The 54,827-nt window shown below is 69.8% G+C and carries 58 protein-coding genes and 1 pseudogene (2 of these 59 only partly in view); 27 read left to right on the top strand and 32 right to left on the bottom strand.

The features are described from left to right. A protein-coding gene (locus IEY26_RS09455) for a Glu/Leu/Phe/Val family dehydrogenase (protein ID WP_188978268.1) crosses the window boundary here: on the top strand, positions 1–215 show its end. It extends 1,036 nt beyond the left edge of the window; 215 of the gene's 1,251 nt are visible here — the last part of the coding sequence; the start codon falls outside the window, past its left edge; it ends in the stop codon at positions 213–215. A gap of 377 nt (positions 216–592) precedes the next feature. Here IEY26_RS09455 and IEY26_RS09450 read toward each other — a convergent pair whose 3' ends face one another. Next, positions 593–832 (bottom strand): hypothetical protein, encoded by a 240-nt coding sequence (locus IEY26_RS09450; protein WP_188978266.1) that lies wholly within the window; start codon positions 830–832, stop codon positions 593–595. 202 nt (positions 833–1,034) lie between these two features. Between IEY26_RS09450 and IEY26_RS09445 the strand changes: the two genes are divergently transcribed. The 5 genes from IEY26_RS09445 to IEY26_RS09425 all read left to right on the top strand — a co-directional run bounded on the left by IEY26_RS09445 (position 1,035) and on the right by IEY26_RS09425 (position 5,845). After that, the gene (locus IEY26_RS09445) at positions 1,035–2,402 is read left to right on the top strand and encodes an NAD(P)/FAD-dependent oxidoreductase (RefSeq protein ID WP_188978264.1); all 1,368 of its coding nucleotides are present in this window, start codon (positions 1,035–1,037) and stop codon (positions 2,400–2,402) included. A 63-nt stretch (positions 2,403–2,465) separates the two neighbouring features. Then, positions 2,466–2,927 (top strand): thioredoxin-dependent thiol peroxidase, encoded by a 462-nt coding sequence (gene bcp, locus IEY26_RS09440; RefSeq protein WP_188978262.1) that lies wholly within the window; start codon positions 2,466–2,468, stop codon positions 2,925–2,927. Positions 2,928–2,978: 51 nt separating this feature from the next. Then, positions 2,979–3,941 (top strand): ornithine cyclodeaminase family protein, encoded by a 963-nt coding sequence (locus tag IEY26_RS09435; protein WP_188978260.1) that lies wholly within the window; start codon positions 2,979–2,981, stop codon positions 3,939–3,941. A 77-nt stretch (positions 3,942–4,018) separates the two neighbouring features. Beyond that, positions 4,019–4,723: a hypothetical protein gene (locus IEY26_RS09430; RefSeq protein ID WP_188978258.1), complete on the top strand. Its 705-nt coding sequence runs from the start codon at positions 4,019–4,021 to the stop codon at positions 4,721–4,723. 252 nt (positions 4,724–4,975) lie between these two features. Then, complete coding sequence (locus IEY26_RS09425) at positions 4,976–5,845, top strand: PGF-CTERM sorting domain-containing protein (RefSeq protein WP_188978256.1); 870 nt, start codon at positions 4,976–4,978, stop codon at positions 5,843–5,845. Between the two features lie 146 nt (positions 5,846–5,991). On the opposite strand, the gene IEY26_RS09420 is transcribed toward IEY26_RS09425, so the two are convergent. Together IEY26_RS09420 and IEY26_RS09415 are read right to left on the bottom strand one after the other, a co-directional pair. Further along, on the bottom strand, positions 5,992–6,651 hold the full coding sequence (locus IEY26_RS09420; protein ID WP_188978254.1) for an O-methyltransferase: 660 nt from the start codon (positions 6,649–6,651) through the stop codon (positions 5,992–5,994). A gap of 57 nt (positions 6,652–6,708) precedes the next feature. After that, a complete protein-coding gene (locus IEY26_RS09415) occupies positions 6,709–7,659 on the bottom strand; it encodes a mechanosensitive ion channel family protein (RefSeq protein WP_188978252.1) in 951 nt (316 codons plus the stop codon). An 80-nt stretch (positions 7,660–7,739) separates the two neighbouring features. Here IEY26_RS09415 and IEY26_RS09410 point away from each other — a divergent pair, with 80 nt between their 5' ends. Next, positions 7,740–8,795, top strand: a complete 1,056-nt coding sequence (locus IEY26_RS09410) for a hypothetical protein (protein ID WP_188978250.1) — start codon at positions 7,740–7,742, stop codon at positions 8,793–8,795. A 126-nt stretch (positions 8,796–8,921) separates the two neighbouring features. On the opposite strand, the gene IEY26_RS09405 is transcribed toward IEY26_RS09410, so the two are convergent. From IEY26_RS09405 to IEY26_RS09395, 3 genes are all read right to left on the bottom strand, one after another. Continuing rightward, on the bottom strand, positions 8,922–10,166 hold the full coding sequence (locus IEY26_RS09405; RefSeq protein WP_188978248.1) for a Zn-dependent hydrolase: 1,245 nt from the start codon (positions 10,164–10,166) through the stop codon (positions 8,922–8,924). Positions 10,167–10,320: 154 nt separating this feature from the next. Next, positions 10,321–10,890: a thioredoxin family protein gene (locus IEY26_RS09400; protein ID WP_188978246.1), complete on the bottom strand. Its 570-nt coding sequence runs from the start codon at positions 10,888–10,890 to the stop codon at positions 10,321–10,323. A gap of 207 nt (positions 10,891–11,097) precedes the next feature. Then, on the bottom strand, positions 11,098–12,039 hold the full coding sequence (locus IEY26_RS09395) for an MBL fold metallo-hydrolase (RefSeq protein WP_188978936.1): 942 nt from the start codon (positions 12,037–12,039) through the stop codon (positions 11,098–11,100). Positions 12,040–12,121: 82 nt separating this feature from the next. Between IEY26_RS09395 and IEY26_RS09390 the strand changes: the two genes are divergently transcribed. Beyond that, positions 12,122–13,792 (top strand): acyl-CoA synthetase, encoded by a 1,671-nt coding sequence (locus IEY26_RS09390; protein WP_188978244.1) that lies wholly within the window; start codon positions 12,122–12,124, stop codon positions 13,790–13,792. Positions 13,793–13,853: 61 nt separating this feature from the next. Here IEY26_RS09390 and IEY26_RS09385 read toward each other — a convergent pair whose 3' ends face one another. Together IEY26_RS09385 and IEY26_RS09380 are read right to left on the bottom strand one after the other, a co-directional pair. Further along, the gene (locus IEY26_RS09385; RefSeq protein ID WP_188978242.1) at positions 13,854–14,486 is read right to left on the bottom strand and encodes a uracil-DNA glycosylase family protein; all 633 of its coding nucleotides are present in this window, start codon (positions 14,484–14,486) and stop codon (positions 13,854–13,856) included. 64 nt (positions 14,487–14,550) lie between these two features. After that, positions 14,551–15,009 carry a halocyanin domain-containing protein gene (locus tag IEY26_RS09380; RefSeq protein ID WP_188978240.1) on the bottom strand — a complete coding sequence of 153 codons (459 nt, stop codon included), beginning with the start codon at positions 15,007–15,009 and terminating at the stop codon, positions 14,551–14,553. Positions 15,010–15,083: 74 nt separating this feature from the next. Between IEY26_RS09380 and IEY26_RS09375 the strand changes: the two genes are divergently transcribed. The 3 genes from IEY26_RS09375 to IEY26_RS09365 all read left to right on the top strand — a co-directional run bounded on the left by IEY26_RS09375 (position 15,084) and on the right by IEY26_RS09365 (position 18,084). Beyond that, on the top strand, positions 15,084–15,773 hold the full coding sequence (locus IEY26_RS09375) for a hypothetical protein (protein WP_188978238.1): 690 nt from the start codon (positions 15,084–15,086) through the stop codon (positions 15,771–15,773). A gap of 378 nt (positions 15,774–16,151) precedes the next feature. After that, a complete protein-coding gene (locus IEY26_RS09370) occupies positions 16,152–17,648 on the top strand; it encodes a cryptochrome/photolyase family protein (RefSeq protein ID WP_188978236.1) in 1,497 nt (498 codons plus the stop codon). 64 nt (positions 17,649–17,712) lie between these two features. After that, positions 17,713–18,084, top strand: coding sequence for a winged helix-turn-helix transcriptional regulator (locus IEY26_RS09365; RefSeq protein WP_188978234.1), 372 nt, complete (start codon positions 17,713–17,715; stop codon positions 18,082–18,084). Positions 18,085–18,094: 10 nt separating this feature from the next. Here the strand turns inward: IEY26_RS09365 and IEY26_RS09360 are convergent, their stop codons facing one another. The 4 genes from IEY26_RS09360 to IEY26_RS09345 all read right to left on the bottom strand — a co-directional run bounded on the left by IEY26_RS09360 (position 18,095) and on the right by IEY26_RS09345 (position 19,806). After that, entirely contained in the window at positions 18,095–18,349 is a 255-nt protein-coding gene (locus IEY26_RS09360; RefSeq protein ID WP_188978232.1) for a MarR family transcriptional regulator, read from the bottom strand. Between the two features lie 58 nt (positions 18,350–18,407). Further along, positions 18,408–18,716 carry a helix-turn-helix transcriptional regulator gene (locus tag IEY26_RS09355; protein WP_188978230.1) on the bottom strand — a complete coding sequence of 103 codons (309 nt, stop codon included), beginning with the start codon at positions 18,714–18,716 and terminating at the stop codon, positions 18,408–18,410. A gap of 174 nt (positions 18,717–18,890) precedes the next feature. Next, entirely contained in the window at positions 18,891–19,175 is a 285-nt protein-coding gene (locus IEY26_RS09350) for a heavy-metal-associated domain-containing protein (RefSeq protein WP_188978228.1), read from the bottom strand. Positions 19,176–19,215: 40 nt separating this feature from the next. After that, complete coding sequence (locus tag IEY26_RS09345) at positions 19,216–19,806, bottom strand: AsnC family transcriptional regulator (RefSeq protein ID WP_188978227.1); 591 nt, start codon at positions 19,804–19,806, stop codon at positions 19,216–19,218. A 95-nt stretch (positions 19,807–19,901) separates the two neighbouring features. Here IEY26_RS09345 and IEY26_RS09340 point away from each other — a divergent pair, with 95 nt between their 5' ends. Further along, complete coding sequence (locus IEY26_RS09340) at positions 19,902–20,105, top strand: heavy-metal-associated domain-containing protein (RefSeq protein ID WP_188978225.1); 204 nt, start codon at positions 19,902–19,904, stop codon at positions 20,103–20,105. On the opposite strand, the gene IEY26_RS09335 is transcribed toward IEY26_RS09340, so the two are convergent. Then, positions 20,106–22,736, bottom strand: coding sequence for a heavy metal translocating P-type ATPase (locus tag IEY26_RS09335; RefSeq protein ID WP_188978223.1), 2,631 nt, complete (start codon positions 22,734–22,736; stop codon positions 20,106–20,108). Positions 22,737–23,103: 367 nt separating this feature from the next. Then, positions 23,104–23,523: a DUF4149 domain-containing protein gene (locus tag IEY26_RS09330; protein ID WP_229774003.1), complete on the bottom strand. Its 420-nt coding sequence runs from the start codon at positions 23,521–23,523 to the stop codon at positions 23,104–23,106. 69 nt (positions 23,524–23,592) lie between these two features. On the opposite strand from IEY26_RS09330, the gene IEY26_RS09325 reads away from it, so the two are divergent. From IEY26_RS09325 to IEY26_RS09300, 6 genes are all read left to right on the top strand, one after another. Continuing rightward, on the top strand, positions 23,593–25,245 hold the full coding sequence (locus IEY26_RS09325) for a potassium channel family protein (RefSeq protein WP_188978221.1): 1,653 nt from the start codon (positions 23,593–23,595) through the stop codon (positions 25,243–25,245). Between the two features lie 107 nt (positions 25,246–25,352). Continuing rightward, positions 25,353–26,033 carry an RAD55 family ATPase gene (locus IEY26_RS09320; protein WP_188978219.1) on the top strand — a complete coding sequence of 227 codons (681 nt, stop codon included), beginning with the start codon at positions 25,353–25,355 and terminating at the stop codon, positions 26,031–26,033. A 152-nt stretch (positions 26,034–26,185) separates the two neighbouring features. After that, positions 26,186–26,614: an EamA family transporter gene (locus IEY26_RS09315; protein WP_188978217.1), complete on the top strand. Its 429-nt coding sequence runs from the start codon at positions 26,186–26,188 to the stop codon at positions 26,612–26,614. A 38-nt stretch (positions 26,615–26,652) separates the two neighbouring features. Then, positions 26,653–27,042: a hypothetical protein gene (locus IEY26_RS09310; protein ID WP_188978215.1), complete on the top strand. Its 390-nt coding sequence runs from the start codon at positions 26,653–26,655 to the stop codon at positions 27,040–27,042. Positions 27,043–27,208: 166 nt separating this feature from the next. Continuing rightward, positions 27,209–27,748, top strand: coding sequence for a DUF7342 family protein (locus IEY26_RS09305; RefSeq protein ID WP_229774002.1), 540 nt, complete (start codon positions 27,209–27,211; stop codon positions 27,746–27,748). Next, on the top strand, positions 27,748–28,248 hold the full coding sequence (locus IEY26_RS09300) for a hypothetical protein (protein WP_188978213.1): 501 nt from the start codon (positions 27,748–27,750) through the stop codon (positions 28,246–28,248). Before IEY26_RS09305 ends, IEY26_RS09300 begins: the two co-directional genes overlap by 1 nt. A gap of 37 nt (positions 28,249–28,285) precedes the next feature. On the opposite strand, the gene IEY26_RS09295 is transcribed toward IEY26_RS09300, so the two are convergent. From IEY26_RS09295 to rbcL, 7 genes are all read right to left on the bottom strand, one after another. After that, entirely contained in the window at positions 28,286–29,260 is a 975-nt protein-coding gene (locus IEY26_RS09295) for an aldo/keto reductase (RefSeq protein WP_188978211.1), read from the bottom strand. A gap of 56 nt (positions 29,261–29,316) precedes the next feature. Further along, a complete protein-coding gene (locus IEY26_RS09290) occupies positions 29,317–30,357 on the bottom strand; it encodes an ABC transporter permease (protein WP_188978209.1) in 1,041 nt (346 codons plus the stop codon). Continuing rightward, on the bottom strand, positions 30,354–32,153 hold the full coding sequence (locus tag IEY26_RS09285) for an ABC transporter permease subunit (protein WP_188978207.1): 1,800 nt from the start codon (positions 32,151–32,153) through the stop codon (positions 30,354–30,356). Before IEY26_RS09285 ends, IEY26_RS09290 begins: the two co-directional genes overlap by 4 nt. Continuing rightward, a complete protein-coding gene (locus IEY26_RS09280) occupies positions 32,150–33,013 on the bottom strand; it encodes an ABC transporter ATP-binding protein (protein WP_188978205.1) in 864 nt (287 codons plus the stop codon). Before IEY26_RS09280 ends, IEY26_RS09285 begins: the two co-directional genes overlap by 4 nt. A 57-nt stretch (positions 33,014–33,070) precedes the next feature. Beyond that, on the bottom strand, positions 33,071–33,541 hold the full coding sequence (locus tag IEY26_RS09275; RefSeq protein ID WP_188978203.1) for a VOC family protein: 471 nt from the start codon (positions 33,539–33,541) through the stop codon (positions 33,071–33,073). Between the two features lie 49 nt (positions 33,542–33,590). Beyond that, positions 33,591–34,373, bottom strand: a complete 783-nt coding sequence (locus IEY26_RS09270; protein WP_188978201.1) for a helix-turn-helix transcriptional regulator — start codon at positions 34,371–34,373, stop codon at positions 33,591–33,593. Positions 34,374–34,600: 227 nt separating this feature from the next. Further along, positions 34,601–35,857 (bottom strand): type III ribulose-bisphosphate carboxylase, encoded by a 1,257-nt coding sequence (gene rbcL, locus IEY26_RS09265; protein ID WP_188978199.1) that lies wholly within the window; start codon positions 35,855–35,857, stop codon positions 34,601–34,603. 90 nt (positions 35,858–35,947) lie between these two features. Between rbcL and IEY26_RS09260 the strand changes: the two genes are divergently transcribed. Further along, entirely contained in the window at positions 35,948–36,958 is a 1,011-nt protein-coding gene (locus IEY26_RS09260) for a succinylglutamate desuccinylase/aspartoacylase family protein (protein WP_188978197.1), read from the top strand. Here the strand turns inward: IEY26_RS09260 and IEY26_RS09255 are convergent. Together IEY26_RS09255 and IEY26_RS09250 are read right to left on the bottom strand one after the other, a co-directional pair. Further along, positions 36,955–37,626, bottom strand: a complete 672-nt coding sequence (locus IEY26_RS09255; protein ID WP_188978195.1) for an SOS response-associated peptidase — start codon at positions 37,624–37,626, stop codon at positions 36,955–36,957. The two genes, IEY26_RS09260 and IEY26_RS09255, sit on opposite strands and share 4 nt — an antisense overlap. A gap of 46 nt (positions 37,627–37,672) precedes the next feature. Continuing rightward, positions 37,673–39,685 (bottom strand): alpha/beta hydrolase family protein, encoded by a 2,013-nt coding sequence (locus IEY26_RS09250; protein WP_188978193.1) that lies wholly within the window; start codon positions 39,683–39,685, stop codon positions 37,673–37,675. A 93-nt stretch (positions 39,686–39,778) separates the two neighbouring features. On the opposite strand from IEY26_RS09250, the gene IEY26_RS09245 reads away from it, so the two are divergent. Together IEY26_RS09245 and IEY26_RS09240 are read left to right on the top strand one after the other, a co-directional pair. Continuing rightward, positions 39,779–40,360, top strand: a complete 582-nt coding sequence (locus tag IEY26_RS09245) for a peroxidase-related enzyme (protein ID WP_188978191.1) — start codon at positions 39,779–39,781, stop codon at positions 40,358–40,360. Positions 40,361–40,503: 143 nt separating this feature from the next. Further along, on the top strand, positions 40,504–40,920 hold the full coding sequence (locus IEY26_RS09240) for a hypothetical protein (protein WP_188978188.1): 417 nt from the start codon (positions 40,504–40,506) through the stop codon (positions 40,918–40,920). A 4-nt stretch (positions 40,921–40,924) separates the two neighbouring features. Here the strand turns inward: IEY26_RS09240 and IEY26_RS09235 are convergent, their stop codons facing one another. Genes IEY26_RS09235 through IEY26_RS09220 form a run of 4 tightly spaced genes read right to left on the bottom strand, consistent with a single transcriptional unit; the run spans position 40,925 to position 44,815 of the window. Then, positions 40,925–42,055, bottom strand: coding sequence for an ABC transporter permease (locus IEY26_RS09235; protein ID WP_188978187.1), 1,131 nt, complete (start codon positions 42,053–42,055; stop codon positions 40,925–40,927). Then, positions 42,056–42,730, bottom strand: a complete 675-nt coding sequence (locus IEY26_RS09230) for an ABC transporter ATP-binding protein (RefSeq protein ID WP_188978185.1) — start codon at positions 42,728–42,730, stop codon at positions 42,056–42,058. Next, positions 42,717–44,183, bottom strand: coding sequence for a CARDB domain-containing protein (locus IEY26_RS09225; RefSeq protein WP_188978183.1), 1,467 nt, complete (start codon positions 44,181–44,183; stop codon positions 42,717–42,719). Before IEY26_RS09225 ends, IEY26_RS09230 begins: the two co-directional genes overlap by 14 nt. Beyond that, on the bottom strand, positions 44,180–44,815 hold the full coding sequence (locus IEY26_RS09220) for a Yip1 family protein (protein WP_188978181.1): 636 nt from the start codon (positions 44,813–44,815) through the stop codon (positions 44,180–44,182). Before IEY26_RS09220 ends, IEY26_RS09225 begins: the two co-directional genes overlap by 4 nt. Before the next feature lie 168 nt (positions 44,816–44,983). On the opposite strand from IEY26_RS09220, the gene IEY26_RS09215 reads away from it, so the two are divergent. Genes IEY26_RS09215 through IEY26_RS09205 form a run of 3 tightly spaced genes read left to right on the top strand, consistent with a single transcriptional unit; the run spans position 44,984 to position 47,130 of the window. Next, a complete protein-coding gene (locus tag IEY26_RS09215) occupies positions 44,984–45,739 on the top strand; it encodes a DUF2797 domain-containing protein (protein ID WP_188978179.1) in 756 nt (251 codons plus the stop codon). 45 nt (positions 45,740–45,784) lie between these two features. Next, positions 45,785–46,795, top strand: coding sequence for a DUF7490 domain-containing protein (locus tag IEY26_RS09210; RefSeq protein ID WP_188978178.1), 1,011 nt, complete (start codon positions 45,785–45,787; stop codon positions 46,793–46,795). After that, positions 46,792–47,130, top strand: coding sequence for a hypothetical protein (locus IEY26_RS09205; protein ID WP_188978170.1), 339 nt, complete (start codon positions 46,792–46,794; stop codon positions 47,128–47,130). The genes IEY26_RS09210 and IEY26_RS09205 overlap by 4 nt, the downstream gene beginning before the upstream one ends. Here IEY26_RS09205 and IEY26_RS09200 read toward each other — a convergent pair. Together IEY26_RS09200 and IEY26_RS09195 are read right to left on the bottom strand one after the other, a co-directional pair. After that, positions 47,123–48,604, bottom strand: coding sequence for a pyridoxal phosphate-dependent decarboxylase family protein (locus tag IEY26_RS09200; RefSeq protein ID WP_188978168.1), 1,482 nt, complete (start codon positions 48,602–48,604; stop codon positions 47,123–47,125). The genes IEY26_RS09205 and IEY26_RS09200 overlap by 8 nt on opposite strands. After that, positions 48,601–49,962 (bottom strand): diaminobutyrate--2-oxoglutarate transaminase, encoded by a 1,362-nt coding sequence (locus IEY26_RS09195; RefSeq protein ID WP_188978166.1) that lies wholly within the window; start codon positions 49,960–49,962, stop codon positions 48,601–48,603. The genes IEY26_RS09200 and IEY26_RS09195 overlap by 4 nt, the downstream gene beginning before the upstream one ends. 232 nt (positions 49,963–50,194) lie before the next feature. Between IEY26_RS09195 and IEY26_RS09190 the strand changes: the two genes are divergently transcribed. Both IEY26_RS09190 and IEY26_RS09185 read left to right on the top strand, forming a co-directional pair. Continuing rightward, the gene (locus tag IEY26_RS09190; RefSeq protein ID WP_188978930.1) at positions 50,195–50,917 is read left to right on the top strand and encodes a hypothetical protein; all 723 of its coding nucleotides are present in this window, start codon (positions 50,195–50,197) and stop codon (positions 50,915–50,917) included. 290 nt (positions 50,918–51,207) lie between these two features. Further along, the gene (locus IEY26_RS09185) at positions 51,208–52,116 is read left to right on the top strand and encodes a TIGR03571 family LLM class oxidoreductase (RefSeq protein WP_188978164.1); all 909 of its coding nucleotides are present in this window, start codon (positions 51,208–51,210) and stop codon (positions 52,114–52,116) included. 18 nt (positions 52,117–52,134) lie between these two features. Here IEY26_RS09185 and IEY26_RS09180 read toward each other — a convergent pair whose 3' ends face one another. The 3 genes from IEY26_RS09180 to IEY26_RS09170 form a co-directional block, all read right to left on the bottom strand. Then, entirely contained in the window at positions 52,135–52,758 is a 624-nt protein-coding gene (locus IEY26_RS09180; protein ID WP_188978162.1) for a class I SAM-dependent methyltransferase, read from the bottom strand. 173 nt (positions 52,759–52,931) lie between these two features. Continuing rightward, positions 52,932–53,951, bottom strand: coding sequence for a carbohydrate kinase family protein (locus IEY26_RS09175; RefSeq protein WP_188978928.1), 1,020 nt, complete (start codon positions 53,949–53,951; stop codon positions 52,932–52,934). A gap of 287 nt (positions 53,952–54,238) precedes the next feature. After that, positions 54,239–54,505: a DUF7571 family protein gene (locus IEY26_RS09170; protein ID WP_188978160.1), complete on the bottom strand. Its 267-nt coding sequence runs from the start codon at positions 54,503–54,505 to the stop codon at positions 54,239–54,241. 187 nt (positions 54,506–54,692) lie between these two features. Here IEY26_RS09170 and IEY26_RS09165 point away from each other — a divergent pair. Further along, positions 54,693–54,827: pseudogene (locus IEY26_RS09165) on the top strand (hypothetical protein); its annotated part runs 657 nt beyond the window's last position; the annotation flags it as partial.

The raw sequence follows: 54,827 nt of genomic DNA, 5'->3' as shown, positions 1-54,827 counted from the left end.
TCGTCTCCTACCTCGAATGGGTCCAGAACTCCCAACAGTACTCCTGGACCCTCGACGAAGTCAACCGCGACCTCGAAGACCGCATCACCACCGCCTTCGACAACGTCGTCCGCGTCTACGACCAACAGAACACCCCCGACCTCCGCACCGCCGCCTACGTCATCGCCCTCCAACGCGTCGCCGACGCCCACGACCTCAGAGGGCTCTTTCCCTGAAAGTCATCAAAAACGCGCAGCGTTTTTGAGAGACCGAAAGTCTCCGATTTTCGAGGACCCTCGCGGCGACGGCCCGCAAGCCGTCGCCGCTCGCCCCTTTCTATGTCCCGCCAGGCGCTCGCTGTCGCTCGCTTCGTGGTCTGTGTAGATTCTACGTGGGAGCGCTCGCGCCACGGGAGGCGCTCGCGCTCCGCGACTATTTGGTTTGGTTGGCTATCGCCGGTGGTTTGCTTGGTTGGCTGTTGCTAATTGGTCGTTTCGTCGACTGTTGTCGGTGGTTTGTTCGGTTGGCTGTCGCTGGTGGGTTGTTCAGTCGGTTCTCGGACGCGTGGGAGTTTGTGGCGTCTCGGGAGTCGCGGTAGCGAGCGGTTCGCGGGCTACCGTTGGCGGTCGCGGCCGCGGCGGTTCTCCTGTGGGGAGTTGCGGCCGCGCTGGGCGAGGATGACGGTGACGGCGACGAGCGCGCCGAATCCGCCGATGGCGAACCAGAGGCCGGCGAGCGTCGGGCTGGCCGCGATTCGCGGGACGTACAGCCAGACGACTGTCACGACGGCACCGATAGCGAGGAGCACGACGTACGCCTCCGTGAGCCGGTAGATGAGTCGCCCGCTATCCATACACCCCGGAATTGCATCCTGGCGACATAAACCCGGCGGAGCGCCGGACTCCCATCATCGACCGCGTCAACGCGCCTGTGTGTCCGCCCGCTCAGCGGTTCGGGGGCGTCGTGGCGTCGACGTCGCAGGCGGTGATTCCGTCGTCTGGGCGGGGTCGGGTCGAATCTGGAAGTATTTTAGTGGGCGGTCGGAATTGATGGGTATGAATCGAGTGGACGTCGCCATCGTCGGCGGGGGCCCCGCGGGGTCGTCGGCGGCGCGGGCGGCCGCGGAGCAGGGTGCGGACGTCGTCGCGTTCGAGAAGGGCGTGCCGCGGGCGGACCGAGAGCGCCTCGGGCCGGATTCGACTGACGCCGCGGGCTTCCTCGACTACTGGGTCGACATCGCGCAGCTCGACGTCGACGACCTCCCCGAGGACGTCGTCCAGTGCGAACTCGACCTCGCCGAGTTCGTCGGTCCCACGGAGTCCGTGAAGGTCGACACGACCGGGATGGACTCCTCCTACGACGGCTTCGGGTTCACGTTCCAGCGCGCGAAGCTCGACGACTACCTCCGCGAGCAGGCCGAGGAAGCCGGCGCGGAGTACAAGGTCGGGAAGTCCGTCACCGACGTCGAACACGACTTCGACGGCGAGCCGACGCACGAAGTCCACCTCGCCGGCGGCGACGTCTACGAGGCCGACTACCTCGTGCTCGCCGACGGCCCGCAGCGCCAGGTGACGATGCGCGTCCTCGACCGCTTCCTCCCCGACGCCTCGGAGCGCCTCAGCCCGCCCGAAGCGAACCACATCGCCTATCAGGAGTACAGAGAGTTCCCGGAGGGCGCGCTGGAGGAGAACAACATCAAGTTCTGGTGGGGGTGGATGCCGGGCGAGACCGCCTACCCGTGGGTCTTCCCGAACAAGGACAACGTCGCGCGCGTCGGCCTCACGATGCCCATCGGGATGGACATCGACGACTTCGATAAGTCGGAGTGGCGGCTCCTCCGCGAGGACGACGAGCGCATCCCGCAGGGGAAGACGTACATCCGCCGGCTCCTCGAAGACCTCTACGGCGACGAGTACGACGTCGACGAGGACTTCCCGCTCGTCGAAGAGGGCTACGGGAAGTCGAAGGGCACCGAGACGTACTCGATTTCCTCGACGCGCCCCATCGACTCGCCGACGGACGCGAACGTCGCCGTCGTCGGCGGCGCGATGGGGACGACGTCGGCGTTCCACGAGGGCGGCGACCACGTCGCGATGCGCACCGGGAAGCTCGCCGGCGAGCTCGCCGCGACGGGCGACCTCGACTTCTACAACGAGGCGTGGAAGGACGCCATCGGCGACGAGATCCTCCGGAACTGCGCGATGGCGGACGTCGTCAGCGACTACGGCCCGAAGGACTGGGACAAGACGTTCCGCGTCGCCCGACAGATGATCGAGTCCGCGGAATCCGGCCGCATCATCTCGCGGAAGAACGCCTCCGTGAGCCTCGACGGCCTCCGCCTCTACAAGGACTACAAGCAGGCGAAGTTCCGCTACCGGAACGGGAAGTACGCCCAGATCACCGAAGACGAGTACCGCGTCTAAAGCCGGGACGCGGGGAGCGCGGAAACCGCCAGGGCCTTCTCCTCGCTCTGCGATGCGTCGCGTATGCTCGACGTTGGCGACGACGCGCCGGAGTTCACGCTCGACAATCAGGACGGCGACGCGGTCTCCCTCTCGGATTTCGACGGCCGGCACGTCGTCGTCTACTTCTACCCCCGCGCGGACACGCCGGGCTGCACGACCGAGGCCTGCGGGTTCCGGGACGACTGGGACGAGTACGAAGAACGGGACGTCGCCGTGCTGGGAATCAGCGACGACCCCGTCGACGACCTCGCGGACTTCGCGGCCGACTACGACCTCCCCTTCGACCTGCTCTCCGACGAGGACGGCGCGGTCGCGAGCCAGTACGACTCCTACGGCGAGAAGCAGATGTTCGGCAACACTTTTGATGGAGTGTTCCGGAACACGTACCTCGTCGGGCCGGACGGCCGTATCGCGGCGGTCTTCCCCGACGTCGACCCCGAGGTCCACGCGGACGAAGTGCTCGCCGCGCTCGACGAGGACTGAGCGGCACCGAGGCGGCCGAACGGTTTTCTCTCCGCCGGGTGAATCCCGCGTATGGTTCGTGTTCTCTCCGACGCCGACGTCGCGGCCGTGCTCTCCCTCTCCGACCTCCTCCCGGTCGTCGAGGACGCCGTGCGCGCACAGGACGCCGGGCGCGTGGAGCGCCCGCCGCGACCGCACTTCCCCGTTGGAACTGACGCGAACGGGAGCGACCCGGCGGGCACGGCGCTCACGATGCCCGCGTACGTCCACGGCCGCGACGTCTACGCGACGAAGCTCGCGAGCGTCCACCCCGAGAACCCCGAGCGCGGCCGCGACACGGTGAACGCCCAGATAGCCGTCACGGACGCCGAGACCGGGGAGCCGCTCGCCTACCTCGCCGGGAACCGCATCACGAACGCGCGGACGGGCTGTGTCGGCGCGCTCGCCGTCCGCTCCCTCACCGAGGGGTCCGTGACGCTCGGCCTCATCGGCGCTGGCGCGCAGGCCCGCTGGCAGGCGCGCGCCGCCGACGCGGCCGTCGACCTCGACGCCGTCCGCGTCTACTCGCCGAGCGTCTCCCGGGAGCGCTGCGCGGCCGACCTCCGCGACGACCTCGACTGTTCTGTCACCGCCGTCGACACCCCCGAAACAGCCGTGCGCGACGCCGACGCCGTCGTCACCGCGACGACCGCCACCGAACCCGTCGTCGCCCACGACGCGCTCCCCGACGACGTCCTCGTCGTCGCCGTCGGCGCGTACACCTCGGAGATGCAGGAGCTCGACCCCGCGACGCTCCGCGCCGCCGCCGGCGTCTGGGCCGACGTCCCCGAGGAAGTCGCCGAAACCGGCGACGCCCTCGCCGCCGACCTCGACGCGGCCGACCTCCGACCCCTCACTGACGCGCTCGACCACCCCGTCCGCGACGGCGTCCGCGTCGCCCTCAGCGTCGGCTCCGCCGTCTTCGACGCCGCGACCGCCGAACGCGTCTACCGCGACGCCACCGAACGAGGTATCGGCGACGAAACCACCCTCTGACCGTCGACGCCGGAATTCTCACGTGCTGCAGTCGGCCCGAAGCCCTTTGCTGAGCCCACTCCACGCTTCCAGTGTAGATGGACTCACCCGCTCGCGGCGCGCTCGCCGCACTCCTCACTGTCACGGTCGTCGCCGGCGCGTTCACCGGCGCGGCCGCTGCCGCATCGAACGGTTCGATTACCGCCGGTCCCGCGACGCCCGGCGCGTCCTCGACGCACGCCACGACGGTCACAGTGGGCGACGACGCGACCGGCTCATGGAACGGATTCGCCGTCGACTACGGCGACGCCGGCGCGGACGTGAGTGACGTCGCCAAACCCGACATCCAGAAGATCGGTATCGACTACGGTGACGACGACACCGGCGAGACCGTCGACGTCACGGTCCGCGACGACCTCGACCAGGTCTCGGCGAGCAACAACGGGAACACGCTGACGCTCACGCTCGGCGGGTCGTACTCGCTGAACGCGACGGACGAAGTCGTCGTCGTCTATACGAACGTCACGAACCCCGAGGAAGCCGGTGAGTACGACGTTTCCCTCGACGTGAACCCGCAGTCGAGCGGCGGTGAGACGAACGCAACCCTCGCAATCGGCTCCTCCGACGGCGGAACGACCACGCAGTCGACGACCACCACGCAGTCCGGTGGGAGCGATACGACCACCGCCGGCGGGAGTGGCGGTGAGACCACGACGCAGACCTCCAGTCCCGGATTCGGCGTGACGGCCGCCGCGGTCGCCGCGCTCGGCGTCGCAGTCGTCGCTCTCCGCCGGCGCGAATAACGCGTCACTCGGTCGCGGCTCTTTCCCGACTCTCCGTCGGATTTTGACTCTCACTCGCTCGTCGCCGAAGGCGGGTCGCTTCACCGCGTTCGAGCATTGATGGTGTGCTAACTAGTTCCCTGCGAGAGGTGGGAGAAAACGCGCTCCCGAGCTGGTGTGGGTGCCGTTATCGCACGGCGCGCTACACCTCGGGCGACTTTCATTCCGGCCACCACACCTTTACGATATAACCGCCTCGTGATGATTGCAACAATGAGTGACACCAACAGTCGAGTCCTCGCCGTCCTCGCTGGCGCGGCAGTTCTGATGCTCGCCGTGTCGGGCGTCGCCGCCGCCGCGAGCGCGACGGGCTCCATCAGCGCGGACCCCGCAACCCCCGGTGCGACCTCCACGCACACCGCGACTGAAGTCATCGGGAACCAGACGACCGGCTCCTGGAACGGCTTCGCCGTCAGCTACGCCGACGGCAGTGCGAACGTGAGCGACGTCGCACAGGAAGACATCCAGAAGATCGGTATCGACCGCGGGAACGACGCCTCCGGGTCGACCATCGACGTTAACGTCTCCGACGACCTCGACCAGGTCTCGGCGAGCAACAACGGGAACACGCTGACGCTCACGCTCGGCGGGTCGTACTCGCTCAACGAGAGCGACCAGCTCGTCGTCGTCTACGACAACGTCCAGAACCCCAGCGAAGCGGGTTCGTACAACGTGACGGTCGACGCCAACCCGCAGTCCAGCGGTGGCGAAGCGATGGCGACGCTCGAAATCACGGAGTCGTCCAGCACGACCACGACGACGTCCACGACCACGACGACGGATTCGACGACGACGTCCACGACCACGACGACGGATTCGACGACGACGTCCACGACCACGACGACGGATTCGACGACGACGTCCACGACCACGACGACGGATTCGACGACGGCGTCCACGACCGAGTCCACTACGGCTGACTCGACCACGTCGTCCACGACGACCGCCAGCGGCAGCGACACGACGACGCAGTCCGGCGGTAGCGAGACCACGACGCAGGGCTCCTCGCCCGGCTTCGGTCTCGCCGCCGGTGTCGTCGCGGCCCTCGGCGCGGCGCTCGTCGTGCTCCGCCGGAAGGACTAACGGCCTTCCCACCAGCCGAGACGCCCGGTCTCGGAATCACCGCGACTGACCTGCGGACGCTTCGTTCCGGCTGCGGCCACCGCGGCCGCCCGCAATTCACGGTTCGCGATTCGCGATTCTTCCGTTTTTCCGCCGCGTAGCGACGGCTACGGTCGGTAAGCGCTGACCGCGAGACCCGAGCCAAGCGGGACGACGCTCGTCTCGAAGGCGTCGTCGTCGCGCACCGCCTCGACGTAGGCCGCGAGGCCGGCGGCGTGCTCGGACGCGGGTTCGTCGCCGGCGAGCGCGGCGCGAATCTCGTCGGCGCTCGCCGGGCCGCGGAGGACGTTGTCGGCGACGACGACCGCGCCGTCCGCGAGCGCGGGGCGCGCGAGTTCGAGGGCGTCCGCGTACCGCGTCTTGTCGTGGTCGATGAGCACGACGTCCCACGGGCCGTCGTGCGCGGCGAACGACTCCATCGCGTCCCCGACCTCGTAGTGGGCGGCTCCCGCGTAGTCGCTGCGGTCGAGGAACGCCTCGGCTGTCGCGAGGTTGTCGGCGTCGTAGTCGGTGAGGACGAGGTCGCCGTCCGCGGGGAGCGCGCCCGCGAACCAGGCGGCGGAGTAGCCGAACCCGGAGCCGAACTCGAAGACGCGGCGCGCGCCGGCGAGCGCGGCGAGCGTCCGCAGGAACCGCCCGCCGTCCGGGCCGACGATGGGGAAGTCGCGCTCGCGGCCGTACGCCGTCATCTCGGCGAGCAAGTCCGGGAGCGGTCCGTTCTCCGCCGCTATCGCCGCCGCCGCGTCGTCAGTGAGGATGCGACCCATACCGGAAGGGGCGACGCGGCCGGCATAACGTCACCGGTGATTTCGGCCGCGGCGGGGTCAGCGGTTCCGGCTGACCGGGAACGCGACGCGCTCCGGGTTGTCGTTGAGGCGGTCGAGGCAGCGCGCGTAGAGTTCGTTCTTCACCTTCTGCCCCTGCTTCGGCCGGGTGAGGTAGCGGAGGCGGAGCTCCACCCAGGACTCCTGCTGTTTGACGTTGACGCTCGGGTGCTTCGCGACCTCGAGCTCGACGGGCGTGTCCTCTAAGAGGTCTTGGTAGCGCTCGATGTTCGCCTCCATCTCCGCGCCGAGGAACTCCTCGGCGACCTCGCAGAGGAGTTCTTGAGTGAAGGCGAGGTCGGTCTCGAAGGCGACCTGGAAGGAGATTTCGTTCCAGACGTACGGGAACTCGTCGCGGCTGAAGTTCGTGACGGGCTGGGAGAGGACGACGCTGTTCGGGATGGTGATGTGCCGTCCCGACGGCTGGTTCGTGGAGACGAGTTCGCCGTTCACCTCCCAGAGCGTGGTCGCGAGGAAGTCGACGTCGATGATGTCGCCTTTCTGCCCCTCGATGGCGACGCGGTCGCCGACCTGGTAGGGTTCTTTCACCATGATGTAGATCCAGCCGAAGAGCGAGAGGAGCGGCTGCTGGAGGGCGAACGTGATGGCGAACCCGGCGACGCCGAGGGAGACGAGCGCCGGCACCCACTGGTCGGTGAGCGCGCCGAGGACGGCGACGACGCCGAGCGCGATGAAGACGAGCTGCACGACGGAGCGAACTTTGTGCCGCCGGCGTTTGCTCATCGGCTCGTGGACGAGCACGGAGAGCACGACGCCGTAGCCGCCGTAGACGGCGCTGATGACGGCGGCGACGAGGAGAACTTTCACCGCGATGTCGACGAGCGGGTACGCGTAGACGGTCGGCCCGACCCAGCCGGACCCGGCGAGGAGTCCGGCTGCGAGCGCCGACAGCGTCGCGAGCGCGAGCGTGAGGAGACCGCGGCGTTTCACACTCGACGTGGAGCGGCGAGCGCCAAAACGGTTCCCCACCGGACCGGAATTCCTTTCGGGCTCTCGTCTCGTCGTCCGGTATGGACCGCCCGTTTGCCCGCCGCGTCGCCGCGGTCGCTGCCCTCCTCCTCGTCGGCCTCGCGCTGTCGAGCGCGTTCTCCGCGAGCGTCACCGGCTTCCAGACCGAGTACGCCGCCGAACCCGTCGACCCCGTCGCAGACGCGCCGGACATCGCCACCCACACGCCCGCCGTCCTCGACCTCGACAGCCGCCTCGCCGAGTTCTCCGCGCGCGACCGCCGCGCCGTCGAGAACGCGACTGACGGTCCGCCCGTCCGGGTGCTAGAGCCGAACGCCGCCCTCTCCCAACTCCCCGACGACGACATCGAGTACGCCGTCCTCCACGACCGCTACTACCGCGCGAACGTCACCTACCTCCACGACCCCGACGGGGTCGGCCGGTCGAACTTCAGCCTCGCGATGAACTTCACGCGAGTCCCCACCGAGACGGCGATGAACGACCTCGCCGTCGACTACGCGAACGCCACTCCCGGCGTCCAGCACATCGTCGACACCGGCACGGGCACGAACGACGGGAACCTCACCACGACGACGCTCGTCGATACGGACGGGACGTACTACCTCGTTACCGTCGAGAACGGCGGCGAACTCTTCAGCACCATCTTCCTCGCCGCGGTCTCCATCCCGCTCGGAATGACGGGGCGCGCGTACCTCGCCGCCGGCGTCCCCCTCGGCGTCCTCCTCCTCCAGACCGGCGTCCCACGACCGCTCACGTACCGCCGCGCGTTCGGCGTCACCGCCGCCACGCTCCCCCTCGGTCTCCTCGCCGCCGCGACCCTCACCGCGCCCCTCACGCTCGGCCGCGTCCTCGTCTGGGGCGTCCTCGTCCTCCCGTTCACCTGCGCGCTCCCCGCCGGCACCGCGCTCGCCCACCGCAACTGGGGGCGCGCCGCCCTCGCCACGCTCGCCGCCGCCGGCGCACTCCTCGCCACCGCCGCCGTTCTCGCCGCGCTCTCATCGCCCTTCCTCGCCGCCGTCGTCCTCGCCCTCGGCGCGTTCACCGTCCCGCTCGGCGGCGTCACCCTCCTCGGCTTCGGCTACTGGCTCGCCGACTAACCGGAACGCAATCTCGCCGCGTCCGTCGAACCGCGGCGCACGGGAGTCTTCTCGCCGCGTCCGTCGAACCACGGCGCACCCATGCTGACGCGTCAGCCGGCACGGTCGAACGTACTTGCCGATGCGTCAGCCGGCAAGTTCCGCGAGGGCGTTCGCGAGGACGGTGACGGCGTCGGCGCAGTCGCTCCAGTCCGTCCACTCCTTCGGGCTGTGGCTGTAGCCGCCCTCGCTGGGCGCGAAGAGCATTCCTGCATCTGTTCGTTTCGCGACGTTCATCGCGTCGTGGGCCGCCGCCGAGTGGAGGCCGAGCGCGTCCACGCCGGCGTCGGCGGCCGCGGCGTGCGACGCGTCTCGAACGCGTTCGGTCATCGGCGTCGGCGGGAGGTCGAACGGGCGGCGGAACTCCGTGTCGACGCCGCGTTCCGCCTCGACTCGTTCGAGGCTCTCCTTCGCGGCGGCGACGACGCGCTCCATTCGATCGTACTCGACGTCGCGGACGTCGACGCCCATCTCGACGCGGCCGGGGACGACGTTCGTCGCGTTCGGCGAGACGTCGAGGCTCCCGACCGTTCCGACCGTCGTTCCCGCGTCCGCGGCCTGCGCGTTCGCCGCTTCCTCGACGTCGAGGACGAACTCGCTCGCCGCCGCGAGCGCGTCCGTGCGTTCGGCCATCGGCGTCGCGCCCGCGTGGTCCGCCTCGCCGCGCACCGTCACGTCGCAGTGCGTGATGCCCGTGATGGTCGAGACGACGCCGACGCCAGCGCCCGCGCGCTCCAGCCGCTCGCCCTGCTCGACGTGGAGTTCGAGGAACGCGTCCCACTCGTCCGCGCTCACCCGGCCGGTCCCGTCGAAGCCGATGTCGGCGAGCGCGGCCTCCAGCGTGTGGCCCTCGCCGTCGGTGAGCGCGAGCGCGTCGTCCACGGTGCGGTCGCCCGCCGCCACGCTCGACCCCAGCAGACCGTCCGCGAACGTCTGCCCCTCCTCCTCCGTGAACGACACCACCTCGACCGGGCGGGACGGCTCGAAGCCCGCGTCCTGCATCGCGCGCACCGCCTCCAGCGCGCCGTACGCGCCGAGCGGCCCGTCGAACAGCCCGCCCTCGGGGACGGAGTCGAGGTGGCTCCCCGACGCCACCGCTTTCGCGTCCGGGTCCGCGCTCGGCGGCCGCCACGTCCCGACGATGTTCCCCACCGCGTCCACGCGCACGTCCAGCCCCGCGTTCTCCAGCTCGCGGACGAACCGCTCGCGCGCCCGCTGGTTCGCCTCGCTCCCCGTGAGACACGTCCGCCCGCGCCCCGTCAGCGCGTCGACCGCGCCGAACTCGCCGTTCGCCTCGATATCACCGCGCAGTCGCTCCGCGTCAGCCTGCATACCGCACTCCTCTTCGCCCGGCACAGTGAGCGTACCGATGACGGCACCACACGCGGTTTCCTATCGCGCGATATCGTTTATGGGCGGTGCGGCGCGGGCGCTGCTGGCGGTCGTGGGCTGCGAGAACACGGAGAGGAGAGAGGAGGGTAGCGCGTTATTCGTCCGGCCACTTGATGGAGCAGCCGCGCGAGGGTTTGAACGCGTCTTCGGGTTCGTCGCCGGCGAGCACGGCGTCGATGGCGTCGCGGGCGTCGCCGCCTTCGCTCGTCGGCTCGTCGTCGGGGTTGAGCGCGTCGTCGAGGCGGCCGTGGTAGGCGAGCGTGAACTCCCCGTCCTCGTTCCGGAGGAGGAAGGGGTCGGGCGTGCAGACCGCGCCGTAGGCGCGTGCGACCTCCCCCGTCTCGTCACGGAGGTAGGCGTCGTACTGGATGGTGCCGTCCTCGACGAGTTCGCGCATCCGTTCGAGCGAGTCGTCGGGGTACGCTTCGGCGTCGTTCGGGTTCACGCCGACGACGGCGACGTCGTCGTAGTCGGCGGCGATGTCGTTCAGCGTGTCGAACTTCGCTTTCGCGTACGGACAGTGGTTACACGTGAAGACGAGGAGCACCGCGTCGGCGTCGGCGAAGTCGGCCAGTGCTACCTGGTCGTCGCGGACGTCGGGTAAAGAGAAGTCGGGCGCTCGGTCGCCGCGTTCGAGCTCGCTCTCGGATTCGGTCTGCACCATACCGGGTGCATCGAGCGCGCCGTGGAAGGCCGTTGCGGTCAACGGTCCCGCTGGTCACCGTGGGGTTCTGAAGGCCGTTCCGAAGGGTGGAGCGGCCTCAGAGGCACAACGCCTGCAGAGCAGGCACGTGGGTAGAACACACGTGTGTAGAAACCACTGTGGCTTGAATATTCACGGTCTTAAACAATCTATCGTGGGCAATGCGGGTCAGTCGGCGAGCCGATACCCGTCGGAAGTCGCGTCGAGCACGCCGTCGCGGGCGAGGTGGTCTAAGTGCGCGTACGCCTCGCCGGGCCCGTGGAGGATGTGGATGGAGTGGAGCTCGCCGAAGAGGTCGGCGCTCACCTCCCACGCCGTCGCCGTCCCGCGTGTTTCGACGGCGTCGAGGACGCGCTCGGTGCGTTCGTCGTGGTGTGTCGCGATGTCGCGCGCCCGCCCCGACGGGTCGATGATGGGGCCGCGGTGGCCGGGCCACGCCCGGTCGAGGTCGAGGTCGACGATGCGGTCGAGGCTCGCGAGGTAGGTGGCGAGCGGGCGGTCGACGCGGACGTCCGCGCCGCCGACGTTCGGCGTGTACTTCGGGAGAATCGCGTCGCCGACGAACGCCTCCCGCCGCCCCTCTCGCTCCAGGAAGAACGCGGAAAGCCCTTTGGCGTGCCCCGGCAGGTGGACGACTTCGACCTCGTGGTCGCCCGCCCGAACCGTGTCGCCGTCAGTGACGGCCGTCACGTCCGCTTCCTCGCCGCCGAGGTCGTCGTGCGCGCCGAAGGTCTGGGCGAGCTCCTCCTGTTTCGCCGCGGGCGTCCCCCACGCCGCGAGGAGGTCGCGGCGTTTCTCGTCCATCGCCGCGTACGCGGCCGTATCGCCGCTCACGAGGGGCGCGTCGGCTTCGTGCGCGACGACGTCACAGCCGCTCTCGGCCTGAATGCGCGCGACGAGTCCCGCGTGGTCCTCGTGCCAGTGCGTCACCAGCACGCGGTCGATGTCCGCGAACGTCGTGTCGTAGTCGCCGAGCGCGTCGCGGAGGTCCCGTTCCACGTCCGGTGTCGCGACGCCCGTGTCCACGAGCGTCGTCGGTCCGTCGCCGTCGAGGAGGTAGACGGAGTTCTGCCCCTCGAACGCCGTGTTCCGGAGGGAGATGTACTTCACGCTACACGCTTGCACACCGGGGGATAAGTGGCTTTCCGACCGTCGTGAACGTTTATGTGGAACCCGCCGAGTTGGTCAAGAGATGACAACGAACAATCTCGACGATTACGACGCCGCGCGGGAGACGTTCGACTGGGAGGACATCTACGACGAAGCCGACTGGAACGCCGGAGAGCGCTTCAACATCGCCCACGAGGTCTGCGACCGCCACGCCGACGGCTCCGGGAGCATCGCGCTCCGCTGGGCGGGCGCGAACGGCGAGCGCGAGACCCTGACGTTCGACGAGCTCGCCGAGCGGTCGAGTCGCTTCGCGAACGCCCTCCGCGCCGAGGGCGTCGAGGAGGGGAGTCGCGTGTTCTCCTACATGCCGCGGACGCCCGACCACTACGTCGCGCTCGTCGGCGCGCTCAAAGCCGGCTGCGTCTGGGGGAGCGTGAACGAACGCTACGGCCCGGACGGCATCGCCTACCGGCTGAACGACTGTCGCGCGTCCGCGCTCGTCACCACCGGCGACAACCGCGACACCGTCTCCGACGCACTCGACGACGTCGACTCCGTCGAGACCGTCTTCGTCTCCGACGCCCTCGCCGAGACCACGCGCCCGGGCGACGTCGACTTCGGCGACGCACTCGCCGACGCCAGCCCCGACTTCGACGCCGTCGAAACCGACCGCGAGGACGACGCCCTCCTCTACTACACTTCTGGGACGACGGGCCCCGCGAAAGGCGTCCAGCACCGCCACCGCTGGCTCGCCGGCGTCGCCGCCACCCAGCGCTACGCCGTCGACCTCCGGGAGGACGACACCTACTGGAGCACCGGCGACCTCGGCTGGCTCACCGGCTGCATCAACACCCTCGGTGCCTGGTTCTGGGGCACCGACCTCTTCGTCTACGAAGGCGAGTTCGACCCCGACGCCTGGGCCGACCTCCTCGACGAGTTCCCCGTCTCCGTGCTCTTCAGCGTCCCCACCGCCTACCGGATGCTCCGCGAGCACGAGGACACGCTCGACGACGTCGACCTCGACCTCCGGCACGCCCTCTCCATCGGCGAACCGCTCTCCGCGGGCGTCGTCGAGTGGGGCGAGGACGTCCTCGACGTCACCGTCCACGACACCTACGGGCAGACCGAGACCGGGAACATGATCATCAACAACTACCCGGCGATGGACATCCGGCCCGGCAGCATGGGGAAACCCCTCCCTGGTATTGAGGCCGCCGTCGTCGACCCCGAATCGGGCGAGGTTCTCCCGCCCGGCGAAACCGGCGAGATCGCCCAGCGCGGCGACTACCCCTGCTTCTTCGCCGGCTACTGGGAGCAGCCCGAGAAGACCGAGCGCTGCTTCGTCGACGGCCCGGACGGCGAGTGGTACTTATCGGGTGACCTCGGCCACCTCGACGACGACGGCTACTTCTGGTTCGAGGGCCGCGCGGACGACGTCATCCTCTCCTCGGGCTACCGCATCGGGCCGTTCGACGTCGAGAGCGCGCTCGGCGAACACCCCGCCATCGCCGAAGCCGCCGTCGTCCCCAAACCACACCCCGAACGCGGCAACATCGTGAAAGCCTACGTCGTCCGCTCCGACTCCTACAGCGGCGACGCCGACGACGCGCTCGTCGAGGACATCCAGAGCCACGTCAAGCAGGAGGTCGCCGCCCACGAGTACCCTCGGGAGGTCGAGTTCGTCGACGACCTCCCCAAGACGGTAACTGGAAAAATTCGGCGGACGGAACTCCGAGACGAGACGGGAGAGTAATCGATTCGTCGAGGGAGCGACGGGCGGACGGACAGTCACGGCAGCTCGCTCATCGGCGTCGTCACCGGACGGTGTACGTCTCGTCGCCGGGGAGGAATCGACCGAGGTCGCTCTCTCGACGGTAGTCCCACGACATGACGCGCTCGACGCCGTCGACGTAGTCGTCGAAGTCGCTGCCCGTCCAGTCCGCGGGGTCTTTCGCGGGGACGACGAGGAAGCCCGACCCGCTGAGTTCCTCGCCGTGAATCGCGTCGAGGTCGTCCGCGAGCGCCGCCGGGCGGGGCGTGTACTGTTCGAGGACGTGACGGGTCGCGCGCTCGCCGACGGGGAGGAGAACGTGGGCGGTGATGGCGCGGAGCTCCGAATCGAAGAACGCCTCGTGGCGGTCGTAGGACGCGCTCGTGGGCGCGCCGTCGGCGTCGGGGACGGCGGCGTGGAGGTAGGACGCAAAGCAGTTCGAGAGCGTCGGCTCCGGCTCCGCGGCCGCGAGGCCGACGGCGGCGAGCGCGTCCCAGAATCGCTCGACGGCCGCGGTCCCCGTGAACGGGATGCCGGTGTCGACGCCGCCGTGGACGCCGGGGTGGTCGCCGACGACGTGGAAGTCCGCGTTCGCGTCCCCGTAGCCGTGGACGACGCGGTCACCGGGCGGGCTCATGCCGAACGGGTTGCTCGTACGGTCGGTGACGTTCTGCACGGTCTCCGGTAGGCGACGCGGAGGTTTAGACCGCACGGTCGCGCGGGTCGCAGACCGTGTGGCGTCAGTGGCCGACGACGACCGCGCCCCGCATCCCCTTCTCGGCGTGCGCCTCGCAGACGTACCGGTGGACGCCCTGCTCGTCGAACTGATGCGTGAACGACGCGCCGGGCTGATGGTGGTAGTCGGACTCGAAGGAGCCGTCGACCGCCACGACGTCGTGACTGCCGCCCTTCCCCGTCCACACCCAGCGCACGACCGTGCGCGGCGAGACCTTTATCGCCGCCGGCCCGAACCCGAAGTGTCCGCCGTTCCCCGGCACGCCCACCTCGACTTCCACCTGCCCGCGGCCCGTGTAGTCGAGCGTGCCCGTGAAGTTCGACGTGTTCTCGAACCAGCCGTCGTAGCTCGGCCCGTCGGTGAGGAACTCCGGCGTCTCTGCCGCGTCCGTGATGCAGCCAGCGGTCGCCGCGAGCGCCGTCACGCCCGCCGCCCGCAGGAACGACCGCCGCGTCTCGACCATGCCTCTCCCTCGCCGCTCGCCGACTAAAACCTCTCGGGCCGCGGGCTACTCGACGCGGGTCTCCGTCGCGGCGATTGACGGAACTCTCGCGTCGCACCGTCGCCGCCGCCCTCGCCGCGCTCTTCGGTGCCTTCGGGATGCTCGCGCTCGGCACGCGCGTAGTCCTCCGCGCCACCAGCGCCGACCGGGACCCGCCGTGGTGCCGCCGCTCCTTCTGGCTCGCTAACGCCGGCCTCGCCGTCATGGTCCTCGCGAGCCCCCTCCCCGTCGGCTTCCTCCAGCTCGACGCCGTCTACACGCAGGGGTACGCCGCCGCCGACGCCGGCGTTCACCGTGACGGCGCTCAGGGGGACCGAGACGACGGCCGCGGCGACGAGGTAGCGCGCGACGAATCCGGCGTACCGCGGGTCGTCGACGGCGCGTCGCAGGCTCTCGACGAGGGCGCGCGGGAGGCCGACGTGGTATGCGAGGAGGTAGGGCGTCCCGCAGGTCAGGTAGCCGAGGACGGCGAGGAGGACGAACGCGGACGCGACGCCGACCGCACCCCGGCCGACGAGCAGGACGAGAAGCGCGTACCCGACGCCGGCGCGCAGGACGGTGAACCCGAGGACGTGCGGGAGGAGCCGTGCGCACTCGCGGGCGGCGAGCGGGTCGCCGCGAGCGCGCTGGCCGAGCGCGCCGAGATACCCCGCGCCGAGCGCGCCAGGGCCGCGCCGGCCGCGAGCACGAGGAGCGACGGCGGCGCGTTCACGGTGACTCCCTGACTCGGCGGGTCCACGAGCGTCCAGAGCGACCCGACGCCCGGCGGGAGCGCGAACTTCACGCCGACGTGGAAGCCGTCGTAGGCCGCGATTTCACCGATTTTGTCCGGCGACGCGACCGACAGGAGCGCGGGAACGACCGCGAGCCACGGCGCGTCCCCGGTGACGCGCTTCGCCTCCGCCAGTCGCGACGCCGACGCGGCCCGTCCGTCCCCCGGCGGGTCCGCGTCACCTGCGGCGTCGACGCCGTCTGCGTCCGCTCGGCCGTCCGGGTCGTCGCCTGGATGTGTGGAGGGCATCGCCGGGCGCGTCTCACTGAGGTCAGTTCAAACTTCCTCGTTAGCGGATACGCTGAAGAGTCGTCCGAGCGTCTCGTCGACTATGACGGTCCTCGTGCTCGGCGACCAGCTCGTGCGGCGCGCCGGTCCGCTCGCCGACGACCCGGAGCGCGTGCTCATGGTGGAGTCCCGCGAGTTCGCGGCTCGGAAACCCTACCACGCGAAGAAGCTCGTCCTCGTGTTCTCGGCGATGCGGCATCTCCGCGACGCCCTCCGCGACGACGGCGTCACCGTCCGCTACGAACAGGCGGACTCCTTCGCGGAGGGCTTCACCGCCTTCTTCGACGACCACCCGGAGGAGACGCTCACGTGTATGCGGCCGGCGGGCCGGAACGCCGCGGCGGCGCTCCGCGAGACCATCGCGGACGCGGGCGGCGACGTCGAGTTCGTCGGGAACGAGACGTTTCTCTCGACGCCCGCGGCGTTCGACGAGTGGTTCGACGAGATACCGAAACAGGAGGCGTTCTACCGGCGGATGCGCGAGCGAACGGGCGTGTTGATGGACGGCGGGGAGCCGGTTGGCGGCGAGTGGAACTACGACAGCGAGAACCGCGACACGCCCCCCGACGACTACGACTATCCCGAGCCGGTTCGCTTCGAGCCCGACGCCCTCACGCGGGACGTGATGGACGACGTCGAGGCGACCCACGAGACGTGGGGGAGCGTCGAGGGCTTCGACTGGCCGGTGACGCGCGGGGGCGCGCTGGACGCCCTCGACGACTTCGTCGAGAATCGGCTCGCGGACTTCGGCCCGTATCAGGACGCGATAGTCGAAGGCGAGTGGGCGGTGAACCACGCCCTCCTCGCCCCCGCGATCAACCTCGGACTGCTCGGACCGATGGAGGCCGTCGAGGCCGCCGAAGCCGCCTACGAGGAACGTGACGACGTCCCGCTCAACTCCGTGGAGGGGTTCGTCCGGCAGCTGCTCGGCTGGCGGGAGTTCGTGCGGCACGTCTACCGGCGCGAACCTCGCTTAGCGGACGAGAACCGGCTGGGCGCGACGCGCGACCTCCCCGACGTCTACTGGTCGGGGGAGACGGACATGGCGTGTCTCGGGGACGCCGTCGAGGGCGTGCGCGAGCGGGGGTACGCCCACCACATCGAGCGGCTGATGGTGCTCTCGAACTTCGCGCTGACGTACGGCGTGGACCCGGGCGCGCTGAACGACTGGTTCCACGCGGGCTTCGTCGACGCCTACCACTGGGTGACGACGCCGAACGTCGTCGCGATGGGCGTCTACGGGAGCGACGCGCTCGCGACGAAGCCGTACGCGGCGTCCGCGAACTACGTCGACCGGATGAGCGACCACTGCGCGGGCTGTGCGTTCGACCCCCACGCGACGACCGGCGAGGGCGCGTGCCCGTTCAACGGCCTCTACTGGGACTTCCTCGCGGAACACGAGGACGCGCTGCGGTCGAACCACCGGATGGGGCTCGTCTACGCGCACCTCGACGACAAACGCGAGACCGGCGACCTCGAGGCCATCCGCGACCGCGCCGACGTGGTCCGAGAGCGCGTCGGCGACGACGCCCCGTGGTAACGAACCCAGTGGTTACCTGGTTACGGAAGGTAAGTTTATGGCCGCGGGCGGCCTTCGACCCAGCATGAGCGACGACGCGCGACTCCCGACGTCTTGTCCCGGCGAGGAGTGGTGTCCGGTCACCGCCACCGCCTCCCTCGTCGGCAAGAAGTGGCATCCCGTCATCATCGCCCGCCTCCTCGAAGACGGCCCGCTCGGCTTCAGCGAACTCGAATCGGAAGTCGACGGCATCTCCAGTAAGGTGCTCTCGGAGAGCCTCGACGACCTCGGAGAGAAGGAACTCGTCGACCGGACGGTCGTGAACGAGAAACCCGTGCGCGTCCAGTACTCGCTGACCGAACACGGGGAGTCCCTCGAACCCGTCATCGTCGCGCTCGGCGAGTGGGGCGAGGAACACCTCGTTCAGGCGGAAGAAGGGAGCGCGTCCGTCGTCTGAACGAATCTACTTACTCGGCTTCGATGGTCGCCTTCGCGTCCTCGACCGTCAGCCGGTAGAGGTTCTGTCGAGCGTCGGGGATGTAGATGTCTTTCTCCACGACGTCCGCTTCTTGGAGGCGGTCGAGCGCGTCTCGAACCGTTCGCTGCGAGAGTCGGGATTTCTCCACGATCTCCTTCTGCGTGAGGCCGCCGTTGTACTCGAGTACCTTCAGGACGAGCTTCGCGCTGGGCGGCAGATCACGGACGGTTTCTTCGCTGAACATCTACCTGTAACCAGGACCGCCTCCCCCTTAGGTACTCGGTAACGACCGAGTCAGGGGGTTACGTGTCGGTAACCGCCTCGACCTCGACGTCGCTCTCCGCGAGGTACTCGCGCTCCCACTCCCGGCGCTCCCTGATGACGTCCTCGCCCGCCTCGGTGAGGTCGTAGTAGTTCGTCCGCGCGTCCTTCGCGCCCTTCTCGACGAGTGATTCGCCTTCGAGCGTGTCGAGGTTCTGATAGACGCGGGCGTGGATGACCGACGAGCCGTACGCGGATTCGAGCTCGCGCTGCACGGTGATACCCTTCGGCTCGTCGAGGCCGGCGACGACGTAGAAGAGGTCTCGCTGGAACCCGGTGAGGTCGTCCATTGCTGCCCGTCTATTCTCCCCGAAGTGAATAGTGCTCCGAACATATCGACAGTCGAACCGCGGGGCGAAGAAACTCGACCACGCGCGTTCGGACGACGGAGGAGCGGTCGCCGGGGAATCGCGGAGCGGCCGCTCGTCGGTCGAGCGTTCGAGAGAAAACCGGGGGGTGACGTCTTACTCCTCGTCGTCGGCGTCGCCCTCGTCGTCGGCGGCCTCGGCGTCAGCCTCCTCGTCGGCGTCGTCAGTTTCGTCGGCGGCCTCGTCGATTGACGCGTCGTAGCCGGCGAACTCGACTGCTTCGAGCAGGTCGTCGGCGTCGGCGTCGCCGTCGACCGAGACCGTCTTCGCGTCGAGGTCCGCGCTCGCGTCGTCGACGCCGCTGACTTCCTCGAGCGCGCCGGTGATGATGTCCGCACAGCCATCGCAGTTCATGCCGTCCACGGTGAGCGTCGTGCTCATACCCGGCTTTTGCGGGGGATACGTTAGGGCCTTACGCTACTCACGCGCCGCCGCTCAACCGCTCGTACGTCGACTCGAACCGGTCGAGGCAGGACGGACAGCAGAAGTGGTACCGCTCTCCGTCCACGCGGAGGGACTCCCCCTCGGCCGTGACGGTGTTTCCGCACTCCGCGCAGGTGAGCGCGAGCTCCGCCTCGCCGACGCGCGGCGTCCAGTCGCTCTCGCTCAGCAGGGAGACGTCGTACTCGCGGACCGCGTCGAACGGGACGTTCTCCGCGAGGAACGTCCGCACGCCGCCGTCGGGGACGTAGACCTGCGCGACGACGCGGGCGTCCGCCGTCACGAAGACGTGCTCGACGCGGTCGGACTCCGCGAGCGCCGCCCGCACGGATTCGACCTCCGCGGGCTTCACCTCGACGTCGAGGAGAATCGGCGTCCCGGTGTCGAGGAGGGAGCGGTCGATGTCCACCGTGAACCGGCGGACGACGCCGAGCTCCTGGAGGCGGTCGATGCGCTCCGAGACGGTCGGCGGGGAGCGGTCCACCGCCTCCGCGATCTCACTGTACGGCCGTCGCGCGTCGGCGGCGAGCAAGCGCAGAATCTCGCGGTCGATGTCGTCCAGCGTCCGCATGCCGTCAGCTTACGGCCCGAGGTATATAGCGCCCCCGCCCGAATTATTTTCAAGCAACCAAAACACTGAATTATTGGTGGGTCGTACGTCGGGATATGTCCCAGAAGTTCGACATCGAGGGGATGACCTGCGAAGGCTGTTCGCGCGTCGTGACGAGCGCGATCGACGGCGTCACCGGCACGCGGAACGTCGACGTCTCGCTCGCAGACGAAGAAGCGACCGTCGAGGGCGACGCCGACGCCGAGGACATCGAGGACGCTATCGCAGAAGTCGGCTACAAGGCGACGAAGAAAGAGTAGTCAGCGGCGTTCGTACCGCTCGCTCGGGTCGTAGTTCCGGAAGAGGAGGCTGTTCGTCAGGACGCTCATCGAGGAGAACGCCATCGCGGCCGCGGCGAGCGCGGGTTGGAGGAGACCGAGCGAGGCGAGCGGGATGGCGAGCGTGTTGTACCCGAGCGCCCAGAAGAGGTTCTGCTTCACTTTCTGCAGCGTCGCCTCGGAGATGTTGATGGCTTTCACGACGTCCGAGGGGTCGTCGCGCATCAGCGTGACGTCCGCCGCCTCGATGGCGACGTCCGTCCCGGAACCGACGGCGACGCCGACGTCCGCGGCGGCGAGCGCGGGCGCGTCGTTCACGCCGTCGCCGACCATCATCACGCGCGTCCCCGGCGTCCGCAGGGAGTCGATGACCTCGGCCTTCTCTTCCGGACGGACGTCCGCGCGGACGCACCCGCTGGGAATGTCGAGCTCGGCGGCGACCGCCGCGGCCGTCCGCTCGTTGTCGCCCGTGAGGAGGCGGACGCCCAGCCCGCGGTCGAGGAGTTCCTGTACCGTCTCCTTCGCCGTCTCGCGGACCGTGTCGCCGACGCCGAGCACGCCCGCGAAGTCGCCGTCGATGGCGACGAGCACCGGCGTCTTCCCCTGCGACGCGACGTCCTCGATGGTCGACTCGGCCGCGTCAACCGAAATCCCCTCGCGGTCGAAGAGCGCGCGGTTCCCGACGAGAACCCGGTGGCCGTCCACGGACGCGAGAATGCCGTGCCCGGGGACGCTCTCGAACGTCTCGGGATGCGTGAGGTCGATGCCTCGCTCCGCTGCGCCGTCGACGAGCGCCTCGCCGAGCGGGTGTTCGCTCCCGCGCTCCGCGCTCGCCGCCGCACGTAGCAGGCGGGTTTCCGCGGGCGTCGTCTCGGCGTCCGCGCCGCCGCCGCTCGCCACCGCCCCTCCGTCGGAGCGGAGCTCCGACGTCCCTCGCGAACCGTCCGTTCGCTCGCCGCCGTCCGCCGCGGTCCGGTCGAGCGCGACGACGTCGGTGAGCGTCATCTCGCCCGTCGTGAGCGTTCCCGTCTTGTCGAAGACGACCGTGTCGACGGACTGCACGCGTTCGAGGACGTCGCCGCCCTTGAACAGGACGCCGTTCTGCGCGCCGAGCGCCGTCCCGACCATCGTCGCCGCCGGCGTCGCGAGGCCGAGCGCGCACGGACACGCGATGAGGACCGCTGACGCGAAGACGAGCACGGAGAACTCGAACGCCGTCACCGCGCCGCCGACCACCGCCGGCCCGCCACCAGTGAGCCCCCAGAGCGGCAGCCACTCCACGAACCCCGCGAGCGCGCCCGGGCACGCGTACCAGAGCACTCCCCAGACGAGCGCGTTCACCACGACCGCGGGCACGAAGTACGCGCTGATGCGGTCCGCGACCCGCTGTACGTCCGGCTGTCGCGACTGCGCCTCTTTCACCGTTTGCACGATGCGCTGGAGCGCCGTGTCCGCGCCGACCGCCGTCGCCTCCACGACGAGCCGGCCGTTCTCGTTCACCGTCCCGCCCACCACGTCGTCGCCGACCGACTTCTCCACTGGCACGGACTCGCCCGTCACCATCGACTCGTCCACCGAGGACTGCCCCTCGACGACGACGCCGTCCGTCGGGACCTTCTCCCCCGGTCGGACGAGCAGGCGGTCGCCGACCGCGATGTCGTCGACGTCGACCGCCCGCTCCTCGCCGTCCTCCAGTACCGTCGCCTCGTCGGCTTCGAGTTCGAGGAGCTCCTGCAGCGCGTCGCCCGCGCGGTGTTTCGTCCGCGCCTCGAAGTAGTTTCCTACCGTTACGAAGAGCAGGACGAACGCCGCCGTGTCGAAGTAGAGCTCGCCCGGGAGCACGCCGGCGAGCACGAAGACGCTGTACGCGTACGCCGTCGTCGACCCGAGCGCCACGAGCACGTCCATGTTCGCCGACCGGTTCTTCCAGACCGCGTGGTAGGAGTTCTCGTAGAACTCGCGGCCGAGCAGGACCTGCACGGGCGTCGCGAGCGCGAACGGCACGAGACCGAACGGCAGCGCAGTCCCCGGAATCGTGTCGGGAACGGTGCCCGGTGAGAGCAGGTGGACGGCCATGAGCGCGAGGAGCGGCGCGGTGAACGCCGCGCCGAGGAGGCTGAGGCGTTTCTGCCGCGCGAGCTCCGCGGAACGCGCCTCGTCGACGGCACCCCCCTCCCCGCCGTCGGCTCCCGACTCCCGCACGGGCTCGTAGCCCGCGTCCTCGACGGCGTCGTAGAGGTCGTCGAGCGACACCATCGAAGGGTTGTAGGTCACGCGCGCTTCGTCCGTCGCGAAGTTCACGTCCGCCTCGATGACGCCGGGAACGCCCTCCAGCGCCGTCTCGTTCGTGCTCGCGCAGTTCGCACACGTCATCCCCGTGATGGCGACCGTGACCGTCTCGGAGACCGGGTCGTAGCCCGCCCCGCGGATGGCGTCGTAAATCTCCGCCATCGAGACGCGCTCCGGGTCGTACGTCACGGTCGCGCCGTCCGTCGCGAAGTTCGCGCTCGCCGACGACACCCCGTCGAGCGCGGCGACGGCGTCCCGCACGCTCCCCGAACAGCTCGCACAGGACATCCCCATCACGTCGATCGTTCCGGTCTGTTCGCTCATTACCCCACGCTACGTGGACCTCGTTTAATGCAGTTCCCGTTACGAAAATACGAATCCAGCGCGGCGAACCTCAGAAGATTCGGGAACTCGCCGATCAAACGCCGATTCTCCGAACACTGCACACTACTGAGGAGGTATCAGAACCCGGTATCTCGGCGGGAGGACGCGATTCGAGGCTCTTCGTACGTGGTTTGGTTTCGAAAGTCATTCTCGGAGCCCTGCCGGTGGTTCGACGGCCGGGTCAGCGGTCCCTCATCCGTGAGCCGAGGAGCCGGTGGTGATGCCGACGGCGCTCACCGTCGACGGGACGAGCTGTGGGCACCGCGGGCAGCGCGTCGAGGACGCCGGCTCCGAGCCGAGCGCGTAATCAGAACTGCGCGGCGAGCAGAGCGAGCGTGACGGCGAGTATCGCGACGCCGTTCAGCCCGACCGACTGCTTGTGATAGGTCGCGAACGCGTCGTCGCCCGCGGCCTCCATCTTCGGGACGAGCGCCCAGCGCGCGTAGGCGTGACAGAGCACGCCGACGAGCGCCATCGCCGGCACGCCGAGCGAGGGCGCTGCGCTCAGAGCGCCCAGCGCCGCCCACGCGACGACCGCGAGCGCGCCGAGCGCGACGCCGACGACGTAGTACGTCGGGAAGATGGCGTTCACGACGCGGCCCGCGTCGTCGTCGAGCACGCGGAACGTCGTCGGCGCGGCGACGAAGGAGAAGAAGGCCATCGCGCCGAGCCAACTCCCGAGCGACGCGTCCACGACGAACCCCGCGAGCGCAGTAGCGAGTGACACAGGGGACGTCGGTGCGCGAGCGGATTGAACGTTCGGGATTTATCTGTCGCCCGCGCGGACGCTCCCGGCATGGACCGCCAGCAGCGGCGCGTCGCCGGCTACCTCGCGCTCGTCGCCGCCGTCACCGTGGCCTGCACGCTCGCCTACGCCTACGGCATGGCGACCTTCGAAGGCCGCCCGCGCTCCCTCCTCTACTCCCTCCACGTCGTCGTCGAGACCTTCACGACGACGGGGTACGGCGAGGACGCCGGCTGGCAGAGCGCGCCGATGCTCGTCCTCATGGTCGTCATGCAGTTCACCGGCATCCTCCTCGTCTTCCTCGCCCTCCCGATCTTCGTCGTCCCGTGGATCGAACGCCGGCTCGAAGTCGAGCCGCCGACGCGCGTCGACGTCACCGACCACGTCGTCATCTGCGGGTTCACGCCGCGCGGCGACACGCTCGTCGACGAACTCGACGCGCAGGGCGTCGACCACGTCATCGTCCTCGACGACGAAGAACGCGCGCGAGAACTCCACGAAGCCGGCCGCACCGTCGTCGCCGGCGACCCCGAGGAGGAACGCACGCTCGAACGCGCCTGCGTCGACGACGCCCGCGCCGTCGTGCTCGACGGCGGCGACGAGGCGAACGCCATCGTCGCGCTCTCCGTCCGCGAAGTCGCGCCCGACGTCGAGCTCGTCGGGTTCGTCCAGGACCCCGCGGGCGGCCGCTACATCCGGCTCGCCGGCGCGGACCGCGTGCTCAGCCCGCACGTCATCCTCGGGCGCAGCCTCGCCGACAGAGTCACGTCCGCCATCACGCCCGACCTCGGAGAGACCGTCGAAATCGGCTCGGACTTCGAAATCGCGGAAATCCCCATCCAGTCCGACAGCGAGCTGGACGGCGCGACGCTCGCCGACGCCGGCATCCGCGAGCGGACCGGCGTGAACGTCATCGGGGCGTGGTTCGCCGGCGAGTTCGTCGCCGGCCCGCCGCCCGCCCGCGAACTCCACCGGAACACCATCCTCCTCGTCGCCGGCTCTCGCGAGGCCCTCGAATCTCTCAAGCGGTACACGCTCGCCGACCCGCGGTACGACCGCGACCACGGGCGCGTCGTCGTCGCCGGCGCGGGCGAAGTCGGCTCCATCGTCCACGAATCCCTCGAACGCACCGACATCGACGCCACGCTCGTCGACCGCGTCGACGGCGACGACGTCGACGTCGTCGGCGACGTCACCGAGACGGAGACGCTCGAAGCCGCCGACCTCGGCGACGCCGACGCCCTCATCCTCGCGCTCGGCGACGACTCCAGCACCGTCTTCTCCACGCTCGTCGCGCGCGAGTTCGCCGCCGACCTCGACATCATCTGCCGCGCGAACGAAGCCGAGGCCGCGAACCGCATCTACGCCGCCGGCGCGGACTACGTCCTCACGCTCTCCCGCGTCAGCGGCCGGATGCTCGCCGCCACCCTCCTCGGCGAGGACGTCATGACGCTCGACACCCAGGTCGATATCGTCCGCACCGACGCCCCCGGCTTCGAGGGACTGACGCTCGCCGAAGCCGACATCCGCTCGCGAACCGGCTGCACCGTCGTCGCCGTGGAGCGCGACGACGACGTCCACACCGACCTCGGCCCGGACTTCCGCATCCGGACCGGGGACGCGCTCGTCGTCGCCGGCACCGACACCGACATCGCGACGTTCAACGAACTCGCGGGCGTCACCCCCGCACCCGCGACAGACTGACCGTTCGTCCACTTCTGCACGCGACTGTCGGTCGGAGTCGTTCCCGCGCTATCCCGCACATACTTATGTGTCGTGAGCGTACGAACACCAACGGATAGTTGGGTTCGATGTCGGTGCATCCAGCAGCTAAACCATACACGCTCGACGGCGTACTCCCCCAGGAGTTGCTCGCGGAGGTCGAACCGGGGACGAACCTCCTCGTGAGCGGTCAGGCGATGACTGGGAAGCGACAGCTCCTGCTCCGCCTGCTCGCGCGCGGCACCGACGACGACGAAGGCGCGGTCGTCGTCACCTCCCGAACTCCCGCCTCGGACGTCGCCGAAGAGTACCGCCCGCTCGTCGACGACGGCACCTTCCTCCGCGTCATCGACTGCGTCAGCTCGCGCAGCGGCGGCGAGGAGAACCTCGACTTCGCGCACTTCGTCTCCTCGCCCGGCGACCTCACCGGCGTCGGCATCCAGTTCTCGGAGATCGCGCGCGAAGCCGAAGAACGCGGCGTCGACCGCCTCCGCATCGGCTTCGACTCCCTCTCCCCGCTCTTGATGTACGTCGACCTCCAGCGGCTCTTCCGCTTCCTCCACGTCTTCACGAGCCAGATTCAGAGCCGCGACTGGCTCGGCCTCTTCTCCATCGACCCCGACAGCCACGACGACCAGGTCGTCAACACCCTCAGCCAGCTCTTCGACGGCCGACTCGAAATCCGGCTCACCGACGACGGCGTCCGCGAAGCCCGCGTCACCGGCATCTCCGCCACTCCCACCGAGTGGGTGCCGCTCGAAGACGCGTAGCGTCGTCGCACCCCGTCCCACACCCTACGTCCCGCGTCGTCGACGCTCCGCGCTGCACGTCGACGACGCCACACGCACCTCGCCGACACCGACGCCGGCGGCACATCTCCGCGAGTCGACACCGATTTCCAGCCGCTCTCCCTTCTCCCGGTATGGACTATCTCAAGTGGGCGCTCGTCGCGCTCGCCGGTTACACCTTCGTCGCGCCGCTGATGAAGATCGCCACCGGCCCCGGCGGCATCCCCTCCACCGTCGCCGCCCTCGTCGCCAACGCCATCCTCGTCCTCGGTACCATCGGCGTCGTCCTCTACACCGGCCTCCCCGTCGTCGACTACCTCACACACCCGCGCATCCCCTACGTCGCCGCCGCCGGCGTCTGCCTCACCGTCGGCATCCTCGCCTACTACAAAGCCCTCTCCACCGGCCCCGTCAGCATCGTCGTCCCCGTCTTCGGGATGTTCCTCGTCACCAGCTCGCTCGCCGGCATCCTCTTCCTCGGCGACGACCTCACCCTCCGCAAGAGCGCCGGCGTCCTCTTCGCCATCGCCGCCGTCTACCTCACCGCCGGCCCGCGCGCCTGAGGAGACGACGCTTCCCGGCCAGCGAACACGACTACGGTATGCGCTCTCGCCCTTCTCGCCGCCGGCTCCTCACAGGAGTCGTGAGCGTCACCGCGACCGCGCTCGCCGGCTGTGTCGACGGGATGCCGCACGACGCCGTCGTCGCCACCGAACCCACTTCCGAACCCGACACTTCGACGGACGGCGTGACCGTCGTCCACTACGCCGACCTCCCCGCCGACGAACGCGCCATCGTCGACGACGCTCTCGAAGACGGCGTCCACCACACCTGCGGTATCCCACCCGCACTTCACGACTTCGCCGACCGCGTCTCCCAGAAGAGTTCCCTCGAACGGAACGGCGACTACTACGGACTCTGGGTCCGCATCAGCGACGTGATCCACGCACACACAGCAGCCCCTCCGAACGCACCCGACTGCTGGCTCTGACGCGCCTCAGACCGACGCGCGTACACGACTGTCTCCCGCTCCTCGCCGCCGGTTGCGAGACTCAAGAGTGAAAGAACTGGTCGAGGCAGAACCAGCATCCCGGACAGTCCAATAAGATATCTTTGAGGGCGCAAATTAATGTGGGCGCAAGGCGTAGCGGGAAGCGATGAGCGGGGACAACCCACCGGATATCGACCTTACCGGAGAATGGGATGCGGCCGTCGAAGGCCGGACGGTGAAGGACCGCGTCTACGAAGTCGCGACGACACTCACAGCGCCGACGTCGGTTGCGGACATCGCCGGGCGTGCGGACTGCACGAAAGAGGGTGCGCGTCCGCATCTCGAATGGTTCGTCGACCTCGGCGTCCTCGAGAAAGTCGCGGACAACCCCGCGCTCTTCGTGCGTAACGAGGCGTACTTCGAGTTCCGGCGCGTCACCGAGCTCGCGCGCGAGTTCGAGACGCCAGCAGCGGTCGCGGACGCGATCGAAGCGTATCGTGAACGGGAACGCGAGCTTTCCGGACACTTCGAGGCTGCGTCCCCCGGTTCGGTCGTCCTCGCCGACGTCGAGTACGACGATCTCGACGAGGCGTACGACCGACTGAGTGAGTGGCGCGCGGTCACTCGACGCCTGCGTGAGCTGCACGAGGCGAAGCTCCGGCTCGAATCCGGCTCCGAGCCAGCACCCGCGTCCTCGTTCCCCTGATGGAGCGCGGTGACGACCTGAACGAGGAACGGCTCCGAATCCTCGGCCGGTATCTCGCCGACCTCTCGCTCGTCGAGACGGTCCAGTATTTCCCCAGCGAAAAAGAAGACCGGGTCGTCGCGGCGTTCGACCACCGTTACTATCCGGACGTCGTCGACGCGTCCCGTCTCGAGTTGCGGCTTCGCTTGAACGGCGATTTCAACGTCCAGTATTTCGAAGAGTGGGCCGGTGAACAGTGGTCGTGTCGCTGGGACCGGCATCCGAACACGCACAACACGCGCGATCACTTCCACGTCCCACCTACGCCGTCCGAAGCGGCCGCCGTCGACGCCTCGTACCCGCCGGATCCAACGGCCGTCCTCCGATGCGTTCTGGAGACGGTCGAACGTCGAATCAACGACCTCTGGACGGCCACGACCGATCCGGTCTTTCCCAGTGAATACGCGTTTGCTGGCGAATACGGTGCGTCGTACCTCGACGGCGACCACGGCTCGTCGTGACCACTCGGTTCGCGGGACGGCCGATGGAACGATGCTGTTACACGTGCCCGGAGACGCGAACGGGCTCGTAGGGTTCCTCTAAGTACTCCATGTCGCTCTCGGAGAGTTTGAGCTCGGTGGCTTCGACGGCATCTTCGAGGTGTTCGACGCTGGTGGTGCCGACGATGGGGGTGGTGACCCAGTCCTTGTGGAGGAGCCAGGCGAGCGCGATCTGCGCCATCTTCACCCCTCTCTCGGCGGCGAGTTCGCGGACGCGCTCGTTGATTTCGGGGCCGCCGCCCTCGCGGTAGGGGTGTTCGTAGAGGTACTCCTCCGATTGGCCGCGGGTCGTCGCGCGGACGTCCTCGTGGGGGCGGGTGAGGTAGCCGCGGGCGAGCGGCGACCAGGGCATCACGGCGATTCCCTCCTTCTCGCAGAGCGGGAGCATCTCTCGCTCTTCTTCGCGGTAGACGGCGTTGTAGTGGTTCTGCATGGAGACGAAGGCCTCCAGGCCCTCGCGTTCCGACGCGGCGAGCGCGTCGGCGAACTGGTGCGCCCACATCGAGGACGCGCCGAGGTAGCGGACCTCGCCTCGCCGGACGGCGTCGTCGAGCGCCGAGAGGGTTTGCTCGATGGGCGTCTGGTCGTCCCAGCGGTGGATCTGGTAGAGGTCGACGGTGTCCATTCCTAACCTATCGAGGGAGTTCTCGAGCTCCTGCTCGATGCTCTTTCGACTCAGGCCGCTGGCGTTCGGGTCGTCGCCCATCGGGTGGTAGACCTTCGAGGCGACGACGTGCTCGTCGCGGTCGTAGTCGTCGAGGACGTTCCCGAGGACGCGCTCGGACTCGCCCTCGCTGTACATGTTCGCGGTGTCGAAGAAGTTGATGCCGAGGTCGATGGCGCGCTCGATGATCTCCCGGGACTCCTCCTCGTCGAGCACCCAGTCGCGCCACTCCGAGGTCCCGAAGCTCATGCAGCCGAGGCAGAGCTCGGAGACCTCCACGCCGGTCCGGCCGAACGTCGTGTACTCCATACGCGGTGGGTCTCGCGGCCGGCAGTAAAAACGTGGTGTGCCGGCGAACGACGACGTCAGGGTCCGTAGTCGCTCGTGGCGCGGCGGAAGCCGGCGTAGACGGCGGCGGCGACGGCGACGAGGCCGGCGAGCGTGAGCCACGTGACGAGCGTGGGGCTGCCGATGGCGAGTTTCGCGGCGACGTTCGCGGGCGACTCCGGGAGGAGGCTGGCCGCGCCGATGGCGGCGAGCGCGCCGAACGAGTAGAGGAGCTGGGCGTCTCTTCTATCTGGGACGCGGAGCGCGAGGGCTTCGCCCGCGCCGACGAGGACGGTGGCGGCGGCGGCGACGAAGCAGAGGAGGGCGAGCGGGTGGGCGACCTGAATGCCGTTGAGCGCGAGGAGGCCGAGCCAGACGGCCGCCTGCACGGGGGCGATGCCCGCGAAGGCGAGCGCTTTCCCGTCGACGATTTCGGGGAGGGAGAGCGGGGCGACGCGGAGGAGCTCTAACGTGCCGCGTTCGCGCTCCTCGGCGAGTGAGTCCGCGGCGATAGAGCCCGAGATGAACGCGGGGAGGACCATCAGGAGGGGGACGAGGACCGTGTAGGCGAACCCGAAGTAGGGGTTCGCGGGGACCTCGTCGGGGACGTCGAGCGGCTGGCGGTGGAGGCGGCCGTCGAGTTCGGCGCGGCGCTGGCGCTCGAACTCCTGGAGGGCGTCCTTGAGCTGGGTGACGATGAGCGTCGTCCGGAAGCTCCCCTCCGGGGCGATGGCCTGTACGGCGACGCGGCCGTTCGGGCGTTCGGTGGCGAGCATGAGCGCGTCGACGCGGCCGCGCTCGAAGGCGTCGCGGGCGGCCGTCTCGGTCTCGAAGGTGCTGACGCGGCGTTCGCTGGCGGCGTCGACGACGGGCGCGAGGTCGTCGGTGGCGTTCCCCGCGACGCCGACGTCGACGGTGTAGCCGCCGCCGGTCGCGCCGGGCTCGTAGAGGCTGACGAGGCCGACGACGAGGAACCCGGAGAACGCGGCGACGAAGAGCTGAATGGCGATAGCGAGCACGATGGTCTTCTCCGCGCGGAGGGAGGCGAGCTCGCGCTTCGCGACGACGAGGCGGGTCACAGCCGCACCCCCAGCACGGCGGCGTTGTAGGCGACGTGAATCACGACCGCGCCCCCGTACGCCGCGAGGTAGGTGGCGCGGGAGCGCCGCGCGCCGAGCGCGGACACCGTCGCCGTGACCGTGTGCAAGACGAGCGGCGCGGCGAGCAGGAGGAGCGGGTCGAGGCCGGCGCTCGCCGACGTGAAGGCCGCGCGCCCGACGTCGAGGGAGGGGAGGCCGACGAGCTGAACGAGGAGCGTGAGCTTCTCGCCGGCGAAGAACCCGACGCCGGCGAGGACGCCGACGACGAGCGCGCTCTTCGTGGTGTCGGGGAAGCGGGCGTGCGCGAAGCCCGCGCGGACGGGGAGGCTCTTCGCGGCTTCCTCGACGAGCGAGACGCCGACGAGGAGGCCGACGACGGCGAGCCCCGTGGGGAGGACGAACGCGATGGCGACGACGAAGAGCTCGGCGAGGAGGACGAACGGGATGAGGAGCGCCGTCCAGAGCGGCACGCGCGCGAGCGACGTGACCGGCGCGGCGAGGGCGTCCATCGCCTTCCCGGGAATCGGCTTCTGCGTGAAGAGGTCTTCCTCTCGGTAGATGCCCGCGCCGAGGACGAAGGAGACGAGCGCGGCGAGGGAGACGGGGAGGGTCGCGAGCACGAACTCGCCGACCCCGATGGGTTCGCCGAGGAGGTCTTTCACGACGAGGCTGAGCGGGCTGATAGCGGCGATTGGGTGGACGTCCGTGAAGACCGCCGGGACGAACGCGTACGCCGTGAGCGTCACGCTCACCGTCACCGTGACGAACGTGAGTTCCTTGTAGGAGCGCGCGAGAAGCGCGCCGAGGAACGTCGTCCCGAGGAAGAGGCCGGCGAGCGGTGCGACGGCGAGCACGGAGAGCGCGCCGCCGCCGACGGCCGCCGCGATGACCGCGCTCACCCCGATAGCGCCGAGGAGATAGGGGAGCGTCTTCCCGACGACGATATCCCCGCGGGAGACCGGTGAGACCAACAGAAGCTCACCCCGCCGGTTGATGCGCTCGTCGATGACGCTCGACCCGTACGCCTGGATGACGACGTTCAACGGGAGGAGGAACGCGAACGCGAGCACGAGCGACGTCAGCGGGAACGGCGAGGAGAGCTGGCCGGGCGTCCCGGACTGCGCGCCGCCGAGCGACCCGCCGAGGCCCGGCAGCCCGCCGCCGCCCACGCCACCGCTCCCCGAACCTGACCCCGCACCGCCGCCGCTACTGCCTCCGCCCGCGGTTCCGCCGCCGTCCGTCGCCCCGCCACCGGAGCCGGAGCCGCCGCCCGCGGTTCCACCGCCGCCACCTGCGGTTCCGCCGCCGCTCCCGCCAGCGCCGGCGGTGACGCCGGTGTCCTGTTCGGCGTAGGTGAGGGTGACGGAGACGGGGAACGCGGCGGCCCGGTCGTCCTCTTCCGCCATCAGGCGGTCGTTGTAGGCGGTGACGGCGCGTCGGAAGGCCGCCGCGGCCGCTCGCCCCTTCTCGGTGTCCGCGTAGGTGACGCGGCCGTCGTCGGCTTGGAGTTCGGCCCCGCTCCCGACCGGCGTGCCGGGGGGGACCGCGCGGAGGGACGCGCTCTCCTCGACGACCGGTCGGTACGCGTCGTCGTCGGTCACGGCGACGCGGTAGACGCCCTGTTCGGGCGACGGCTGCGTCGCGGCGAGCGCCGCCGTGACGCCCGCGAGGACGACGAGGAGGACGACGAGCGCGACGGCCGTCCGCCGCCCCATCGACCCCGCGCCCTTCGCGACCTCCCACCGCGAGATGCGGAGCGTCTTCCGGAGGTTCATCTCCCCGCGACCGCGAGGAAGACGTCTTCGAGGTCGGACTCCCGCGTGCGGATGTCGCGCACCTCCCCACCCGCCGCGTGCGCTTCTGTCCGAATTTCCTCGACGGCGTCCATGTCGGGGAGGACGACGACGTGCGCGCCGTCTCGCTCCTCGCTCCCCGTCACCGGTACGGAGGTAGTGACGCGGTACTCGACCTCGCCGAACTCGCCGCGGATCTCGTCCATCGTCCCGCGCGCGGCAATCTCGCCGTCCACGAGGATGCCGATGCGGTCGCAGACCGCCTCGACTCGGTGGAGGTCGTGCGCGCTGAACAACACCGTCTTCCCGTCCGCCGCCAGCTCGCGCGTGAACTCCTCCAGCGTGTGCTGCGTCACGGGGTCGAGCCCCGACGCCGGCTCGTCGTACACGAGCACGGACGGGTCGTTCACGAGCGACCGCGCGATGGCGACCTTCCGCTTCATCCCCTTCGAGAAATCCCCGACCGGCCGGTCCCGCACGTCGAGGTCGAGGCGGTCGAGCACGTCCGCCATCCGCTCGTCCGCCACGTCCCGCGGCACGTCGTAGAGGTCCGCGAAGAACCGGAGGTAGGACGTCGGCGTCATCTCCTCGTAGAGCGGCGACTCCTCGGGGAGAAAGCCGAGCTCCGTCCGCATCTCCGCGTCCTGCGAGTCGTAGCCCGCGACCGTCGCCTCCCCAGCAGACAGTTCGACCAGGCCCGACAGCATCTTCAGGGTCGACGTCTTCCCCGCTCCGTTCGGCCCGACGAGCCCGAACACCTCGCCCTCGTCCACGTCGAGGTCGATGCCGCGCACGGCCCGCACGGACCCGTAGGTCTTCTCCAGCCCGCGTGCCCGAATCATATGCTGGAACGCGTCCCCCACCCGGTAAGTAGTGTCGGTGGGGTCACCGGTCGATACCTAGCGTTCGGGCGGTTCGACGAACTCGCTCCCGGGTTCGGCTTCGTCGACGGCGAAGCCGGGGCCGTTCGTGGCGAGCTCGATGGTGAGGCCGTCGGGGTCGGCGAAGTAGATGCTCTCGAAGTAGGTTCGGTCGCGGACGTCGGAGACTCTGACTCCCTCGTCGCGGAGGTAGTCGCGCCACTCGCGGAGGGCCTCTTCGTCCTCGACGCCGAGCGCGAAGTGGTGGCTCGCGCCGGGGCCGGGGTCGCCGTCGTCGTCGGGGTACTCGAAGTACGTGACGTTCGTGCCGGGTTCGCCCTCGGGCGTGCTGGAGAAGTAGTAGTGCGGGGTGCCGGGGTCGTCGTAGTTCCCCGTCCGCTTCACGGTGTGGAAGCCGAGGACGTCCTCGTAGAACGCCTTCGTCTCCGCCATGTCGGTGCAGATGTTCGTGACGTGGTGGATGCCGGTCGTCTCGGGGGGACTGCTCACACGTCGAGTGTGGCCGTCCACGGGTAAAGGCGTGGCAGTTACGTCGGCGTCACGGGGCGGCGTCGACGGGGGTTGCGCCGGCGCGAACGCTCTCGAAGAGGCCGTCGAGCCAGGAGACGGCGTCGGGGTGGTCGTTCTCGACGGCGGCGACGTAGCCGTGGTCGCCGGCGGTGACGACGCCGACGCGGTCGTCGCCGGGGCAGCACGCGATGAAGAAGCCGTAGGGGACGCACTGCTCGCGGGAGAGGAGCGTGAGGCGACCGGAGTCGAGCGTCGCGCGGAGGGCGTCGGAGTGCTCGGCGACGAGCGTGTCGAGGACGGCGTCGGTGACGACCATCTCCACGTCGAGGCGGCCGTCGAAGATGCCGTCCGTGAACGCGTCGATGAGGCCGGGGACGACCGTCGTGGCGTACGACCGGACGGTGTCGGCTTCCCGGATGATCTCCTCCATCGTCGTGACGGGCCGGTAGGGAGAGGTCTCGTCGGCGTTGACGACGTTCGCGCCGGCGAAGAACTCGGGGTCGAACGGCGCGTCCGCGGGGAGGTGGGTGAGCAGGCCGTTCGCGCGCTCCACGCCGTCGACGGCGTCGCGCAGGCCGTGGTAGGCGTCGAGGACGAGGCGGCCGGCGAGCGTCAACTGCACGCGGCCGTGCCGGCGCGTCACGACGTCCACGGACTCCAGTTCGCGGACGGCGCGGTCGATGGTCGACCGGGACGCGTCGAGGGACGCGACGAGGTCGGCTTTCGTCGTCTCGCCCGCTCGCAGCTCGTCGAGGAGGGGGCGTCGCTGGCTCACCAATCGCACGAGTTCGTCGACCGTACCCCCAGTCATCTATCACGTCTGGACTCCGCGTCATCATAAACCCCACCGTCACCGCCGTATAAACCACCGAAAATTCCATGCCCTAGTACCGTGGGTTGCGTCATCCGCCGGTGGGTGGATTAATGAGTGTGAGTTCCCTACCCACACACGCTGGTGGTTCGCCACCGGCTGTGCCTCTGTGGGCGTTCCGGCCGCCTCGTCAGCGATCACCGGACGCCCGTCTTCGTTGGTTCTTCTTAGCGCGGTGATTCCGTCCCCCACTCGGCGAGCGCCGCGGCGAGCTCAGGGTGGTCGTCCGCGTACTCGCCGACGGGCACGCCCGCGACGTACGCGTCAATCGACTGGCGGAACGCCTTCGCGCCGGCGCGCGTGCCGTCGGGGTGGCCGTGGATGCCGCCGCCGGCCTGCACCATCACGTCCGTGCCCGTGGTGTCGAGGAGCGGTTCGACGATGCCGGGGTGGAGGCCGCCGGACGCAACCGGAAGAACAGGCGAGACGCCGTGGAAGTCGCTCGCGAGCCACGCGTTAATCCCCACGGTATCCTCGTTCTCCAGCTTCCCGAACCCGGCGGTTCCGGTGTGGATGTGGTCGACGCCGACGATGCGCGCGACCTGCGCGAGGACGCGCATCGACACGCCGTGCTCGGGGAGGCGGTCGAACGCCGCGTGCATCGCGCGGTGCGCGTGAATCGCCAGGCCCTGCTCCTCGCAGCGTTCGCGCACCGACTGCACGGCCGACCAGCCCGCCGTGACGACGTCGACCATGACGAACCCGCCGCCCTGCGCGGCGACCTCGTCGACGCGCTCCAGCATGACGTTCGTCTCGTCCGTGATGTTCACGAGGTAGTCCTTCGCTTCGCCCGTCGCTTCCTGTGCTTCGTCGCGGCGTTCGAGCGACCGCTTCAGGCGCGCGTCGAAGCGGTTGAACGACTGGTCCGTGAGGTTCTCGTCGTCCTTCAGGAGGTCGACGCCGCCCATCCACGCCTCGTAGCCCACGTCGGCGTGCTCCTCCGTGTTCAATCCGACTTTCGGCTTCGGCACCGTCGCCGTCGGCGGCCGACCCTCCGCGTCCAGAATCTCCGTCTTCACGTCGGGGCCGTACTGCGGGCCGAGGAAGGACGTCGCGAGCGACGCCGGCCACTCGCAGTCCAGCAGGCGAATCGTGTCGACGGCCTTCATCCCGAGGATGTTCCCCGCGATACAGGAGAGAATCTGCGGCATATTGCCCGGGTCGAAGAGCGCGTCCGGGTACGCCACCTGAACCTCCCCGCCGTCGGCGTCGCCCGCCAGGTCGAAGGCAATCGCGGAGAGTTCGCGGACGCGTTCGGGGGCGTCGAGCGCCGCCCACGTCCCGTTCGAGGACTCGGAGGCGACGCGGCCCGCGGCCTCCGCCAACGTGAGGCCCTCGCCGGGGACGAGGCGGAACGTGCAGACGAGGTCCTCGGCGGTCGGTTCGTAGGACTCGTCGACGAAGTCGGCGTACTTGATGCTCATACCGTGCGACTTCGACGCCGCGACGCTTGAACCTACGGGACGAGACCGGCCGGGCGACACGGCCAAGTAGTCACCCGACGACCACCCGCTATGAACTCCGGCACGTTCGAGTGGGGCGGGCAGGACGTCCCCGCGGGCGAGACCCACCACGCGTACTATCCGGTGCACGAGTCCTTCCTCGGCGACCCCATCGAGATTCCCGTCACCGTCGTGAACGGCGACGGCGACGGCCCCGTCGTCTTCCTCACCGCCGCCGTCCACGGCGACGAGCTCAACGGCGTCAAAGTCGCCCACGAAGCCGTCGAGCGGTTCGCGCCCGCGGACCTCGACGGCGTCCTCGTCGTCGTCCACGTCGTGAACGTCCCCGCGTACGGCTCACAGCAGCGCTACCTCCCGCTCTACGACCAAGACCTCAACCGGTTCTTCCCCGGGAAGGAGGCCGGCCAGCCGGCGAGCCGCATCGCGAACGCCGTCTACCGCGGCGTGCTCTCGCACTGCGACTACGGCCTCGACTTCCACACGTCGACGCGCGGCCGCACCACCATGTTCCACACGCGCGCCTCCCTCACGGACAACGACGACGTCGCGCGGCTCAACGAGGCGTTCGGCGCGAACGTCACGCTCGTCGGCACGGGCGACGAGGGGCACTCCATCCGCGCGGCCTGCACCGCGCGCGGCGTCCCGACGCTCACCGTCGAGATGGGGGAAGCCCACCGCTTCGAAGACCGCTACGTGTCGCGCGCGCTCGCCGGCATCGAATCCGTCCTCACCGACCTCGGGATGTACGACGGCGAGCGCGTCGAGCCGACGTGGACGCGCGTCGTCGACGCGAACCGCGAGAAGACGTGGGTGCGCTCGAACGCCGGCGGCCTCGTCGACCTCGCCGTCGACACCGGCGACGTCGTCGCCGCCGGCGAAACCATCTGTACTGTCACCGACCACTTCGCCTCGAAGGAAGAAGACGTCGTCGCGCCCTTCCAGGGCATCGTCGCCGGCCTCCTCCAGAACCCCGTCGCCCAGCCCGGCCACCCCGTCTGCCACCTCATCGGCGTCGACGACGACATCGCCGAGAGCATCCAGGACGGCGGCGGGAGCGACTAAACGCCCTCGACGAGCCCCGGGTGGTCCGTCGTCGGGTCGTTCACGGCCGTGGAGACCTCGCGCGCAACGAGGCCGGGGTCGGACGGCTCGAACAGCTCCCGCGGGTCGTCGCCGTGCAGCCACGCGTCCTCGTTCTCCGGCTCGACGACGACGGCCTGCCGGTGGTGGAGGTCCGCGACGACGCCCGCCGGCTCCGTCGTCACCACCGCGAACGAGTGCCGGGGTTCCGCCTCACCGGAGGGCCCGCCCGAGCCGAACTCCCCGAGCCCCGTCTGTTTCGTCTCCGGCGTCCACGTCGCCCAGACGCCCGCGAGCCCCAGCGGCTCGCCGTCCGCGCGTTCGAGGTAGTACGGCGTGCCGTCCGCCCACTCGTAGAACCCGGAGACGGGCACGATACACCGCCTCTCGCGATACGATTCTTCGAACGTCGGCTTCTCCGCGATGGTCTCCGCTCGCGCGTTGATCGGCGGGTTCGTGTCGTCGTCCGCCCACGGCGGCACGAGCCCCCACTGGAACCCCGAAAACGCGTCTGAGTGCTCGTTCGTCTTCACCGGGAGCGTCTCCGACGGCGCGGCGTTGTACGTCGCGTCGAAGTCGCCCGCGTTCGACACTCCGAACCGCTCGTTCAGCGTCTCCGCGTCGTGATACAGCGCGTACCGGCCACACATAGAGGCATAACGGACCGCCGGCCGGAAGGCCGTTCCTATGTCTCCCCTATTCTGCCGACGCCTCCGGGTCGTATTCGTCGAACCACGCGTCGATTGCCTCCAACCTGTGGATGGCGCGGTCCGGGCTCCCGATGGCGTGATGTTCGTCCTGGTAGACGACGAGCTTCGCGGGCACGTCGCGTTTCTTCAAGGAGACGTAGAGCTGTTCGGACTGCGTCGGCGGACACCGCCAGTCGCTCTCCCCTGCCGTGATGAGGAGCGGCGTCTCCATCTGGTCGACGTCGCGGATGCTCGACGACGCGTCGTACTGTTCTTCTTCGTCCCACGGCAGGCCGAAGTCGGCCTCCCACCAGTTCTGACAGTCGTCCGTGCCGAACGCCGAGCGGTAGTCGTAGAGGCCGTGTTCGGCCGCGCCCGCCGCGAACATGTCGGTTTCGGCGACGAGGTAGCCGGTCGTGATGCCGCCGTAGGAGAAGCCGGTGGCGAAGAGGCGGTCGGCGTCGGCGACGCCCGACTCGACGAGGCGCTCGACGCCCGCGATGACGTCGTGCGTCTCCTTCGGCCCCCACTCGCCCGCGATGGCCGCGGAGAACTCGTAGCCGTAGGAGGAGCTCCCCCGGTAGTTCGGCCGGAAGACCGCGTACCCCTGCGTCGTCCAGTGGAGCGTGTCGAAGCTGAACGCCGGGTCGTCGTACGCGATGGGGCCGCCGTGAATCGACGTGACGAGCGGGAGTTCCTCGTCGCCGTCGTAGTCTCGCGGGAGGTAGAGGTAGCCGTGGAGTTCGTCGCCGTCCTCGTTCTCCCAGCGGACGTCCTCGCAGGTCGGCGTCGGCGTCTCCCGCGTGAGCGGCCGATTCAGATGCGTGAGCCGCTCCGGCTCGCCGTCGTCGAGTGCGGACGCAGAGAGCGCGTAGGCGTCGTGGCCCGCGCTCGGGTCCGTGACGGAGAGCGCGACCGTTTTCCCGCCCGTGCCGAGGTGGCGGACGCTCTCGAAGTCGCCCTGCGCGCCGAACGTCCAGCTCGGCTCGTCTTCGCCGTCGGCGTCGAGGAGCGCGAGCCGCGTCCGCCCCTCGTCGCCGAACGCGGTGAGGAGCGTTTCGTCATCTACCCAAGAGAGCCCGGCGTACCGCGCCACCGGCCGGTCGAGACCGCCGGAGACGCTCGCGTACCCGCGCTCCCCAGTGACGTAGACTTCGGGCGGTTCGTACCAGTCCGTGGGGTTCCCGCCGACGAACGCGAGGCGCGCGCCGTCCGGCCCCCACGCCGGCGCGCTCGCCGACACCTCGTCCCCGGTGACGCGGTCGAGCCCCGTTCCGTCCGGCTGAATCGTGTAGAGGCCGACGGCCTTCTGGTCGTCGGGGCGGCGCTCGCGCTTCGAGAGAAAGGCGATACCCGACTCGCCCCACGCCGGGCTGAGCGACGTGCCGTCCGTCCCCGCCGCCGTCCCGTACGCCTCGTCCAGCCGCGTCTCCTCGCGCGTCTCGACGTCGACCACGAAGAGATAGGTCCGCACGTCGTCCAGCCACCCCATCCCGTCCTGCTTGTGCTGGAGGCGCTCCACCTCGATGGGCTCGCCGTCCTCGACGCCGTCGAGATACGCTTCTTGGTCCTCGGTCGGGTCGCGCGCCGCGACGACGAGGCGCTCGCCGTCCGGACTCCAGTCGAACTCGGCGACGCCGCGGTCGCGCTCCGTCACCTGCCGCGCGTCCCCGCCGCGCGCGAGGTCGAACACCCACACCTGCGACGACGGCTCGTCGTCCCCGTTCTCGCCCTCCTCCTCGTCTCCGTCGCGCTCGATGCGGATGCCGGTGTCTCGGTCGCGCGTCGCCGTGAACGCCAGCCGCTCGCCGTCCGGGCTCCACGCCGGCGACCCCGCGCCGGACGCGCGCGTCAGCCGATGCGGCTCCCCGCTCCCGTCCGCCGGCGCGACGAACAGCCCCGACACCCGCTCGTCCTCGACTTCGTCGTACTCCGTCGTCGTGAACGCCACCCGCTCGCCGTCCGGCGACACCGCGAGACCCGACAGCGTTCGGAGGTCGTAGTAGTTCGAGAGGTCCATGCACGCACCTCATCCGCCGCCGACAAGGAGGTTTGGCTGGCGGAACCCCCGACCGGCACAACGCCTTTCACCGTGCCGCGCGCGCCACCGAGTATGAGCGACGCCGACGAAGACCCCGCGATGACCGCGTTTCCCGTACCTGACCGCGACGACCTCCCCGACGACCTCCGCGAGCGCATCGCCGAGGAGACCGAGCGCGCGGGCTTCACGCCGAACGTCTTCGACGCCTTCGCCTACAAGCCGAGTCACTTCCGCCCCTTCTTCGCCTACTACGACGCCCTCTGCGAGGACACCGACCTCACGCGCGCGGAAGTCGAGATGATCATCGTCGCGACTTCGGGGGCGAACGACTGCCTCTACTGCGTCGTCGCCCACGGCGCGCTCCTCCGCGTCTACGCCGACGACCCGCAGCTCGCCGACCAGCTCGCCACCAACTACCGGAGCGCCGACCTCAGCGAGCGCGAGGAGGCGATGGTCGCGTTCGCCGTCAAACTCACGAACGACGTCGAGCGAATCGACGACGCCGACCGCCAGGCCCTCCGCGAAGCCGGACTGAGCGACGAAGAAATCTGGGACGTCGCCGCCGTCTGCGCCTTCTTCAACCTCTCCAACCGCATGGCGACCGTCGCCGGAATGCGACCGAACGACGAGTTCTACGCGCTCGGCCGCGACTGACCCCGCGACCCGTCGTGATTCGACGGCCATCGCTCCGCTCCGTTCACTTTCCGCTCGACGCCGAGCGCGATTGGCGTGGTGTTCCGGTTGAGTGTCCCGAGCGGACGTGAACCTATTTGGGGGCGTGCGGGCGAGATGTCGGGGTGTACTCGCGAGACCACGCGGTCGTCTCCGCGGCGGTGGGTGTGCCGCTGGCGGTCGCCGCGCCGGCGCACCCGCTGTTCGTCTGGGCGTGGGCGGTCGCGCTCGGCGTGGGAATCGACGTCGACCACTTCCTCGTCGCGCGGCTGAACCGGGGTGACTGGCGGAACGCGCGGCGGGTGCTCCGCGACCCCACGCTGATCGTCCGGGATCCGGCGTCCATCTTCGGCCGCGGCGACCTCTGGCGCGACCAGCGACTGCTCAGTCACCACCTGCTCGGCGGCGTCCTCGTCGCCCTCTGCTGGGCGGTGGACGCGTACTGGGCGGTGGCGACGGCGGTGACGCTCTACGCGCACGTGCTCGCAGACCTCTACGCGGATATGCGGACGCGGGACGACTACCTCCGCGGGGAGCCCTGAGGGGCTACCGGCGGAGGGCTTCGACGGGGTTGAGGTTCGCGGCCTTCCACGCGGGGTAGAAGCCGGATGCGACCGCGGTGCCGAAGCCGAAGGCGAAGGCGAGGGCGAAGTAGGCGAGGTTCGCGGGGGCGAACGTGTAGAGGGGGTCGCCGAGGGCGAACTGGTTGATGGCGAGGCCCGCGCCGACGGAGAGGACGACGCCGCCGAGGCCGCCGGCGACGCCGAGGAGCGCGGCCTCCGCCAGGATGATCTTGAGGACGTCGCGTTTCTGGTAGCCGACGGCTCTGAGCACGCCGATCTCCTCGCGGCGCTCTACGGTGCTCATGAGCATGACGTTGAGGATGCTGACGCCGGCGACGACGAGGCTGATCGAGCCGATTCCGAGCAGGAAGGCGTTGAGGATGCCGAAGAAGGAGCCGATCTGCTCGGTGATGGAGCCGAACTCGAAGACGGTGATCTTCTCCTCGCGGCCGTTGACGGCGTCTTTGACCGCCATGGCGGATTCGTTGGCCTGCTGGCCGGAGGACGCGGTGACGAGGACTTGGTCGTAGCCGCGGCCGTCGACCTCGCCGACCGGGAGGATGACGGCGTTCCCGGGGCTGATGACGGAGAGGCCGCTGCCGGATTCGAGGATGGCGTTCACGCGGTAGGAGCGGTTGCCGACGTTGAGGGTGTTGCCGACGCGGAGGCCGAGGTTCTCGGCGGCGTTCGTGCCGACGAGCGCGCCGCCCCTGAACCGATCCGGTATCCGCCCGGATTCGGCGGCGAAGGCGGCGCTCGGGTTGTTCATCCCGTAGACGGTGACGACCGTCCGCTCGCGGCCGTAGGAGACGACGGCTTGGTCCTGGCGGAGCGGGACGACCGCGCCGTCGGTGACGACGCGCTCCATCCGGCGGACGTCCCGGTCGCTGATGGAGGTGAAGCCTTCGGCTTGATTCGGTTGGACGAGGATGTCGCTCCCGAAGTCGCCGAGCGTGTTCGTCGCGGAGTACTGGAGGGTCGCGCCGAAGACGCCGAGGCTGGCGATGGCGACGACCCCGATGACGATTCCCAGGACCGCGAGCGCGGAGCGGAGGGGCGTACGGCGGATGTTCCGGCGCGCCATGAGGAGCGCTGGGAAGCGGGTCTTCGACATTCAGGCGAGCTCCCCGTCGACGATTTCGACCGTGCGGTCGACGTAATCGTTCACTTTCTCGTCGTGCGTGACGGCGATGACGGCGACGCCTTCCTCGGTGACGCGCGTGAACTCTTCGAGGATGGTCTCGCCCGTCTTCCGGTCGAGGTTCCCCGTCGGCTCGTCGGCGAGGACGACGCCCGGGTTGTTGATGAGGGAGCGCGCGATGGCGACGCGCTGTTTCTGGCCGCCGGAGAGCTCGCTCGGCAGGTGCGTGCGGCGGTTCGCGAGGCCGACGCGCCCGAGGAGGTCGGCGGCGCGCTCTGCCGTCTGTGGGTCGTCGTCGAAGAGCCGGGGGACTTCGACGTTCTCCTGCGCGGTGAGCGTCCCGATGAGGTAGAACTGCTGGAAGACGAACCCGATGGTGCGCTTTCGCACGGTCGTCTGCTCGCGGTCCGTGAGGTGACTGACGTCCTCCCCGTTCAGGAGGACCTCCCCCGAGGTCGGCTCGTCGAGGAGGCCGAGCATGTTGAGGAACGTCGACTTCCCCGACCCCGAGGGGCCGATGATGGAGACGAACTCGCCGCGCTCGATTCGGAAGTCGATGCCCTTCAGCGCGTCCACGGTCTCGCCGCGGCTCTCGTAGCGCCGACCGAGGTCGCGCGTCTCGAGGACGGGCGGGCTACTCGCTCCCACGGCTGTTCCTCCACGCGAGAGCGACGGCCGCGCCGACGAGCGCCACGACCACGAGGCCGACGAGCGCGGGGACGAGCCACCCGCCGCCCTCGCTGTCGGTCGACTCGTCCGGCGGCGTCGACGCCGTCGCGCCCTCGATGGGTGCTTCGACGGTCTCCGTGCGCTCGTGGCCGTCCGCGAGGTAGGTCACGCGGAGCGGAATCGACGTCGCGTTCGCGTCGACGCGCGCGTAGACGTCGAAGGTGACGAAGTCGCTCGCCGGCACGGTCCCGACGAAGTACTCCCGGCCGGGGTAGGCGGGCTCGACGCCCTTCGCGGGGATGACGCTGACGACGACGCTGTTCGCGGCCGCGAGCCCGAGGTTGCTCGCGCTCCCCGTCACGTGGAGCTTCCCGTCCTCTTCCTCGACGTTCAGGCCGGTGAGAGTGAGCGTCGCGGGGTTCGCGCTCACGTCCGCGGTCGTCTCCGAGGCCGCGCTGCGCTCGCCGATGTCGTAGCTCGCCCGGACGGTCGCGGTCGCGTCGCCCTCGATGGTCGTGGCGTTCACGACGACGGTCTTCGTGGAGCGCGGCGCGACGGTCTCGACGAACGCGGTGCTGAACGCCGCGTCGGGCGCGAGGGCGGACACGGTGACGTTCGTCACGGGCGCGTTCCCGCGGTTCGTGACGTGTACGGCGATTGATTTCCCGGCGTTCGTCGCGTCCGCGGCGACGACGACGTCGTCGCGGAGCGACTCGAACTCGACGGTCGCTTGCCGGTCGACGCTCCGCCGCGTTCCGTCCGCCGTCGTGTAGGTGAGCGTCGCGTTCAGCGTGTGGTCGCCGGGCGCGGCGGCGTTGACGGTGAAGTCGAAGTCCGTGGTCTGTCCCGACGCGAGGGCGGCGCGGACCTTCCGCGGTTCCTCGACCGTCACGCCGCCGGCGTCGAGCGTCACTTCGAGGTTCCGGACGTCCTCGGGGAGGCCGTTCGAGACGGTGACGGTCGCGGTCGTGTCCGCGTTCGCGACCGCGTTCGGTGCCGTGATGTCGAGCTGCGGGTCGTCGTCGGTGACCTGGACGACGACGGGGTAGTTGACGCGGACGTTCTCGCCGTTCTCGTCCTCGCCGTAGACGTTCACGCGCAGGCGCTTCGTCCCCGGGTTCCCGAACGAGGTCGTGAGCGGGACCTCGATAGTCGCGCCCGGCGAGAGCGTTCCGAGGTCCTTCTCGCTCGCCACGTCGATGCCGTTCGTGCGTTCGAGCACGACTTTCTCGACGGTGAGCGGGCTACTGCTCGACCCGAGGTTCTGGACGGTCGCGCGCACCGTGACGAGGTCGTTCGGCGCGGGCTGCTCCGGCGTCACGGTGACGCCGGAGACCGAGACGTACGCGGACGCGCCGGCGACGACGCCGCCCGCCGGAACGACGAGGAGCGCCGCGAAGAAGAGCGCCAGGAGGCGCTTCCGCGTCCTCATGGCGTCCCTCCGAATCCGATGAACTGGAGGGCGAATCCGGCGACGGAGACGAGGAGGTAGAGGCCGACCGGCACCCAGACCGAGATGGCGGCGTCGCGGAACGAGACCGAGCGCGCGTGTTTCACGGCGTACGTCGTCAGGAAGCCCTGCCAGACGAGGAACACCCAGCCGAGTACCGTCGAGAGCTTCGTGTACGGGCTCGCCGCGATGGCCGCCGCGTACGTCTGATAGTTGCCGGTCGGCGGCACGGTCTGGTAGAGGACGACGGTGAGCGCGAGCGCGACGACCGCGCCGAACACCCGCGGCAGATAGCCGTACCCCGCTAGGGCGAGCGTGTCACGGTACGACCCTTCGCCGCCGAAGAAGCCGGAAATCAAGTAGTAGAAGAGCGAGAAGACCAGCCAGCCGATGAAGGGGCCGAGCAGCGAGCCGGCGACGCCGACGCCGAGGATTATCGTGACGAGCCCCTGCGCCTCCGCCGGGAGCTGTGCGCGCATCACCGAGAGACTGTACGCCGCGGAGATCGTTCCGATAACCGCGACGGTCGCGACGACGAGCGCCGGCCGCCGCAACGAGGGGTCCCCGGCGCGCTCCCCGAAGAACGCGTTCGGGTCCACGAGTGCCCTGAACATACTCCCTCTCGGCCCCCCGGCTACTTCTAAGTAAGCCAACCTGACTCCCGTTCTCCCCCGTTCATCCGCCATACCGCTCCGTCGGGCTGCTCCGGCGGAGCGCGTCGAGTCGCGCCCCGCGGCCGGTGGAGCAGTACGGCTTTAGCCCGTCCGCGCCTACGCGAGGCCGTGCAGGTCATCGGGTACGAGACGGCCGCGGTGGAGGGGCAGGCGTGCCTCGTCGTCGACGACGACGGCGTGCGGATGATTTCGCTCGCGCCCGGCGCGGAACTCGACTACGGCCTCGGCGAGCGCCGCTGCGCCGGGACGATGCAGGGCGGCCACCACGTCGCCTGCGACGCCGAGCGCGCGCCCTACTGCCTCGATCACGCCTCGACGTGGGTCTGCGCGAAATGCACCGGCGACTGCCTGAAGGACGAGATGGACTGCTACGAGGAGCACGCCGTGTATCTCGCGGGGTTCGCGCCCGACACGTGGAAGGTCGGCGTCACCCGGTCGTGGCGGCTGGAGACGCGGTTGCGGGAGCAGGGCGCGGACCGCGCGGCGCACATTCGCACCGTCGACACGGGCAAACGCGCCCGCGAGATCGAGGCGGGCATCGCGGAGACGGTCCGCGACCGCGTGCGCGTCCCCCGGAAGATTCGGGGGTTCGGCGCGCCCTTCGACGACGCGGCGTGGGCGGACTTCGTCGCGCCCTACGACCCCATCGAGACGTTCGACTTCGACTACGGCCTCGACCTCGCGAGCGCGCCCGTCCCCGAGACGCTCGCGTCCGGCACAGTCCGCGGCACGAAGGGGCGCGTCCTCCTTGTTGACGACGCCGGGACGACGTACGCCGTCGACATGCGCGACCTCGTCGGCTACGACCTCGACGCGGGCGGCGCGACCGCCGACCGCCAGTCGAGTCTCGCCGCGTTCGACTGACCGGTCCTGCAGAAGACACTTACCGAGTGCTTTCGATTTTCCGATATGAATCGGGATGTTGTCCTCGCCGGCGTCGCCGTCGGCATCGTCCTCCTCGCCGCCGCCGGCGCGCTCGCCCTCCCCGGTGCCGTCAGCGGCCCCGACCGGAGCGAACCGCCCGGCCGAATCGGCCTCGCCGAAGTCACCGTCACGCCCGACGGAACCGCCGGCGCGAACGCCACGCTCGCCGTCACCACCTACCTCCAACACCGCGGCGGTCCGACGGAGAACGTCACCGTCCGCTACCGCGCCGTCGACACCGACACCGGGTTCGTCGCCGCGACCGCCAGCCGCGACCTCGGCACCGTCGCCGGCGACCGCGAAGTGAACGCCACCGGCCACCTCACCGTCGAACGCGCCGGCGGCTACCGCCTCGAAACCCTCCTCTACCGGAACGGCTCGCGCGTCGCGTCCGGCGCGAAGACCGTCGAAGGCATGGGGTCGCTCACGCCCACCTACGCCCGGACGCCCGTCGAGTTCCACCGCTTCGACCCCGCCGGAAATCTCCCGGCTGTTTCCTTCGCCGTCGAGGAGGCCGGAGAGGACCGGACGACGCTGAACGTCTCCGCCTACCTCACCAACACCGGTGGGAACGCCGGCGACGTCCGCGTGACCTTCGTCGCGCGCCAGGCGGACTCGAACATCGTCGCCGACCGCGGGAGCGTCCGCGTCGGCCAGATCCCGCCCGGTCACACCGTGACGCCGTCGACGACGCTCACCGTCCCCTCCGAGTACAACTACTACCTCGACGCCGTGCTCTGGAAGGACGGCGTCATCGTCGGCAGCACGCGCACCGCGGCGAACCTCGACCCCACGGAGACGATCTCAGTGAACGAAACCCAACGCGACGTCGGCCTGCAGGTATCGGACTTCGAGACCACCGAGAAGTCGGGCGGCGCGAGCGCCGGTGACGGCTACCAGACGACGACCTCGACGTCCACGCCCGGCTTCGGCGCACTCGCCGCGCTCGCCGGCGTCCTCGGCGCGCTCCTCGCCGTCCGGAGGTGGTCCGCATGAGCGACCAGACCGGGAACGGAAACGAGACCGAGACCGCTGACCGCGACCCCGAGGCGGCCGTCGAGCGCGCCGAGAGCGACGAAGACGAGGCGTCGGACGCGGGGTCGATGGGGACCCGTGCGCGTCGCGTGCTCCTCTGGGTCGGCGTCGGCGTCTGCGCGCTCGTCGCGCTCTTCGCCGTCGTCGGCGCGTACCAGAGCATCCACGACGCCGTCTACATCTGGATCGCCGACGAGTACCAGCCGCTCTTCAACGCGGCGTTCGACCTCGTCGTCCTCTGCATCGCCGGCCTCGTCGCCTCCCGGCTCGTGGACCGCGCGGACGCGCTCAGGTAGTCGTCGCCGCTTCGAGGTCGACGGCGATGTCGCGGCCGACCTCCCGGACGAGGTCGAGGACGTCGGCGACGTCGTCGAGCGTCGTCCGCGGGTTCATCAGCGTGAGCTTGAGCGCTTCGACGCCGCCGACTTCGGTGCGTGCGAGGACGGCGCGGCCGTCGCGGAAGAGCGCTTCTCGCGTCGCCGTGTTCAGTTCGTCGAGCGCGTCGTCAGAGAGCGCGCCGGGGTCGTATCGGAAGAGCACGGTGTTGATGGAGGGCTCGGCGAGGAGCGTGAAGTCGTCGGCGGCGTCGAGGAGCGTCGCGGCGCGGTTCGCGGTCTGCCGGACCGCGTCGACGAGGCCGCCGAGGCCGTCGCGGCCGAGCGCACGGAACGCGAGGTAGGGTTTGAGCGCGTCGAACCGCCGCGTCGTCTGCGTCGACTTCGACACGAGGTTCGGGAGCGCGGAGTCCGCGGGGTTGAGGTAGTCGTCGTTCCGCGCGGCGTGCGCGAAGTCGGCAGCGTCCCCGAGGAGGAGTGCGCCCGCGCTGATGGGCTGGAAGAAGAGCTTGTGGAAGTCCGCGGACACTGAGTCCGCGCGCTCTACGCCCGCGAGGCGGTCGGCGTCCTCGGTGAGGGCGAGCGCGCCGCCGAACGCGGCGTCCACGTGGAACCACGCGCCCGCGGCCGCGGCGCGCTCCGCCACCGCGTCCAGCGGGTCGACCGCGCCGAAGTCCGTCGTCCCCGCCGTCCCCACGACGGCGAAGACCGACTTCCCGTCGGCTTCGAGGCGGTCGATGGCGGCGTCGAGCGCGTCCACGTCCATCCGGTGGTTCTCGTCGGTGTCGACCGTGACGACGGCGTCGTGGCCGAGGCCGAGGTGGTGGGCGGACTGCTCAGTGGTAAAGTGGGCTTCCGCCGAGCAGAGTACACGAAGATCGCTCGCCGCCGGGGGGAGGCCGGATTTCTGGACGTCGTGGTCGAACGCTTCGGCGAGGTGGCGGTCGCGCGCGAGCAGGAGCGCTTGGAAGTTCGACTGCGTCCCGCCGCTCGTCACCACGCCGTCGCCGGACTCGGGGAGGTCGTAGAGGTCGAGGAGTGATTCGACGAGGCGCTGTTCGACGACGGTCGCCGCGCCGCTCTGGTCGTAGGAGTCGAGCGACTGATTCGTGGCCGCCACCAGGGTCTCCGCCGCCAGTCCCGGTACCGAGGGCGGCGTGTGGAGGTGTGCGGCCGTCCGCGGGTGCGAGACGTTCACCGTGTGCGCGAGCACGTCCTCGGCGACCTCGTCGAGCGCCGCGTCCAGCCCGACGCCGGACTCCGGGAGCACGTCCTCGGGGAGCGCGTCCCGGATGGCCGCCGGCTCCGCGCCCGAGAACGGCTTTTCACTGTTTGCCGCGTCGAGCGCGAGCTCGCGCGCTCGCTCCACGGCCTCCCGGTACGCCGCGTCGCCCGCGGGCGTCCCCAGGAACTGCCGGTCGTGCTCGCGGGTCACGCCGACCCCTCCGCGTTCACCGCGGCCTCGACCGCCTCCGTGAATATCTGCCCGATGTCCGTCGTCTGCTCGCGGTCGACGACGAGCGGCGGGAGAAAGCGCGCCGTCGACCCGCCGCGCCCGCCGAGCTCGACGACGAGCCCGCGCTCGAACGCCTCGGTCCGCACTCGGTCGGCGAGGTCGTCGTCCGCCGGGCGCGCGCCAGCGCTATCCGCGTCCGCGTCCGCGTCCACGAACTCGACGCCGAGCATCAGGCCGCGCCCGCGGACGTCACCGACCGCGTCGAAGCGCTCCGCGAGCGGCTCTAAGTACTCCTCGCGGAGGAGCGCGCCCATCGCGTCGGCGTGCTCGTCGAGGTCGTTTTCGAGGACGTAGTCGATGGTCGCCTCGCCGGCCGCCATCGCGAGCTGGTTCCCCCGGAACGTCCCGGCGTGCGCGCCCGGCTCCCAGACGTCGAGGGACTCGTCGTAGACGACGACGGCGAGCGGCAGCCCGCCGCCCACCGCCTTCGAGAGCGTCACCGCGTCCGGCGTGACGTCCGCGTGCTCGAACGCGTACGTTTCGCCCGTTCGCCCGAGCCCGGTCTGAATCTCGTCGACGACCATCGGGATGTCGCGCTCTCGCGTGATGCGCCGAATCTCCCGCGTCCACGCGTCCGGCGCGGGCACCGCGCCGCCCTCGCCCTGCACGAGCTCCACGAAGAGCCCCGCCGGGTCCGTGAAGCCGCGCCCGGGGTCGTCGAGGAGGCGCTCGACGTACTCTGCAGCGAGCGCGCCGTCGGCGTCGCCCGCGCTCCCGAACGGGCTCCGGTACTCGTAGGGGTAGGGGAGGTGCTGGACGCCCGGCATCAGGTTCGAGAGCCCCTCCTTCGCGTGCGTATCCCCCATCATGGAGAGCGCGCCGTTCGTCATCCCGTGGTAGGCCCCGCGGAACGCGAGCACGTCGTCGTTCCCCGTCGCGGTCTTCACGAGCTTCAACGCGGCCTCGATGGCGTCCGTCCCCGCCGGCCCGCAGAACTGGACCTTCGCGGTCTCCGAGAAGTCGTCCGGGAGGCTCTCCAGCAGCGAGTCGACGAACGCCTCCTTCGTGGGCGTCGTGATGTCGAGCGTGTGAATCGGCCGGTCCTGCTCCAGCGCCGACTCCATCGCCTCGACGACGACGGGGTGGTTGTGGCCGAGCGCGAGCGTTCCCGCGCCCGCGAGGCAGTCGTAGTAGGTGTCCCCGTCCATGTCCGTCACTTCGACGCCCCGCGCCTCGTCGATGGCGAACGGCAGGTGCCGGGGGTAGGTGCGCGCGTTCGACTCGCGCGCCGCCTGCTGGTCGAGGAGCTCGGCGTTCCCGACGCCCTCGTACGTCATCGCTCGCCCTCCCGCGTTCGCTGTCGCTGGTGCGTGGTCATACCCCGGATACCGCCCTATCGGGGTAAGGGCTGTCGCCACTCGAAGGAATTGCCGGCTGTGGTACGCTCACACGCCGCTCTCCGCGGGTTCGCGCTCCCCGCCGCCCACGCTCTGCCGGACACCCAATCCTTTTGACGTATCACCGTGAGGTCGAGATATGCGTCACAGCGTTCTCGGGACGATTCGAGGGATGGGCGTCCGTGCGAACCCCGCGTTCGCCGTCGGCGTCGTCGCCGTCCCCGTCGCCGCGCTCCTCGCGGCCGCCCTCGCCGGCACGCTCCAGCAACTCACCTACGTGCACGTCATGGCGGGCGTGCTCTGGACGGGCATCGACCTCTTCATGGCGCTCGTCCTCGGCCCCGTCCTCGGCGGGCTCGACGGCCGCGCCCGCGCCGCCGTCTTCGAGCGATTCACCCCGAAACTCTTCTTCCTCATGCCGACGCTCGCCGTCGTCACCACGTTCGGCGGCATCACGCTCGCCCTCGACCTCGGCGTCTTCCCGCACGCCATGCCGTGGCTCGCCCTCTTCACCGCCGCCGCCACCACCCTCCCCCTCCTCTCCATCGGCTACCAGTTCGACGCGTTTACTGATCGGCGCTGGCTCGCCTTCTTCGCCATCGCCGTCCTCGGCAGCGGCTCCTTCCTCTACACCACGCTCGGCGCGTTCGCGTGGACGAGCCCGCTCATGCTCATCATCCTCGCCGACATCGCCCTCCTCACCATCCTCGGCAACGGCACCCTCATGCCCGGCGAAGTCCGCATCTACTACCAGATCACCTCCGACGACCCCGACACCGACCTCATCGGCCGGATCGGCCTCCGCAACGCCAAACTATCAGGCGTGCAGGGCGTCCTCCAGCTCGTCATCATCGCCGCCATGGTCTACCTCCGCTGGGGCGGCCTCCCGCTCTGAATCGGGCGCGCCTCTTCTGGGGAATCCACCGATTCTCCGGCCGCACTTCTACCCGCAGCTGAGAGTCACGTCGGTGTCGGCGTCTCCGAAAGCCCCCGTGCTCTCGCGGTCTGCGGCTCGCTGCCGCTCGTTCGTGCCGTCGGCACCCACGAGAACCCCGTTCGATTTCCCACTCCGTCGGTCGGGCCGCCCGCGGTAACTCGTGGACCGCCTCGCCGGCTGTCCCCACTGCCCGTGTCACCTCTTCCGCGACCACACGCGACTTGTCGCAGCCGTTCGAACGCCTGAGTGTGAGCGAGTGGAACGCGGGCTACGAGCGTGTGTTCGGCGGCGACGACCTGACCGTCGGCGTCGGCGCGCCCTTCGGCGAACTCGACGAGAGCGTCCCCGATATGCCGCGCGAGGTCGAACTCGCCCAGCGAGCGGAAGCCCTCGGCTACGCGGCGGTGTGGGCGCGCGACGTCCCCACCGTCTGGCCGAAGTTCAACGACCTCGGACAGGGAATCGACCCGTGGCTCTACCTCGACCGTGTGGCGCGAGAAACGGACGACCTCGCGCTGGCGACGGGAAGCCTCGTCCTCGCGCTCCGCCACCCGCTCCACGCGGCGAAGGCGGCGGCGTCCCTCGACCGACTCTCCGGGGGACGCGTCGTCCTCGGCGTCGCGTCCGGCGACCGCCCGCCCGAGTACGAGGCGTTCGGCGTCGACGAGGACTCGCGAGGCGAGCGGTTCCGCGACGCCGCCACCGTGATTCGCGCCGCCTGGACCGCTGATTTCCCCGAGCTCGAAACCTCGTGGGGGACGATGGACGGCACGCTCGACACCCGACCGAAACCCGAAAAGCGAATCCCGATAGTCCCCACCGGGCGCGCCCGCCAATCGGTGGACTGGCTCGGCGCGCACGGCGACGCCTGGCTCTTCTACCACCTCCCCCCTGATACGCTCCAGTCCTTCCTCGACGACTGGCGGGCGGCGAGCGGCGGCGCGCCCTTCGCGATGGCGCTCGGCGTCGACCTCGCCGCCGACGAGACCGAGGGAATGACGCGCGTCAATCAGGGCTACCGCGCCGGCGCGCGCTGGCTCCGCGACTACTTCGACGACCTCGACGCGTGGGGCGTCGACCACGTCGTCGTCTCCCTCGGCGGCGACCCCGAACGCGAACTCGAACGGTTCGCGCGCGACGTGCTCGCGGAGCGGTGACGGAGTGGCGGGCGCTGCCTACGCGACGCTCGCGAGGTAGGCGTAGGTCGCGTTCTCGTAGCCGAACTCGTCGGTGACGTCGAAGCCGGCGTCGGCGAGCCACCCGTCGATGGTTCCGGCGGCGATACGGTAGTGGGTCGGGGGGCCGACCTCGCTGTCGGCGTCGGGGGCGTACTCGGCGACGAAGACCCGCGAGCCCGAGGGGAGAGCACCGGCGAGTTCGGCGAGAACGCGCGCGGGGCGGTCAGCGTGGTGGAGGACGTACGCGACGAGCGCCGTCACCGGCTCGCAGGGAGCGATGGGGAGCGATTCGGCGTCGCCGAGCACGAGCGAGACGTTCTCCGGGACGTCGCCGGTGAAGGACGCGAGCGCGCCGAGCTGGCGGTCGAACGCCACCACCCGGCCGTCCTCGCCGACGCGCTCCGCGAGGCGTTCCGTGACGTAGCCGGGCCCGCAGCCGACTTCGAGGACGTCGTCGCCGGCGTCGATACCGGCGTCGTCGAACCAGGTCTCGACGTGCTCGCCGCGCGCGACCTGGCGCTCTCGCACCCGACCCCAGTCGACGTCGTGCATCTCCTCGTCGAAACCGTCGCCGTCCCCGCCGTGGTCGTGGCTGTGCTCGTGGTCACCGTGGTCGTGCATACCGAGAGAAGGGCGGGCGCGCAGTTAGGTCGCGGGGTGGCGACGATTCGCCGAGTGGAGTCCGTGCGGGCCCCAGAAGGCGACGATGCCGAGGATGGTGGCGACGGAGCGCGGAGTTGGACGGGGAGCCGCCGACGCGGACGCGGTCGCTGAAGCGGTAGCCGCCGCGGGCTTTACCGGCCCGAATCGTCGAGGAAACGCTCTACGCGCTCCGGCGTCGGTATCGCGCCCATCGCGCCTGTCGCCGTCGTCGCTAACGCCGCCACCGCGTTCGCGTACCGCACCACCTCCCGCAGGGCCGACGCGCCCGCGCCCGGCTCGTACCGCGTCAACGCCGCCGCCGTGAACGCGTCCCCCGCACCCGTCGTATCCACCGCGTCCACCGCGAACGCCGGCTCCGACACCACTACTGACCCACTGCCATCGCTCGAACGGCCGCCGTCGCCCGCGTTCCCTTCGTTCGCCGTGCGCGTCGCCGCCGTCGCGCCCTCGCTCCCGCGCGTCAGGAAGACCGTCTCCGGGCCGCGTTCGAGGAGGCCTCGCGCCGTGCGCGCCGGGCGTTCGCGCGCCGCGTCCGTGTCGACGCCCAGCAGCGCGAGGTCGTCCGCGCTACAGAACACCACGTCCGCCGCCGCGACCGCCTCCCCGAGCACGCGCTCCGCCGTCGCGGCGTCCCGCCACAGCTCCGCGCGGGCGTTCGGGTCGAACGACACCACACACCCCGCGTCTCGCGCGCGCTCCACGACCGCGAGCGTCGCCGCGCGACTCGCCTCGTCCGCCAGCGCCACCCCGCCGACGTGCACCCACTCCCGCTCCTCGAACGCACTCACTGGGAGCGCTGCCGCGTCGAAATCGAACGTCGCCGTCCCCTCCGCGTAGAAGGAGAACGACCGCTCCGCGTCCGCCTCCCGCGTCACCACCGCCAACGCCGTCTTCCCCTCGGTTCGCTCCACGAACTCGCCCGGGACTCCGTGGTCGTCGAGCGTCGACGACAGAAACGCCGCGAACGCGTCGTCCCCCAACACCGTCCAGAATCCCGGCGCGTCGTCGAGCGCCGCCACCCCCACCGCGACGTTCGCCGGCGCACCGCCCGGCCGGTGCTCGAACCCCGACACCGACGTCAGCGGCCCCGACGCCGACGGGAACAGATCGATCAACGTCTCACCAGCCACGAACCCCGACGCGCCATCCATCACTCCCACACAGGACGAAGCCGTACTTAGCACCCCGTGCACTCGCCGCGCTCGCGCCCCACAGCGGACGCTCCAACTCGCCCCGTCAGGCGCGTCGACGACGCCAAAAGAATCGGCGAAACCGCGCCGCACCGTCCCGCACCGCAACGACCGAACCGCAACAGCCCGTATCGCAGCGGCCGAACCGCAACAGTCCGCGTCGCAACACACCGCATCGCGTCGTACGCTCCGTCGAGTCACACGTCCCGTCGAGTCGCACGTCCCGTTCCGTTTCGCGTCCCGTTCGTTCAGATCGACACCGAGCGGTGCCAGCCCGGGTCGTGGCCGGTTCGCTCGATGGTGTCCGCGCGGCACGCCGGGCAGTACTCCGGCGTCACCGACTCCCCGCGCGGCACGTACACCGCACCGCCGCACTCCACGCACGCATCCGCCACGACCGTTACGCAGTCCGCACAGACGTTGAAGTCGTCGACCGTTAAATCCCGCAGCGGTTCGAGTTCTTTGTCCAAGATGTACTCGTCGATGACCGCCCGACAGTTCTGACACGGTTTCATAGCGATGCACCTAGACAATTGTGACCACGGCACAAATACTTGTCTTCCGAGGAAACCGCCACACGGAACCCGCTCTCGAACCACCGAATACGCCTCGTCGACGTCGAATCGGGTCACCATCACGGTCTGATTCCGGTCGTCGCGAGACGGGTAAACGTTCAATACGCACACCTGTCTCGACTAGTGCATGTATCGGTTCGAGCCAGACGAAATCGACGCCGAACGCGCACACCACCAAGCACTGCTGCAAGGCTGTGAGGGCGACGAGCTCGACCGGAAACGCATCGGGAACCTCGGCGAAATCGCCTTCGAGCGGTTCTGC

Source organism: Halocalculus aciditolerans (assembly GCF_014647475.1).
GTDB classification, from domain to species: Archaea; Halobacteriota; Halobacteria; order Halobacteriales; family Halobacteriaceae; genus Halocalculus; species Halocalculus aciditolerans.
Note: the sequence above shows the minus strand (reverse complement) of the source record. Positions and strands in the feature narration are given on the sequence as shown.

Excerpts from the sequence above, each read along its gene's own strand:
- IEY26_RS09450 (WP_188978266.1), bottom strand. The coding sequence starts at position 832 with ATGGATAGCGGGCGACTCATCTACCGGCTCACGGAGGCGTACGTCGTG.
- IEY26_RS09445 (WP_188978264.1), top strand. The coding sequence starts at position 1,035 with ATGAATCGAGTGGACGTCGCCATCGTCGGCGGGGGCCCCGCGGGGTCG.
- bcp (WP_188978262.1), top strand. The coding sequence starts at position 2,466 with ATGCTCGACGTTGGCGACGACGCGCCGGAGTTCACGCTCGACAATCAG.
- IEY26_RS09435 (WP_188978260.1), top strand. The coding sequence starts at position 2,979 with ATGGTTCGTGTTCTCTCCGACGCCGACGTCGCGGCCGTGCTCTCCCTC.
- IEY26_RS09430 (WP_188978258.1), top strand. The coding sequence starts at position 4,019 with ATGGACTCACCCGCTCGCGGCGCGCTCGCCGCACTCCTCACTGTCACG.
- IEY26_RS09425 (WP_188978256.1), top strand. The coding sequence starts at position 4,976 with ATGAGTGACACCAACAGTCGAGTCCTCGCCGTCCTCGCTGGCGCGGCA.
- IEY26_RS09420 (WP_188978254.1), bottom strand. The coding sequence starts at position 6,651 with ATGGGTCGCATCCTCACTGACGACGCGGCGGCGGCGATAGCGGCGGAG.
- IEY26_RS09410 (WP_188978250.1), top strand. The coding sequence starts at position 7,740 with ATGGACCGCCCGTTTGCCCGCCGCGTCGCCGCGGTCGCTGCCCTCCTC.
- IEY26_RS09405 (WP_188978248.1), bottom strand. The coding sequence starts at position 10,166 with ATGCAGGCTGACGCGGAGCGACTGCGCGGTGATATCGAGGCGAACGGC.
- IEY26_RS09400 (WP_188978246.1), bottom strand. The coding sequence starts at position 10,890 with ATGGTGCAGACCGAATCCGAGAGCGAGCTCGAACGCGGCGACCGAGCG.
- IEY26_RS09390 (WP_188978244.1), top strand. The coding sequence starts at position 12,122 with ATGACAACGAACAATCTCGACGATTACGACGCCGCGCGGGAGACGTTC.
- IEY26_RS09380 (WP_188978240.1), bottom strand. The coding sequence starts at position 15,009 with ATGGTCGAGACGCGGCGGTCGTTCCTGCGGGCGGCGGGCGTGACGGCG.
- IEY26_RS09370 (WP_188978236.1), top strand. The coding sequence starts at position 16,152 with ATGACGGTCCTCGTGCTCGGCGACCAGCTCGTGCGGCGCGCCGGTCCG.
- IEY26_RS09365 (WP_188978234.1), top strand. The coding sequence starts at position 17,713 with ATGAGCGACGACGCGCGACTCCCGACGTCTTGTCCCGGCGAGGAGTGG.
- IEY26_RS09360 (WP_188978232.1), bottom strand. The coding sequence starts at position 18,349 with ATGTTCAGCGAAGAAACCGTCCGTGATCTGCCGCCCAGCGCGAAGCTC.
- IEY26_RS09355 (WP_188978230.1), bottom strand. The coding sequence starts at position 18,716 with ATGGACGACCTCACCGGGTTCCAGCGAGACCTCTTCTACGTCGTCGCC.
- IEY26_RS09350 (WP_188978228.1), bottom strand. The coding sequence starts at position 19,175 with ATGAGCACGACGCTCACCGTGGACGGCATGAACTGCGATGGCTGTGCG.
- IEY26_RS09345 (WP_188978227.1), bottom strand. The coding sequence starts at position 19,806 with ATGCGGACGCTGGACGACATCGACCGCGAGATTCTGCGCTTGCTCGCC.
- IEY26_RS09340 (WP_188978225.1), top strand. The coding sequence starts at position 19,902 with ATGTCCCAGAAGTTCGACATCGAGGGGATGACCTGCGAAGGCTGTTCG.
- IEY26_RS09335 (WP_188978223.1), bottom strand. The coding sequence starts at position 22,736 with ATGAGCGAACAGACCGGAACGATCGACGTGATGGGGATGTCCTGTGCG.
- IEY26_RS09325 (WP_188978221.1), top strand. The coding sequence starts at position 23,593 with ATGGACCGCCAGCAGCGGCGCGTCGCCGGCTACCTCGCGCTCGTCGCC.
- IEY26_RS09320 (WP_188978219.1), top strand. The coding sequence starts at position 25,353 with ATGTCGGTGCATCCAGCAGCTAAACCATACACGCTCGACGGCGTACTC.
- IEY26_RS09315 (WP_188978217.1), top strand. The coding sequence starts at position 26,186 with ATGGACTATCTCAAGTGGGCGCTCGTCGCGCTCGCCGGTTACACCTTC.
- IEY26_RS09310 (WP_188978215.1), top strand. The coding sequence starts at position 26,653 with ATGCGCTCTCGCCCTTCTCGCCGCCGGCTCCTCACAGGAGTCGTGAGC.
- IEY26_RS09305 (WP_229774002.1), top strand. The coding sequence starts at position 27,209 with ATGAGCGGGGACAACCCACCGGATATCGACCTTACCGGAGAATGGGAT.
- IEY26_RS09300 (WP_188978213.1), top strand. The coding sequence starts at position 27,748 with ATGGAGCGCGGTGACGACCTGAACGAGGAACGGCTCCGAATCCTCGGC.
- IEY26_RS09295 (WP_188978211.1), bottom strand. The coding sequence starts at position 29,260 with ATGGAGTACACGACGTTCGGCCGGACCGGCGTGGAGGTCTCCGAGCTC.
- IEY26_RS09285 (WP_188978207.1), bottom strand. The coding sequence starts at position 32,153 with ATGAACCTCCGGAAGACGCTCCGCATCTCGCGGTGGGAGGTCGCGAAG.
- IEY26_RS09280 (WP_188978205.1), bottom strand. The coding sequence starts at position 33,013 with ATGATTCGGGCACGCGGGCTGGAGAAGACCTACGGGTCCGTGCGGGCC.
- IEY26_RS09270 (WP_188978201.1), bottom strand. The coding sequence starts at position 34,373 with ATGACTGGGGGTACGGTCGACGAACTCGTGCGATTGGTGAGCCAGCGA.
- rbcL (WP_188978199.1), bottom strand. The coding sequence starts at position 35,857 with ATGAGCATCAAGTACGCCGACTTCGTCGACGAGTCCTACGAACCGACC.
- IEY26_RS09260 (WP_188978197.1), top strand. The coding sequence starts at position 35,948 with ATGAACTCCGGCACGTTCGAGTGGGGCGGGCAGGACGTCCCCGCGGGC.
- IEY26_RS09255 (WP_188978195.1), bottom strand. The coding sequence starts at position 37,626 with ATGTGTGGCCGGTACGCGCTGTATCACGACGCGGAGACGCTGAACGAG.
- IEY26_RS09250 (WP_188978193.1), bottom strand. The coding sequence starts at position 39,685 with ATGGACCTCTCGAACTACTACGACCTCCGAACGCTGTCGGGTCTCGCG.
- IEY26_RS09245 (WP_188978191.1), top strand. The coding sequence starts at position 39,779 with ATGAGCGACGCCGACGAAGACCCCGCGATGACCGCGTTTCCCGTACCT.
- IEY26_RS09235 (WP_188978187.1), bottom strand. The coding sequence starts at position 42,055 with ATGTCGAAGACCCGCTTCCCAGCGCTCCTCATGGCGCGCCGGAACATC.
- IEY26_RS09225 (WP_188978183.1), bottom strand. The coding sequence starts at position 44,183 with ATGAGGACGCGGAAGCGCCTCCTGGCGCTCTTCTTCGCGGCGCTCCTC.
- IEY26_RS09220 (WP_188978181.1), bottom strand. The coding sequence starts at position 44,815 with ATGTTCAGGGCACTCGTGGACCCGAACGCGTTCTTCGGGGAGCGCGCC.
- IEY26_RS09210 (WP_188978178.1), top strand. The coding sequence starts at position 45,785 with ATGAATCGGGATGTTGTCCTCGCCGGCGTCGCCGTCGGCATCGTCCTC.
- IEY26_RS09205 (WP_188978170.1), top strand. The coding sequence starts at position 46,792 with ATGAGCGACCAGACCGGGAACGGAAACGAGACCGAGACCGCTGACCGC.
- IEY26_RS09195 (WP_188978166.1), bottom strand. The coding sequence starts at position 49,962 with ATGACGTACGAGGGCGTCGGGAACGCCGAGCTCCTCGACCAGCAGGCG.
- IEY26_RS09190 (WP_188978930.1), top strand. The coding sequence starts at position 50,195 with ATGGGCGTCCGTGCGAACCCCGCGTTCGCCGTCGGCGTCGTCGCCGTC.
- IEY26_RS09180 (WP_188978162.1), bottom strand. The coding sequence starts at position 52,758 with ATGCACGACCACGGTGACCACGAGCACAGCCACGACCACGGCGGGGAC.
- IEY26_RS09175 (WP_188978928.1), bottom strand. The coding sequence starts at position 53,951 with ATGGATGGCGCGTCGGGGTTCGTGGCTGGTGAGACGTTGATCGATCTG.
- IEY26_RS09170 (WP_188978160.1), bottom strand. The coding sequence starts at position 54,505 with ATGAAACCGTGTCAGAACTGTCGGGCGGTCATCGACGAGTACATCTTG.